Origin of the sequence: Paenibacillus polysaccharolyticus (genome assembly GCF_023714295.1) — a bacterium.
In the GTDB taxonomy this organism is placed as follows: Bacteria; Bacillota; Bacilli; order Paenibacillales; family Paenibacillaceae; genus Paenibacillus; species Paenibacillus polysaccharolyticus_A.
In genome coordinates this window covers 173,014-230,684 of the sequence record NZ_JAMAUN010000005.1, presented here as the reverse complement: position 1 = coordinate 230,684, position 57,671 = coordinate 173,014, and the positions used below count along the sequence as shown (strand labels likewise).

Genomic DNA, 57,671 nt, shown 5'->3' with positions numbered 1-57,671 from the left:
GCAGGCGGCACAGATGAACAGGCAGCAGGCTGCAGCTGCCTGGCACAAGGCTTTGAATAGCCATAATCCCGGGGAACCGGGAAGAGTGGCCTGGCTTTTTTTTGCCAATACACGGCGTGTGCTCTGGTTCTGGTTATTAATTTTGCTGCTGGTTTCACCAGTGGATTCGCTATTCGTTTTGCTATTCATTTTGCTACTCTTTTTGCTACTGACTGGGCTATCGTCCATCATTCATCCCGTCCTCCTTCTGTTCTTCCTGAACAGGAATCCGAATCCATACCGTAGTGCCTTCCTCCAGCTCACTTGCGAATTCCAGGCCATATCCCTCGCCATAATAGTGCCGGATGCGATCATGCACATTACGTACAGCGACACCGGAACCCGCCCCGCTCTTCACTACCGGACGGCCGCTGAGCAATCCCGCCATCTGTTCCTCCGACATGCCTACACCGTTATCTGTAATGCGAAATACCAGAATCTGCTCTTCACGTTGCACATGCACCTCGATACTTCCCTCGTCCATGTGATACTCGATACCGTGTACAATGGCGTTTTCAATGAGCGGCTGTAGAATGAGCTTCAGTGTCAGGCAGTCCAGCACCTGCTCATCCGCATGAATATTGAAAGTGAACTTGTGTTTGAAACGCATCTGCTGAATGGTCAGGTAATGACGGGCATGCTCCAATTCTTCGCGGACGGTAATGATCGTTTTCCCTTGGCTGAGACTGATGCGAAATAATCGGGAGAGTGACGTAATCATCGTGATTACTTCATCATTACGGCTCATGCCAACCATGCGTACAACCGAATTCAGCGTATTATACAGAAAATGCGGATTAATCTGAGCTTGTAGTGCCTCCAGCTCCAGACGGCGTTTCTGCTCCTGTTCATGAATGATCTCATCCATGAGGTTACGGATTTTGTTCACCATCAGGTTGAACCTACGCGCCAGGCGCTCGACCTCAAGCGGTCCCGTTATGGGCAGCTCCACGTTGAAATCCCCTCGCTCCACCGCCTTCATCTTTCTCTCCATCAACCGGATTGGACGTGTCAGACTCGAAGAGAGAAACAGGGATACCACAATGACAAGCACCAGCACAACAACCAGCACACGAATCAGGTATCCGTTCACTTCCTGACGTGTTGTCATGATTTCATCCAGATACGCCACACCGACAATTTTCCAACCGATATTGGCCACCGATTTGACGGTATTCAGCCTTTTCTGCCCATCCGCCTCATCTTCGTAACTCCCCGTAGCCACGAGAGCCTGCTCAATATTTTCTTTTTTCAGTCCCATATACATGAGTTGCTGCTGTGGATGATACACAATATTGCCAGCACTCTCATCAATAATATAGACGTAACCCCGTTGCCCCAGGCTCACCCGGCTGCTCAGTTCGTCCATTTGTTTGAAATTGATATCGACCAGCAGGATCACTTGCTTCTCCTGGCCCTGCTGTTTGATGGTAATGCCCTTGCTCATGGAAACGACCCATTGATAGGGTCCAGCGTACATATTTTGAATATGAGGCAAGGAGAAGCTCAGATGATTAGGTACACGTAGGGCCGATTGAAACCATCCTTGTTGAGTGACGTGAGCACTGCGCTTCAGTTCGGCAGCCGGCCTGTTCTTGAGCAACTGTCCGTCCGCGTCGAGCAGTGTAATGGAAATGATATCTTCCCGGCTGCTGAGCAATGTATCCAGCTGTTTGTCCACCTGCTCCCCTTCCCATGTACCGTCCCGTAGCATATGTTCCTCAATGGCACGATACAGATGGGACATGCTGCGCACGTAATCCTCCAGGTTATAACTGACCTGATCCACGATCTGTCTGGTCGACAGTTCTGCACTGCGCTCCGCAGCTTGGGTGAATTTGTCATGCAGTAATATCGCCATAATGGTGAGTACCAGCACAATGAAGATGGAGAAAGACCACGTAATAATAGAACGAATACTGCTGAACTTGGACGAACGTACAACCAAGCGGAGCTTCATCACAATAGACTTGATTCGTGCGGATAATGGGCTCCAGCTCATTGAGGGGAACCTTCAGGGGTCGTAGTCGCCTGTTTCCGATACTCTTTGGGCGAGACGCCGGTATGCTTTTTAAAACAAAAGCTGAAATAATTCGGCTCGGCAAAGCCTACCTTCTCGGCTATCTCAAACGACTTCAGCTCCGTAGAGCGGAGCAGTTCCCTCGCTTCATCCATTCGAATCTGCATCAAATATTGCAGGAAGGTCAGCTGTACTTCTTTTTTGAAAATGCTGCAAAAATAACCGGAGCTGATATGTAGATGTGCGCATACCTTCTGAATGGACAGATCCGGATCGGCATAATGTTTCTTCGTAAACGTGAGCGCCTGCTCCACAATATCTTTGTATACATGCTGACGTCCGCTAGAGATTCGCTGTTGTACAAGCAGACAGACTTCACTCACCTTATGCTGTGCCTCGGACAGACCCGGGAGTCGGAACAGATCCGTATACAGCTGGAATCCGGCACCGAATATATCCTCCATCTCTTCACCCGAAGCCTGTGCGGCCTTCCAAACGGTAGTTAATACTTCGATCAAATACAACTGAATATCACTGCGCCCGTGTTCCACCGTAATTTCCCGGAAAATGAGCTGCAGCCCTTGCTCCAGCTCTGCCTGCGTTCCCGCCTTCAAACAGCGGGTTAACGTCTGTTGTTTCAATTCATCAAAACGCAGCTTGCCTGCGGCCTGTCGTTCCACGTCCGCAATGTAGATCAGAGAATCCGTTCCTGGCACAAGTCGGTAATCCAGCGCCAGCAAAGCATCCTCATAGGCATGCTTCACATCGGGAAGAGTGTCGACAAGCCGACTCGACCCAATCGTGACAGGCACGCGCAAATAGTGACGGATGCTTCGCACTACATTTTCAAGTGCTTGCTGCTGCAGGTATTCCGCCTCCCCTTCTATTCCGTCCAGCGGTTCTACGTAGAGCAGCACAACCGTCTCCTGATGCATAAAGGCATAGCCTGCCTTGTGATCCGCCCATACCTCTGCCGCAATATTCAGCGCTGCAAACAGCTTTAATTCCGGATCTTCGGTCGGATGCAATGTAAGAATCGATACGCCATACCGTCTGCCTCCCAGTTCCAGCCCGCACTGGCTTGCCCGGCTTAATATATATGTTGAAGATTTCTGGCGATGCAGCAGCGTCGCAATCAAATCCGCCTGTAATAAAGGCAAGCTGGCGCGATAGTGTTCCCGCAGTTGTTGTACGTCCTCACGTTCCGCGATCTCCGCCTCCATCTGGGCACGCAATCTGGTGAGCAGTTCGGTAAGATGCCCGGCGGAGAAAGGCTTCAGCAAATATTCATCCACACTAAGCGATACCGCCTGCCTAGCGTAATCAAATTCATCATATCCCGTTAAAATAACGACCTTCACTAGTGGATTCCGCTCTCTTAATCTTCGTGCCAGCTCCAATCCATCCATAAACGGCATGCTGATGTCGGTAATCACGATGTCAGGATCTACCCGCTCTGCCATCTCCAGAGCCTCGCGCCCATTCTCGGCCAGACCCACGATGCGCAGATCCAGTGCTTCCCAATCCACCTCGACAATCAATCCTTCACGAACATCTTCTTCATCATCCACGAGCAGAACCCGGTACATGATATGATTCCTCCCTTTTCTCTAACGAACGACTATGCAAGGTCTTTAACCGATATCATAAAGCGCAAGGTTTCCAACATAATATACAATAAAATCAAATACATGTAATCGCTTTCTTTTTGGTGAGAAAATATGATCTACTGATGAAGCATTTTATCCCGTCTGGCAAGGGATTTCGCTTCTATGGGCGCTCTTTTTTTTAGAAAATACATTCAAAAATTGACTTATATTGGTACGCGTGTTATGATGATATAGGTCGATACATTAGTGGACAGAACGTCTACGGTCTAACCACCGAATGAGCATTAATTATTGAATGCAGCTCATACCAATGGTCGTACAAAACTTATTATTTTTGGAGGAATCACATGCAAACAGGTACAGTAAAATGGTTCAACGCAGACAAAGGATTTGGCTTCATCGAAACTGAAGAAGGAACAGACGTATTCGTTCACTTCAGCGCCATTCAAGGTGATGGTTACAAAACGTTGGACGAAGGTCAACGTGTAGAGTTCGAAGTAACTCAAGGTAACCGTGGTCCACAAGCGGAGAACGTTACTAAACTGTAATTGATACGAGGGCTGCCTCCGGCAGCCCTTTATTTATGCCCACCGACACTTACTTCGTTGTTTTTCTCTACACCATTCCCTATATAAGTTTGGATTTTCTGTTTATACAATAACGGAGAGGACAGAAAGGTTATTCTGTCATCGGAGTATCCGTATAAGCACTTTCCTTACACTTATATCCATCACAGAAAAGAGGTTTTTATTCCAACAGATCATTATAAAGCAAGTGAACACGTTGTATTTTCCACGGTTGACGACATCATTAACTTCTACTCGCCTCAGCAAACGAGCACTGAACGTACCGAAGCTCACTCACGTCCTGCGCGTGCGGCTGATCCATCCAAACACACGGATCACACGAATTATAAGGCCGAACGTTAACCACGAAAAGACAGCAACCTATCCGACAAAAGCAGAAGGCCCTGAACCGCTTGAACGGTACAGGGCCTATTTCTATTTTATTTGTAGTCCTACATCTGTATGCTTATTTTACATAACCGTTTCGAATGGCAAAAACCACTGCTTGCGTGCGATCCTCCACCTGAATTTTCTGCAAAATGCGATGTACATGCGTCTTTACGGTGCTTTCGCCAATGAACAACTTTCGGGCAATCTCTTCATTCCTTAGACCGTAAGCCATCTGTTGCAACACTTCAAGTTCACGTCCCGTGAAGGCATCTGCGAGCGATGCGAGCTCTCTCGTTTCTTGTCCGAAGGTTGAATCTACAGCTTCTTTGGCTTTTTTTTCATCCTGGACTGATGTTCCGGGGGACCGCACTGCAATGCCGATCACCTTCGCCGCAACAGCAGTTCTGTAGATCGCTTCACCGCGATAAGCCGCCCTGACCGCATCAATCAGTTCTTCCGGCGCGGCGTCCTTCAACAGATAACCTACGGCCCCGGCACGTATTCCCTGATATACATAATCTTCTTGATCAAACGTCGTTAAGATGACGACCTTGCATTCAGGCTGTAAATCCAGTAAAGCCTGTGTGGCTTCCAGTCCGTCCCCGTCCTCCATCTGCACATCCATAAACACGACGTGGGGGTTTAACTCTGCCGCAAGCCTCACCGCCTCATGTCCACTCCCTGCCTCACCAACCACTTCCATATCTTGCTGGGCATTAATGATGAAACGCAACCCATGCCTGACCAGATGCTGGTCATCCACTAGAAGCACACGAATCGTTGATTTCTCTGTCATAGCTCCCCTCCTCCTAATGTCGATTTTATGCCTCCATGTGGAATGCAGACAGTCAGCTTCATCCCGTGCGGATGGATCGCTTCGATGGTCATTGATCCTCCAACCCTCTCACACCTTGCTTTCATACTGGATAAGCCAAAACCCGGTACAAGCAGTTGTTGCTGGATGAATACGCCGTTATCCTCTACCTGCATGAACAGGTCCTCTTCCTGTTCCTTGATATGTACGCTTACTTGGGTAGCTTGTGCATGACGAATAATGTTCGATAACGCCTCCTGTAGAATCCGGTACAGTAGTTCGGACGTCTCCTGCGACCATGCTTCCTTTGGCCCAGCATAGCGCAGTTCAATGGAACAACCGGTTAACTTCTGTACTTCACTGACCAGACTGTTCAGCGCAACCAGCCCAAGCCCAGCTTCGCTGCTCCCCATCTGATGAGCCACCGTCCGCACTTCCTGCAAGCTATGCCGCACCACATCCAGCACGGTGCCAATGGCTTTATCCGCTTCAGTCGCGTCCACCTTCATCATATATGGAATAGCTTGAAGTTGCACAATAGCCGATGTCAGACGATTCCCGATACTATCGTGCAAATCCATTGATATTCGTCCCCGCTCTTCAATCACCGCATAGTGCATTAAACGCACGGTTGCCCGCTCCAGTTCTTCATGCGTATGCTGAAGCTCATCATGTGCCTGGCTCAATTCGTCATGTACAGCCTGTAATTCGGCATAATGACGCTCGCTCTCTCGCCTGCTCTCCCGCTTGATCCGTGCTCCCCAGCAGAAAATGTACGTAACAATATAAGCCATCGTATATAACCAAATCAGATGTAACTCCACTCCGGCAGCATACAATAATAGCCCGTTACCCACGAGAATGATTAACCCCAGCCACCAGGAACGGAATACGGGCAGATTCAACGCAGCATATCCGATGAGATAAAAGGTAAGCTCAAAAATACGATACTCTGCATGGAACAATGCCGCATAGAGAAGCGTAGCCGCCCAGGTTAAACCAATCATGATCGTACGAATCCGATCTTTTTTTAGCCAGTTAGGTGTCCAGACCAGTACAAAGTAAGGCAAACGGATAACGAGACCTGCACACAAACCGAGCCAGGTGAATAGTTCCATTGGGCTGACCAGATTATACAGTAGCAACAGACTGAGAATCATATCCCCTGTATGATCAGCTATAAATTTTCGTATGTTATTCAACGTGACCATTTGATTCTGCATAAGTTTCCCTTTCGCGTCACCTTGGATCCAGCGAGCCTGATCAGATGACTCCTCGTAAGGATTCCAGTTTAATTTTGACTATACGTTGAAAACTATACCTTGGCAGCTTGCATGTGACGAACCCGATAATAAATGATAAACCGACGAGCAGCAATACTTCCGAGCGGTATAAATAACAATGCACTGCTCAGAGCAACCACACTGTGATGTACATCCAGTGTACTGATGTGATGTACATCCAGTGTACTGATGTAATGCTTAACCAGCATAATGATGATAAGTACAATAGCTGTGCCCATGGAACCTTTAGACATCACTTTGCCAGTCAACGCATCCACCCGCAACCGTTCCATCCAGGCACGCCACAAGCCTATCCCGCAACCAATGACCAGAAACAACATATAAAAGAGTAACGTCAACCCTGTAAGTGGTACTTGAGATATATTGAAAAAGATTGCAACCGCAACAATCACAGGTAACATCCACATGCGATCAAGCTTAACCTCTTTTTCCCTCATCGATAACAATACAATAATCAAACCTGTAATCACCATATTCAACATCTAACATTCCTCACTTTCTTTCATATTACGTCTCTTCTTACCGCTCCATCTAGGAACAGTATAACCAGCCCAAAGTAAATAAAAGTCCACCCGCAGGTGGACTTGATGCAATTTCACTTCAATCTGTAGGTGGATCGTGTCGAAAGATTATGGAGAAGCCTAGGCTACATGTTATATCTTAAAAGGTTTCAGGGATGCTTGCAGTTCTGCCGAAACATCAGACAGCATCGCTGCGGACTCCTTGATCTGCTCCACAGATTTGAGTTGCTCTTGTGCAGACCCGGCGGCATGTTGAGAATTGGTGCTGGCCGTCTGTGCATGACGTGCAATCTCGTTCACCGATGCCACAATCTGCTCTACACCTGCCGACATCTCTTCACTGGTCGCCGCCATATCTTCGATCTCTGTTGCAATGCGCAGGTTCGTATCCCGAATCTGGGTAAAGCTCTGTTCGGTTTCTTTTGTAAGTCGCAAACCCTCGCTTACTTCTTGCTTCACTTTGGCCATCGCTGCCAAGGAATGCAACATGTCCTGTTCCATCGCTCCGACAAGCGCTTCAATCTGGCTCGACGATTGTCCAGCCTGTTCAGCCAGCTTCCGCACTTCGGTAGATACAACGGCAAAACCTCTACCTTGCTCTCCCGCTCTTGCCGCCTCGATGGAAGCATTAAGCGCGAGCAGATTCGTCTGGCCTGCAATCTCATGAATAGCAGATACCATCTGACCGATCTGAGCAGACTTCTCCTCCAGCATACGAATCACTTCATCCGTCGCACTGACGGAAGCTTCAATGGCTGCCATCTGTTCCACCGTTAGCTGCACCGCTTGTCCTCCAGTGTCCGCTTGCTCCCGTGAGTACACTGCGGCATCTGCAATGCTGGAAGCTCTATCTGCTATACGCTGTACGCCGATAGCCACCTCTTCCATCGCTTGCAGATTCTCGTCCGTACTTACAGTCTGACTTACGGCCCCTCGCGCGACCTGTTCCACAGAGACAGCAATCTGTTCTGACACACTTGCGGTCTGCTCCGCAATCTGTAGCAGCAATCCCGTGGAATGACCTGCTTTATCCGCTGCGTCCAGACCGCCTTGAATAATGCCCTGCAAGCTACTTCTCATTTCATTGTAACCGGCACTTAGCATGCCAATCTCATCTCTAACATGATCGACCACTGGCTGTGTGAAGTCTCCCGTTCCTGCACGTTTAATGGCAAGAGATACCCGGTTAATTCTGGCTCTCACCCTGCGGACGTACCAAACGATCAACACAATGGCAATCAACATCGCAATACCAACGACGATCAGAAAGGTTCGAAGAAACGAAGAGATAATCACATCAATTAATGATTGGGAAGCACCCACATAGAAAATACCGATGATCTCTCCTGATGCGTTTTTAATGGGTTCATAAGCAGTTTGAGTCTTCTGTCCGACAACAACAGCTTCCCCGAAATACTTTTCACCCTTCTGCAAAACAGTCTGTGCCACCTGTTCGGACACCTTCGTACCTATGGCGCGTTTCCCGTCAACCATTACATTCGTAGCGATTCGTTCATCTCCGCGAAAAAGGGTCACGGTATCCCCTGACGCATTGCCGATTTCGTCCACCAGATCAAAATTTTCTTCCAGCAATGCATCGCCTTTGTACAACTGCCCATCTTTAATGGCCCAGTCTCCCGGGTATTTGTATGACAAAATGTGATTCGCCATCTCGAGGTCCCGTTTCGCCTTTTCGGTAGCGAAGGTCTTAATGCCATTTCGCATCTCCATCAGAACGCTGACCGCTACGGCCGAGGAGAACAAAATGAAAATACCAATCACGATCAAACTGATTTTAGTACCAATACTCATGCTACGCATGTGTGTGAGCCACCCTTTTCACGATTAAATTGTCTTGATCTCTGACAGATTGGGTTCTGCTTAGAGATTTCACATATAGACTTATCGGCGGTGACATACACATTTTTTATAACCTGACTGTGACCTTTATCACATTTTTTTCTAAAATATTAGCTAGTCGTTTACGCATTCTCCGTAATTGTGTCAAAAGATGTATGGGGCTGGGATATTCAAGATCAGGATTCCATGCCACATGTCCTAAAAGTGCAGATAACTCTTTGTTTAGAAAATAACATTTTCGTAATTCGAATCAGGAGAGAACACTCATAACAATATGACACTTCTTACGTAAAATACGAAGATAATCCAAAAGTTCCAGTCCATAAGTCCTATTTTGTTTGAAAAATCTAACATTAATATGTCGAAATAACGATATAACTGAGGAGTAGAACTTACCTGGAGTTCATATACGTGAAGAACAAACACAATATAATTAGCAACTATAGTCTTCTTATCTGTAACGACATTGAAAATCTCATCGTAATTGGAGATGTCTATCCATCATGAAAGCAATGCAACACTAGCGTATACGACGTCCAGGTGAAGTCCTTTTTAATTTTACAGGAGGAGTGAATGACCTTGTTTAAAAAGCTTCGCTGGAGCACCATGCCATTTTTCGCCAAAAATCTGATCATTTCATTCGGGAGCATCGCTCTGATTGGAATTATTCTGATCACCGCAGCTTATCAGTTGCAAAAAAGTATATTAATCAAGCAATTGCAAGATCAAGCTGAGATTACGACCTTGAAATGGTCTCAGGATCTGGACACAAGTCAGGTTGAACAGGCTACATCCGAGAAGAGTTATTCCGATACATATCAGAGTAAGCTTAAGGAATATCTAGATTCCATCCACACCTTTAATCCCAATATCGCGCAAGCTTACATTTTCGGTTCACAGCTGGATCAAGAAAAGAGTGCTCCGATTTATGCGATTCCAACCAGTCTGGTTGAACCGTTTGAGAAAGATAAGTATCTGCCCGGTACAAACTATCCGTTATCTCCTCAGATTGAGCATGGTCTCGATGATATGAATGCAACCGGTGCACCTGCGTTTAGTGATTTTTATACCGATGATTTCGGAACATGGACAACACTGATGTATCCAATCAAAAAGGCAGACGGCTCCATCTACGCAGCACTGTACTTTGATGTTGATGCAAGTGCCGTTCCCAAAGGGCTGAATAAATTACTGTTGTACGGACTGATGTATCTGGTCGGTTTCCTGATTCTGTTCATGGTACTGCAATTTATTATGCTGAAGAAAACCATGCGCCCGATTCGTGACCTCATGAAAGGCATTGAGGAAGTAAGCACAGGTAATCTGAACGTTACGATTCGGACAGGACGAGATGATCTCGGAGTTATTAACGAAAAGTTCAATGAGATGATCGAGCGTTTCAATACCACTCTGTTCAAAGTCAAAAATACATCTCGTCATCTCTCGAATTCGTCGAAAGAACTACTGGATATCTCGGCGAAAAACAACGATAATATCCAATCGATCAGCACCAACATCCGTGAAATCTCAACAGGTCTCGTCTCTCAGGACAAAGCAACTGTAGAAAGTGCACGCGCCATGACCGAGATGTCTACCGTAGTGCAGAACATTGCCGGAAGCTCGGCTGAAGTCGCCGATGAAGCGCTCAGCATGGAGCAACGCTCGAATAACGGACATGAAATTATGCAACAGGTTATCGACCAAATGGGCCTGATCTCAAGTGCGGTCCAGAACACCTATGCGTCGATTCAATCTCTGGAGAACCGTTCCAATGAGATCAGTAGCATTGTCGGTATCATTACGGATATCGCTGGACAGACCAACCTGCTCGCCCTGAATGCTTCCATTGAAGCAGCACGCGTTGGAGAAGAAGGACGAGGCTTCGCAGTCGTGGCTGGAGAAGTACGTAAACTGGCTGAACAGTCCCAAGAATCTGCAACCCAGATTCGTGTGTTAATCGATGAGATTCAGCGAGATATCGGACAATCGGCAGACGCGATGGAACGGGGTTCGGAAGAAGTACAAAAAGGCCTCAACGTTACGCGGGAAACGGGAGCTTTCTTCGAAGATATCTTGACCGCTACCAACAAAGTAGCGAACCAGATTCAGGATATCTCCAGCTCCACCGAGGAAATCTCGGCAAGCACACAAGAAATGTCCGCAACGGCAGACGAACTGTCTGCAAGTGTCAGCAAAGCAGCAAGCAGCAGCAAACTCATCGAGAACTCCATCGCCGAACAGGAAACTTCCATGGCTGCCATCGTCAGCGCATCCGACGAATTAGCTGAAGTATCCGAGCAATTGCAAGAACTCATCTCGTTCTTTAAGGTAAAAGAAGCGTAAGCTGAGAAGTTTGGCAGGGCGGGCATACCGCGGAGGAGAGAAGTACAGATTATGCGGTCGTTGTGAATTGTATTGCATAAGAACCCGCAGAAATTGTGAGGAATTGCAGGCATATCACCAAGTACTGATTATAGGCGGTATGCGCCATAGAAGTACCATCAACCAAGGCTTGAGTGTTTGTGCACTCATGCCTTGGTTTTTTAGCTTGCTCTGATTGACGTTCATTCTAACGATCTCAGGAGACGCTATTTGCCTGATTTTTTGCTTCATAGAACTCTAACGATCACCAGAAACCTTATTTGTTCCAAACACCTTGTTTTCCGACGTTTTCTGCTGTATTTCTTCCAAATAACGTCTGTGGTGATCGTTAGAATTGGAAAAGGTCATAAACTGACCAAATAAGCTCTCCTGTGATCGTTAGCGCTCGTCCGAGACTAATTCACCGCATCAGCTATGCGGCTCAGGCCGGCCCTAACTTTGTCCACGCTTCGATAAGCTCCCGCAATTTTAACCAACTTCCATCTATTTTGCTGCTTCAAATAGTGTAACGTCACCGCGCTGGGCATCAGGCATACTCGCTCATCACCCATTTCGAACCATTCCAGTTGCATTCCCAAATTTGCCGCAAATTGTTGAATACGTTCTACTGTCTCCATTGCAGCTAATTTAGAAGTAACTAAAGTAGACTCTACTGAACCTGAATCTGACTCTACATCTATTTCTGTCGCTACTCCTACGCCGTTCCCTACTTCGGCCCAAACATCCACACTATCAAACAAGTACGTCCCGTCCATCTGGAATGTCATATTCACCGTGTATCCTTCGTAATCAAAGCTAATTACTTCGAGTTTTTCCGCTTCCACACTCCACACTTCATCCGCCTGTGCTCTAACCTTCTTCAATGTGATCTGAACATCTGCTGGTAAACACTGCGGCAACTTTCCCTTTTGCACATACTCTTCCAAAGAGGTCGCGCCGATAAGTGACTTGATTTGCTCGCTATTCATCGTTTGTTCGTCAGCACCTTTCCGAGTCTCTATCAATATTGTACTATTGCGCTTCGTTGTTAAAGTTAAAGAATAAAAATATGTATACATCGGTTGTATGTCGCATGAATGTTTAATAAAATGAAAGTAAGGAAAAATAAGAGTAGCCAGGCCAATGGCTACTCCTGTACAGCATTTGCGATGGATAATCCTCCAAGTGTGTTTCGTAAGGTGAAGAAATAACCCGCCAGGCCTCCAACCTATGGCGGGTTATTTCTTTTTTCGATCAATGTATGTCAGGAGCGCAATAATTAACGTTGCGAACATGATTACATCTGAAAAAGAGAAATTCATAGACACCACAAATTGGCTGTACATTTTAAATTATCCCAGTGTGTAGGTGCTCAGACGAGCATCTTTTTTTTATTTTTTAACAACTTACTTAAGTTCACATTTTTCAATCGACGAACTCCAAACAGAGACGCTCGTTCAGGTGCAATATCCTGTCTAGGCGCCTTGTTTTATAGTGTAGCTATTTTATTTAAGATATCCTTTGGATTTCCAATATCGCTTCGCAAAGGATTCAACAGCATAGGGCAGTTCCCCATCCAGCAGATCCTGATTCGCTTGCATCAGCTCTTTGCGTCCTCGTTCCAGCAATTGAACGGCATGTAGTAATTGAGGACCACCTACATAATGAAGTTCAAGCAACAACGGCTCTTCCTCATCCTCTTGCTCCTGAGCCGAGTATTCAATTAACACAATTTCCGTGCCGTCCGCATGCCGGTGTAGCGTATAGAAGTATTTCTCGACCTTCGTCTCCCCTTGTGTATCCGTATACTCTCTACCAATACGCAGCATAGCTGGCTGGGGAACATCATTATACATTTGACCTGCTTGTCGAAATGCAAAATAGAAGTCTTCAATCCACAACCCATGCCGGTCATCATCATAATAATCGTCATACGGCTCCGCGATAGGCAACGCTAATAATTCACGAATACGTTGCGGCGAAATCAAGGTGCGGACATACTGGTAATTCGATACGGACTGCAGCAAAGTATCCCATCCACGGTTGCTTAACTGCTGAATATCCGAAGGTGAGTCTTCCGTAAATACGCTCCATTCGGAGTTCTCACTGTTCACATAACGATATGCGCCTGAGATCATCCAGACAGGAGTGCCCGCTTGCTCAGCAAGTTCATTAAGAGAGCCTGAAGCTTGGCCTGCTGGCTCTATTTTGAGCAACAATGCACAGCCTTGGTCGTCTTGAAAATACAGACTCCGGAAATAGCCTTCCGTATACTCATCCCCGTAGACAGAACCTCGGCAAAACTGTCCATCCACCCAAAACTCATAGCTGTTCAGCAACTCACCCTGCTCTCTTACAGGTAATAATGAAGGGTGAGTAAGACGCTCAATGTTCTCAGCGGTGAACTGATGATTTTCGAACCAATCCGGTACATCTGGCGCTAGTTCTGCGGCATAAATATACTCTCGTTTAATGATAGGCTGTCCCTGCTGTAACCTCTTTATCATCTCTTCTCGCCATGGAAACGGCTCTTCTGTATCTTCGTCAATTACACACTCAGGAACAAATAACTCCAGCATGTCAAAGCCTTGCCATGGTCCGAAATCCTCCCACTCTTCAAGCTGACGCTTCACTTTCCGCTGTCCTTGAACCTGAATTCCATATTGCTCTGTACTTACTAGCAGCCCACCTTCTACGCTCCCTCTCACCGTCAATTCTCCATGGTTGTAATCTCCCCAGAACATATCCTCCACATAAAGATTACCTGTAATATATATTTCCTGCCCTCCAACGAGCATATAAGGCGTTGTAAGATCACCAAGCACAACCAGGTTAGAAGCAGCCGCGTCCGATCCTGTGTTTCCAATATAACGATCAACGATCAGATTTCCCTCCACCATAATTAAAAAAGGCCCCTCATCCAGCAACAGCTCATTGATATGAAGATCACCTGAATGCAGCGATACTTCCTCGGCATCAAATTCGCCATCATGTGCTTCATTGTGTGTATACATCCAGCTCTCGTGAGGCAACCTCGTTTTGATATCGGCAAAAGTAACCTTTTGACCTATGTGATGTATGGACATGTCCTGACACTCCTCATCGGTAGATATATGGATAACATCTTCAAAACTTCTAATCTTCGGAACTCCGAATCTATTGGCAGCATGACTACCCAGTTTAATTATACTAGAGGAAGAAGAGGTATACACCGGACGCGATCCAAAGGCCGATTGTTCATTTTGATCCGACTACCATTTCAATCCACACACTCCATACGGAGTGCGACAGCGAAAAACAAGTATAGTACTTTCCTACACGTCACAATGCAACGTTTTTTCACTACTATTCTATGTGTTACCGCCAATGAATTCAATCTTTTTCCAGCTCATTATTACCAAAAGGTATCAAAAGACCTTATTTTCACTACTTTCAAGGTGCGAATCTCCCGGGGTTTTCATGTGAGCTTCACATTCGCACCTTACTCTACTCTCCCAACTTCTCCCCACCCCACCATCACAATGTCCACTTTTCAAACTATGACATAGATCACATCCAACTCCATACACAAGTGCTACATTAGATAACGACCAACTGACCAAAACAGTAAAGTGGTCAGTCCTAATTTGTGTTTTACCCGCTTCACCCATTACACACGTCAGACCCCAAGGAGGTGCATAGCCGTGAAAACGATAGATCGAAGGCAACAGGTGATGGACTCTGCCGAGAAATCCTTTGCCCTGTTTGGCTACAAAGCCACAACGATGGAGCAAGTGGCGAGACTGGCCAATGTGGGCAAAGGAACGATCTATACCTTTTTCGAGAACAAAGAAGAATTGTTTGATGAGATCCTGCGCTCGATTATTGCAGACATGAAACGGATCACGGAGCAGACCGTGAAGGAGGAAAACTCTTTTCTGGATAACGTGCATCAGAGTATGGACTCGTTGCTGGAGTACCGGGAGGAGCATGAGCTACTGATCAAGCTTTTCCAAGAGGTCAACGATTTCGGAACACCCCAAGCGAGAGAGGGTCTGCAAAAAGTAGAGAAAGCCATTCTCGAATATCTCGAGCGTCAGGTTAGTCGGGCCATGGAGTTACAGCAGATTCGGAGCGACGATCCCAAGCTGGTCTCGTTTGTGCTACTGAAGTTATACGTCAGCCTAACATCCGATTGGAATAAAGCGCATCCTACCTTGCACAAGGATCAGATCAAAGCGTTTGTAGGTCTTTTTCTCAAAAATGGATTATCCCCCAACTAGAGAAACGCCCGCAGACGCACACATACTATACTAAATAGAGAAACAAGGGATAAGCGTAAGATAGGGAGAGAACATCATGAAATCATTGCGTGTATTTGGGCAGGATCTGAAATCCGCCTTCAAGAAACCAAAAGTATTTATTCCAATTCTCGTTGTGCTGTTCATTCCCGTGTTATATAGCGGACTGTTCCTGAACGCCTTCTGGGACCCATATGGCAAAATGAATGAATTACCTGTCGCCGTGGTCAACACGGATCGGGGTGCAGTTTACAATGACAAATCGCTTGAGGTCGGTCAGAATCTGGTCGATGAGCTGAAAAAAAGCGATGATTTCAACTGGCAGTTCGTCACCCGCGACCAGGCAGAACAAGGCATGAAGGATAACAAATATTACATGACCATTGTCATTCCGGAAGATTTTTCCGCAAAAGCAACGACCCTGATGGATGAGCATCCGGCTCCGGCAGAGCTGATCTACGAGCCCAACGAAGGGTACAACTTCCTTGCAGGTCAGATCGGCGGTACGGCGGTGAAACAGATTCGCTCCAAAGTCTCTGCCAAAGTCACTGAATCATATACCGAAACCCTGCTGGATAAGGTCGAGAAAATCTCGGAAGGTTTGGCGGATGCCGGAGATGGCGCAGGTAAAATCCATGATGGAGCAAGCAAACTGGACGAAGGGGCGGCTACGTTAAAAGAAAACCTGGCGAAACTGGCTGACGGTGCAGGCAAGCTGCAAACCGGCGCCGTTTCGTTAAAAGAAGGCACAGCCACCCTCGCCAAAGGCACAGGTGATCTTCACTCCGGCGCGAGCACATTATCCAGTGGTCTCGCACAATTAGCTGCCGCCGGCATCAAGCTGGGTGACGGCGCAACGCAGGCTGCAGCTGGCAGTAAACAGCTGCATGCCGGTATCCAAGCTGCGCAAGAAGGCGCGTCCAAACTGGACGCCGGACTCGCAGCTACCGAACAAGGCAGTGCCAAGCTGACCGCCGGACTGCAAACTTCCGTGGAAGGTAGCGGCAAAGTCAGCGAAGGCGCAAAAGCGGTCGCCCAAGGTCTGGCTCAATTAGCAAAGTCCAGTCCCGAACTGGCAGCCAGCCCCGCTGTTCAACAGTTACTCGCGGCTAGTCAGGCCGTTGCCGCTGGCAGTGAGCAGGTTTATCAAGGCGGACAGCAACTCGTTGCCGGAAGTCAGCAACTGCAAGCTGCACAGCAACAATTGCATCAAGGCAGTAGCCAGTTGGTTCAAGGTGAAGAACATCTGGTACAAGGCGCTGCACAGTTATCCGGCGGACAAGAAAAGCTCAGTGCCGGACTCAACCAATTCAATGCCAAATTAAACGAAGCCGCCGCTGGCAGTGCCAAATTGGCAACAGGATCAGAGCAATTGAATGCTGGAGCAGGTAAGTTGTTGTCTGGCGTTAGCCAGCTGGAGGGCGGAGTTTCCACCCTTACGGACGCTTCTCATAAGTTGGCTGATGGTGCTGGTAAGCTGCAAAAAGGCACGAGCAAGTTAACGGACGGTTCCGGTGAACTCGCCACCAAATTAAACGACGCTGCGCAACAAACGAGCAGTGTCAAAAAGACCGATGAACTGGTTACGATGTATGCCGAACCTGTTCATGTCGATGAACACAAATTAAACGAAGTGCCCAACTACGGCACAGGTTTTTCGCCCTATTTTCTATCACTCGGATTATTTGTCGGTGCGTTGATTGCAACGCTGGTGGTGCCAACACGTGGCAGCAGTGTAAGTGACGCAAGTGGCTGGAATCGATTTGTCAGCAAAACCCTTGCCTTCACCATTATTAGTGGCGTTCAATCTTTGCTCGCTTCCGGACTGGTATTGTACGGGCTTGGCCTGAAGGTACAGAGTGTGCCGTTATTCCTTTTGTTCAGCTTTGTGACAAGTCTGAGCTTTATGTACATCATTCAGGCATTGGTAACTTGGCTGGAAAATCCGGGACGATTCATTGCCATCCTGCTGCTCATCTTCCAACTCACCACCAGCGCGGGAACGTTCCCACTGGAACTCATTCCGAACTGGCTGAAAGTGTTCAACCCGTGGCTACCAATGACGTACTCCGTAACGGGATACAAAGCGGTCATCTCCAGCGGACAATTCGGCGTTGCCTGGGATCAGATCGGCATTCTGTGTATCTTCGCTGTTCTCGGTCTGGTCGGTACATTAACGTATTTCCTGAAACATCACACGGTAGAAAACGAAAGTCTTGGTAGTGGAGCTGTGCTTCAAGCTTAGATAAGATATTCAGCTTTGGTATAAAACTTAGCTATCATGTTGGATTTAATATAAATATCAACACAAACGGTTATAGAAATGTAAAAGGCATATCCTTTATGTCAGACTAGCTGTGATGCAGCGAGTTGGGACAATGGATATGCCTTTTTGAATTTGTTTTTATAATAAAATAACCTTTGCCGGCTTCATGTTATAAGCAAAAAGATTCTATACTTATCGTCAGGCTCTCACAACATGTTCATCAATAAACTGTAGAAACTCTGCTTGCATGGAACCGAGCGTAAGCATTTTTTTAATGATGCTAAATCGATAATGAATACCATGAGACTGAAATGACCATATCGATGCCAACGAAACCCCGGATTTGAGTCGCTGTTGCTCCAGATCTGAAAGTGGTATTCGAACCATTTGAAAAACTTTGGAAGAAAATACGTTGAGGAACAAAATTTTAAGCACGTCATGATTGATCAGCAATATAGCTCGAGTTGTCGTTGAGGAAATCGCTTGTGACGTAACATAACAGGCCAGCATATCTGCATCTTTGTAAGGTTCGCTTAGTCGATTTATTAATTTTCTAGTAATAAGTAGCATATTGATCATACTCCTAATATGTAAAATGCACCCGCAGTCAAAACTATAACACTAAAGACTGCATCAACCAACTGGCATAGTTTTATCAAAAATAGTGGTGCGTGTCTCTTGGAAAGATCGTATGAACTCGAGGTTTCTCTCACCTATATTATCTATGGGGAAAGTTTCGTTCTAAATGCACACTAGTGTGGGCGATCTCCGGTTTTCCAGATTCTAACGATCCCCAGCCACGCTATTCAGCCTATTTTAGGCATTTATAAAATCTAACGATCACCAGAAAGCTTATTTATTTGAAATACAGCGATTTACGCTACATTTTGAGGGTTTCAGTCCAAATAGCGCTTCTGGTGATCGTTAGAATTCCAAAGGTCGCCGAAACGAGAAAATAAGCTTCTCTGTGATCGTTAGCGTGTTAGGTGCGAGCGAAGCCGGGAAAATCAGAGTTCAATCCAGGTACTCCAGAAGGAGAGCGACTAATAACCCTGCGCGAAGCTTCATACAACGACTCATTTCAATCCACGCACTCGATACAGAGTGCGACCACATGCAGTTCATGCCTGCAACCTAGGTAGGTTGATTTCAATCCACGCACTCCATACAGAGTGCGACCGGGCTTCCAGCCCTCTTCTGCGGCTCTCCTGAGATTTCAATCCACGCACTCCATACAGAGTGCGACGCATTCGTCCGAAACTCGCTGATCGCCGATTCGATATTTCAATCCACGCACTCCATACAAAGTGCGACAGCGAAAAAACACGTAATAAAAGCATAGATTGTATACTTTATTACGTGTTCTCGTTTAATTCTTCTACTAATTAGTTTCATCTTATATAAAACACTTAAAATATTCAAGGTAATATTCCAAAAGGGTTCAAATCAGCCTATTCTCAGGTGCGAATCCCCTAGGGATTTCATGGGAGCTTGGCATTCGCGCCTGTTTTAAATCGCGTTTCGCCATTACCCTTCCAGATCGACCCGCTGCAGAAACGTCTGGGTACGTGCGAGCTTGGGTGCACCGAAGAGTTGATCCGGCGGGCCTTGCTCGGCAATTTCGCCATTGTCCATGAAGAAGACACGATCCGCAACATCACGAGCAAAACTCATCTCGTGCGTGACAATCATCATCGTCATGTTTTCCTGTGCCAATTGCTTGATGACGCGAAGCACTTCTCCCGTCAGTTCCGGGTCGAGTGCTGAGGTTGGCTCATCAAAGAGCAGGATGTCCGGTTGCATCATCAGGGCACGGGCAATCGCTACGCGTTGCTTCTGTCCACCGGACAGATTCGCCGGATAAGCATCGGCCTTGTCCGACAATCCGACTTTGGCGAGTAACTCCATGCTACGGCTGCGAATCGCCTTGGTGCTCTCTTTTTTCAACGTCTTCGGTGCGAGTTCCAGGTTAGCCTGTACGGTCAGATGCGGGAACAAGTTAAAATGCTGAAACACCATGCCCATACGATCGGTAATCTTCCGAATCTCGGCAGAAGCGGCGTATCGCCCATCATGCACCAGTGTCTGATTCTGAATGCGAATCGTTCCGCCCGTAATATCCTCCAGGTGGATCAGGCTGCGCAGCATTGTGCTTTTCCCCGAACCCGAAGGCCCGATAACCGCAATGACTTCCCCTGGCGCCACGTTAAAAGATACCTGTTTTAGCACATCCAGTGTGCCAAATGATTTTTTCAACTGATTTACTTCTATACTATAGGTCATATGCAGACAGTCCTTTAATTGAACAGATTTGATTTATTCATACGAAAAGCGCTTCTCCAGAACCTTGAATAACAAGGTAAGCACCAGAGTCATAAGCAAATACATAATCGCCGCCACGAAAAATGGAATGAGTTGCAAGTCCCGATTCACTGCGGCTTGGGCATAATAGAGCAACTCGGGTACAGCTACAGCGTAGAGCAATGCCGTATCCTTAACCAGCGTAATTGCCTCATTTGCTGTCGCTGGCAGTACTACCCGAACCATCTGTGGAATGATGACCTTCGTCATGGTCTGCCACTTCGTGAGTCCAAGCACTTTGGCCGCTTCATGTTGCCCTTTATCAATAGACAACAATCCGCCCCGGAAGATTTCTGCAAAGTAAGCTGCATAGTTCAGAATAAATGCGATGGCCGCTGCAATGAAACGATCAAAGACCAGATACTCTCCGATGACCGGAAGTAATGGAAGGCCGAAACAGAAAAATAATACTTGCAAAAGTAACGGTGTCCCACGCATCACATAGACGTATGTGTGTGCAATCCACGCCAGCGGTTTGAACTGGCTTCGCATCGCCAACGTTACCGCGAATCCTAGGGGTACCGATAACACAATCGCAAGTAGAAATAAGAAAATCGTTGTTTGTGCACCTTCCAGCATCGGTTTTATAATCGTTGAAATGTAGTCCCAATTCATGAATTAGTTCTCCTCTAATCTGTTAACCCCGCACTCCTTGGAAGCATATCGCTCCATCATGGAATACGGGGTCATCGTTTTCGTGAGTACAGTTTCCCCAACTGGGAAAAGCTCACATCATTATTTGTCAGGTGTATTTCACCTGGCTAATTTCAAATTCACCAATTTAATCCCAAATGATCCTTCTTACTTCAGAACCTTGTCCTCACCGAGCCATTTCTTAGAGATTTCAGCAGCTTGGCCGTCCGCGTTCAGCTCATCCAGCGCATTTTGCAGCTGATTGAGAAGTTCCTCATTGCCTTTTTTGATCCCAATGCCATATTGCTCTGGTGCCAGTGATTCATCCAGCAATTTAAAGGTGCCTTCTTCCTTAGACATATAATATCTTGCGACCACTTCATCAATAATAACTGCGTCCAGACGTTTCGTCTTCAGATCAGTCAATGCCAGTACATTATCTTTGAATTCGGAAGCTTTGACTTTATCCTTCAGAGGACTTGCCGCCAGCGCATCTGCCGCTGAAGACAGTGCCTGCAATCCTACGTTTTTGCCGTCCAGTTCGTCAAGCTTGGTGATCGGAGAGTCTGCCAGAGTAATTGCAACCTGACTGTTCTCCAGATAAGGCTTGGTGAAAAGCACTTTCTCTTTACGCTCATCTGTAATTGTATATCCGTTCCAGATCATATCGATCCGGCCGCTGTTCAGCTCCGACTCTTTGGAAGACCAATCAATCGGCTGGAAAGTTACCTTTTTACCCATTTTCTCCGCTGCTGCACGGGCGTAATCAATATCAAACCCGACAATTTCATTCTTCTCATCCCGGAATCCCATTGGAGCAAACTTATCGTCGATCCCTACAATAATCGTATTCTCGTCTTTACTTGCCGAGCTGGAACAGCCCGCCATAATGATCATACATATGCTAATAAATAATAGTAGAATTGCTTTCTTTCTCATCTCTCGTACCCCTCCATGTCTATGACCAAGCTTAAACGCTTTAGTTCGTTACCACGTTATCAGAGACTTATAATAACATAGCATGAGAGAAGAGTCGAGCACCTTGCCCATTTCCAGCGAATTCAACCCTAAGAATTGTCAACAATTTGTGAAAATACAGCCCGCACTTCAGCCGGTTCCACCAGCTTCTGGCGTACGATCGAATCCCAGCGCTCCGAATTTTGTAGCGTTCTAAGCTCTGTTCCAGCCCACTGCTCCGCGAGCTTACGTTCAAACACAACCTGTGTGTCTTTGAACTGGTAGACAATCTGTTCCAGATTATCGATCAGTACAAAGTTTGCAAGAGCGTTATATACGAGGATTCGATCAAGTTGCACCGCATCCATCTTATCTGTATTCAGACTGTAGTTAATCTGAGCCGTCAATGTCTCAGGAAAAAGCTGATAGCCATCCAACTGCTTATGTAACGGCAGACTCTGATTCAGGTGACTGAGATTGGAAAAATTCCCCATGTATGCATTCTCATATTGAGCCAAAGCGGTAAAATCATGCGTCAGCGGACTATTCTGCCCGGCTTCATATTGGCGTTGATCTGCCGCAATTTTAGGATTAATGAAACCTTCCACCACGACAAGACTGAGCAGCCCGATAATAAACAAGGAAACAATCCACCCATTTTTTCTGTTCATATGCCATCACTCACTTCATATTTACTGATGATCCGGTATGCCCGGTGCACGACCAAAGGAATAAGAATACTAAGCAGCGGTAACGCAAAAGCAATCAAAATGACAGCGAGCTGGTAGGGTCCATCCACCTGAATGGGTCGGTTAAACCAAATATTGCTTCCAAACCGCAATGCCGCCTGAGTACCCCAAAACGCAAGCATAACGGCTGCCCACAGCCACCATGCTCTGCGCTGCCACTGCTTCAAAATCGGCATACGAATCGGCGTTGTCTTATCCTGATCGGAAGATTCATCCCCTCTGTTGCTTACCAAATAAAATACATAAGCTGCTCCCACGATCAGGCTAATGATCAGAAGCAAATTGTTTAGAGCAGCGCCGCCCAACATCACTCGTGTAGGAATCGTGATAATCCAAGCAACCAGGCTGTAGATCAAGGTGGATTGCCACAGTGCTGTCCAGTAAGGGACACGTTTCACATGTCGGTAATCACTCATGATTTGTTCCATACCATCAATATGTTGGATAGCTGTCTGGAATGCCCGCTCCTCGCTCATGCCTCCGGCCAGATAATCATCTATTCGTGCGGCGAGATTGCTGCGAATTTCTTCTTTCAACTCCCGATGCTCCTGTGTATCCTGTGCACCTGCAAATAATCCGTCCAGATGCCGATTAATCCGTCTTTCCAGTGTCATCCTTACTCATCTCCTTCTTCACCGGTGGCAATCATGCAATCGATTAACGTTTTGGCTGCATGCCAGGCTTGAACCTGTAATTGATAAACTTCTCGTCCCTGGCCGGAAATCCGGTAGTACTTCCGCCTTCCACCCTGCGTCTCTTCTCCCCAATAGGACTCCACGAACCCACTCTTCTCCAGCCGTTTCAGACTGGAATACAATGTAGGTTCCTTGAGTTCAAACTGCTCTCCACTTTTGCGATATATTTCCTTAATAATGCCGTATCCATAGTTATCTGACGGGATAAGCACACTCAAAATAATGGGATCAATATTGCCCCGAATCAGATCACTGTTAATCACTTGAACATCCATCTGTGCGTTTCACCGACTCTCCTTCTAACTTTTCGCTGCTTTCTTTCTACTTTTTCAATCTTCAATCTTAATTCTTCGTTCTTGCCTTTGTTTCTGAGTATACTATAAGACATATTACTATGTCTGTAAAGGTAATATATTGCGCATTGTAATTGCTTTTATGTGCCCACAACAAAAAGACGAAGCAGCTCTAATGCTGCTCCGTCCTCGTTTCTCTTCTTTTCCACTTCATTCCCGCTGTTATCTATGCCTCATTATCATGCTGTTTTTATGCTTTTGCGCTGGTTATTGTTATCCTGCTATAATGACTCTTGTTTCTCCACTCTCTACTTCTGTACCTTCTCGCGGTCCTTGCCTTTATCGGACTCGCCCGCATTTTTGTTCGCGGCATCCCGATCTTGCTGCATCTCTTCTACCGTTTTAACTTTCAGACGTGCAGCGCCTTCGTATGCCTTGGTTGGAATAAGATCACCCGAAGCAAGTCTCACTTCTGCAGCTGCAATCGCGTCACCGTACTGTGGCAACCACTTCGCCTGTGCAACCAGCATCTCATCGACCATCTGCCAGATTTCCTTCGGATTGCAAACCGCGCCCACCAACGGGTCCATCATGAATGCCTGCCGCAGTAACTTATCGTCTCCATGGACTGCCGCCTCCACTGCAAGGCGCTGCACGGAAATACTCACATTACAGACGGCTGCGGGCCCGAGTGGCAGTTCGCCGATATGCGGCATCGAGATGCCGTTACGATCCACATAACCCGGTGCTTCGATAATGGCATCATCCGGCAAGTTGGAGATCACGCCGTTGTTCACGGTGTTAAAATGACCCCGATACATACGTCCCGTCTCCAGGCTCTCTATGATATAAGAGCCGTGCTCTTCACCGCGTTTCTCCGGTAAGTACTGCATCGGATCATCCTTCATCCAGTTTGGAAAATCCGTTTCGAACCAGTTACGCCCCTCCGTACACACACGTAGATATCCACCTGTTTCACCGTTAATCCAGCTTCCCATGTCGATCCAGTCGTTAATTTCTTCAGGACGCTTCCGATACCATGGCACATATTCACTTAAGTGACCGTTCGATTCCGTACTGTAATAACCAAAGCGGCGCAACATATCGATCCGAACTTTCTCCGTGCGGCTATACTCGGGATGCTTCTCAAAAGCTTCCAGCAATCCACCCGTAAGATCCTTGCCTTTGTGGGACGCCTGAACATACCATGTCTGATGATTGATGCCTGCACAAACAATATCTACTTCACTCTTTTGCAGTCCGTACACTTCCGCAATCTGATGATGCCCATGTTGAACGCCGTGGCATAGTCCAATCGTGCGCACACCACCGTATTTGTTACAAGCCCATGTCAGCATCGCCATTGGATTGGAGTAATTCAGGAGCAGCACATCCGGCGCACTCTGTTCGCGAATATCTTTGCAGATCTCAAGCATCTCGGCAATCCCACGCTGTCCGTACATAATGCCGCCTGCACACAGCGTATCCCCAACACATTGATCCACCCCGTATTTGAGCGGAATATCGACATCGGTTGCAAAAGCTTCCAGCCCCCCTACACGAATCGTACAGAGAACGTACTTCGCATCTTTCAACGCTTCTCTCCGATCGATTGTCGGCTGAATCTCAATATTCAATCCGTTCTCGCGGATATCCCGCTGGCACAGCTCGGTGACCATGTCGAGATTATGCTGATTAATATCGCAGAATGCGATCTCGATGTTATTGAATTCCGGTACGGAGAGCAGGTCACGCAACAATCCTCTTGTAAAACCAATGCTACCCGCCCCGATAAACGCTACTTTGAATGACATGTACATGTCCTCCCGTAATCCGAACCTTCCGGCTTCGGTTAATGACTTGCTTCATGGGTTCATTGTAACAACAGAGCTACGGAGAGCGTTATCAAAATCATGACCTGTTCGGAGACAGAGTGTCAAAAATCCTAACTTATCTTATCTTATCTTATCTTATTATTCTCAATTCTTCTCATATCCTCAACTACAGTTGACTGTAGCTAATGAGTTGAATCCCTTGTTCCTCCACATATTCCCTCAGTGCCGGATTGAGCAACACCGCAAGATCATGCTCACGCTCCTCTACCAGAGATGAGATACTTCGCAGTTCATCATCCGCATACCCCGGATGTCCAGCAATCTCAACGATATTTTCCGTACCCTTATACTGATCCAATACCCCGCGTAACCATGATTCCTGCAGAGAAGGCATAGCCGGATCACCACACAATATATCCGTAGACCGAATCCCCGCATCCACAAGCTTGCCGTTCAACTCCGGAGATAAGATATCATCTCTTCGCATGGGAACGTTATATTCCCGGGCCAGTTCCATGACCAAGTCCAACATTTGTGCATTTTTCACACTCGCTCCATGATGGGTATCCAGATGATTCAATGTTAGCCCGGAAGAGAGAAACTTCTCGATCTGTGCCTTCAACTCCGCGCGTACTTCCCCAGGATCATAGGTCGAAGGAATAAGCCCAGGTTTTCGATAGAAACGGCCCGACTCGTCCACGATACTCTGAACAGCCGAAGCTTCCAGTACAGGGGTCATGAACGTCAGGTTCAGATGAACCCCCATAGCCGTAATGCCCGCCTCAAGGGCCATGACACTACTCTTTTCAAAATGAACGGAATTCACCAACGCCGAGGTATCTGTGATCAGACCCTGTTTCATTCCATAAATGATGCCTTCGCTTACTCTCATGGTAATACCATAATCATCTGCATTAACAATCAGCTTCATCTTGCTCTTCTCCTCTCTGATTAGATTTGATTAGATTTAGGATCGAACAGATAACAGTTCCTCTGTGACAGCAACCGCTCCTTCTGACAGCAACGGCGTAATATCGCGGAATTGATCGGAGTTCGTCACCACAATTGGCGTGGTCAGCTTAAAACCTTCGTTCCGAATCTGATCCATATCAAATTCAATCAGTACCTCTCCCTTACGGATTCGGTTCCCTTGCTGAACCTTCTGAGTAAAATACTTCCCTTTCAATCTCACCGTATCTATGCCGATATGCATGAGAATTTCCACGCCTTCGTCCGAGGTGACTGCGATGGCATGTGCACTTTTCATCGTGACCGACACGATGCCGTCAACCGGGGATACGAGTTGACCTTTGGACGGAATAATGGCTACACCCTTCCCCATTGACTCCGAGGAAAATACGACATCCTCCACTTCATGAAGTGGAATCACTTTGCCTTCGAGCGGACTCGTAATCAGGCTTTCCATCGTTGCGTTCGTATCGATTCTGGCAGCGTTTTGTTCTATTTTCGCCGTGGACGATTCAGGTGTTGGGTGCTGGTTATTCTCGTCTTTCTGTACCTTCGGACCTTCAGCAACCTGGTCATTTTTCTTGCTCTCGTAACCAAACAGCACCACACACAAGGCTCCGCCCGCAATCGCAGTCAACACGCCAATAATGTAATACAACATTGGACTCTGGGCCGGCAGCGTGAACACATTGAGGAAGAAATTGAACACAATCAGCTTCACGCCGAGATATCCCATAAGTCCACCGGCAATGGCTCCAGCGGCTACCAAATAAATGAGTGTTTTGCGATAACGCAGAATAATACCATAGAGAATAGGTTCAGTAACCCCGGACAGGATCGCAGACAGAAAAGATGAACCGCTTAAAGCCTTAAGATCTTTATCCTTTGTTTTCAGGAATACCCCGAGACCAATCCCCATCGAAGCCGCAACGGATGTTGCCGCAAGAGGTGCAATGAGATCGCCCCCAGCACTCAGATTCCCCATAATAATAGGAACCGTTGCCCAGTGTAGTCCAAGCAATACAAGGAAGGACCACGTCCCCCCCAGAATAATACCTGCGATGACAGAGTTGCTGTTAATCAGGAAATTAACGATATCCCCGATCCACTGACCTACATATTGCCCGAATGGACCAATCAACATGGCCGTGAGAGGTACCATAATGACAAGGGAGAAGAACGGGACCGCGAACAACTGCACATTTTTGTGCATGATTTTCTTCAAAAACTTCTCCAGAACCGCGTAGATGCTAACGGCGATAAACATCGGAAAGACCGACGAAGCGTAGTTCATTAGCGATACAGGAATGCCTAGAAAATGAGTTGTATTTCCCGCTGCTGTCAAAGCCGTAAAATTAGGCTCCATTAATGCGGCGCCGATCGCTGCTGCCACATAAGAATTCACATTGAGAACTTTCGCAATCGTGATCCCAAGTAGAATCGGCAAGAAATAAAAGATAGAGTTCCCTGCCGCAGCCAATATGGCATACGTTCCACTATCCACAGCAATCCATCCTGCTCTTTCAAGAACGATTAACAGCGCCTTGACCAGGCCCGCTCCGGCAAATACCGGGATTAATGGCGTTAGGCTGCCCGATATCAAGCCAAAGATAACTGAACGAATGCTCTTCTTTTCTTTTTCAGAGCTTTCACCAGAACCTGCTCCATCGAACTCCCCTTCTGCAACGATATGTTTGTACACCTCCGACACGTCATTGCCTACAACAACCTGAAATTGACCGCCGCTTTCAACCACCTTCAGGATGCCTGTCGTGTTTTCGAGCGTATCTGCGTCGGCCTTCCGGTTATCGTTCAAGACAAATCGTAAACGGGTAGCGCAGTGAGTCAGCGATTGAATGTTCTCCCTTCCTCCAACGCGGTCTACAATGTTTTGAGCTAATTTGAGATGATCCATGTTGTTCCCCCCATACTTTGTATAATCCCTACAATTCAAATCTTCACTTCATGCATTCGCATGACATACTACGATGACAAAATAAAAACCTGAACTGAAGCTCGTTTACTGACCTTAGTCAATACACAAGCCTCAGTTCAGGTTTCGCCTGCCGAACAGTCACAATCCCTAATGTATAAGTTTGTATCCATATTTCTTCATTCTTCCGCCAGATCATGCTCACGGTTCGTGACCCGGTGAATGTGGATCATGAAATAAACCATTTCCTCATTCGTTGTTTTCTTCTCGTAGTTAATCTCCAGGTAGTTTCTAATCTTTCTCGCGCACGCGTACGATTCGGGGTACTTGTCCTTTACATGATCGTATAAAGAATCCCGATCCTCCGGAATTAACTCATCATGCAGAATTCGGTACGCAAAATACCGCAAATGTGTGAGGAAACGGCTGTAATTAATCGAGTTTTCGTCCAATTTTATTCCAAAATGGTATTTCACAATGTTGGCTAGATCGTTAACAATCTTCGTCATCTGATACGTTTGTTTCATATCCTGTCCACGCTGCTGTGCATTCACAAAATGAAGAGCAATGGAACCGGCCTCATCCTCCGGCAGCTTCACGCCTGTTTTCTGCTCAATAATATGGAGCGCCTTAGAGGCCACTTCATATTCGGCTGCATAGAATTTTTTGATCTCCCACAGCAAAGCATTCTTTACGATGATGCCTTCAGGGAACCTTCTCAGTGCGAAGCTGATATGATCCGTTAGGGTGATGTAGATGTTGTCACTGAATTTAAGGGCAAGCTGTTGTTCGGCATATTCAATAATTTCATTCGACAACTCCAGATGTTCCGTTGGAATCTCCCCGATCAGACCCATCAGTTTATCGGACGTTGCTTTTTCAACGACAAACTTTTTCTCCACTTGTGAAAAATCAATCACATCACTATTATGTTTGTTATACCCGATCCCTTTGCCCATCACAATCATTTCGTGCCCGTCATCATCCGTCAGTAAAATCACATTGTTATTAAAGATTTTCCTAATTTTCATCTGCATCACCCCCAACTCATCACAGGCTCTTCCCCTTAATATTCCATAAAATTCTTCGAAAAATCAAAATCTCCTATAAAAAAAACCTAAATTGAAGCAGCAACATGCACAACCATGTTTACTACGAACAATTTAGGTATCGCCTGCCGAACAGTCACAATCCTGAATATATGAGATTACATGCTACATTATCGACGAATGGGTTACTTCTGAACAAAGGATATCATGAATACCCTTTCAGTTCAACAGTTAGTTTCTACTCTCCTGTTCCAGCCCGGCGGCCCTGCTTCTACTCCAATTCCTCCGGGTAGCTCCACTGTTCTCGCTCCATGGAACCCCGATATTGAACAGGTGTCTGGCCCGTATACTTTTTGAAAAGCATATGAAAATACTGCCTACTGCCCACACCCACATAATCTGAAATTTCGGAGATGGGAATATTGGTCTGCTGCAGCAACATCTTGGCCTTCTCCATCCGTAACATCGTCAAATAGTCAGTCGGAGTCCATTGCATATAATTACGGAAAATGCGGTGCAAATACCCTGGATGTAAATTGACTGCTGCCGCGATATCCTTCATCTGAATACTGCGATCCATATTGTGATGCATGAATTCAATCGTACGTTTGACATAGAGCTCCGTTTGATCCAGTGCACTTCGTTCCATCTCGCCTCGCAGTCTTGCAATCCGAACGAGCAATTGGATAAAAAGAGTGCGTACCAGCGTTCCCTGCTCCGGGGAGCTCAGGTTTCGGGCTTCACGATGAAGCATTCGCTCTTCGGCAGGAATCACCCGCATGTGTACAGGAGGAGGTCCAGATTTCGTCTGCTCTTGTGATTGTTCCAGTTCCTGTTTCTGCCCCTGTGCCTGTACCTGTACCTGTGTCTGTACTTGCCTTTGCTCCAGCAAACCACGCTGATCCAGTTCAAGCACCAGGCTTTTCATCGTGTGATACACTTCTTCCGGGTCAGGTAATACAAGATAAGGAGTAGATCGAGTTAGAAAAGCATGAACCGTATCCTCTTCCAGCGCAAGTTGCTTTATGGTAAGTTGTCCAGATGCAGTACGCGCAAAACCGAATTCTACATTGAGCATTCGGCACGGCACGCCGTCCTGCACCAACAGCCGATGGGAAACCCCTGCATCCAGCAGGATGAACTGTCCTTTTTTCAACACCGCCTGTTCCGAGCTTCCGTCTGCCATCATCACATCCACTCGGCACATGCCCGTAATGATGTACATAATTTCCGTGGAATCATGCGTGTGGTAAGACATCTGATAGTCATCCCATTGTTTGTAATAATAAGCGAAAAAACGCGGTCCCCAGTCTTCGGTTCGAAGGCGTTCCTGAAAAAGACTGCCCGAAAAGGATTGTGTATGATCCGTTCCCGTCCCCATCCCTACAACCTCCCTTCAAGCGCGACATGGCATGCAGATGTATTTGCTCTATTCTTGAATAAAACTTGACGTTAGATGCTACTAATCCGGTACTGGTCTCCGTCCATGATAATAACCTCGGAGTTCGTTATCGGCACGAGAGGCAATGTGGACTGATACTCATCCATGACCTGAGCTGCCGACTCTACAAATGGGGGACAACCCACATGCGGCACGGGATAAAAGTCAACCGCATTCAGCCCTTCGTAACTGGACAAGTCCGGTGCTACCGCGCAATCATCCATAGCTTTCACATAGGCAATATCCGGGGCGAGAATGATGGAACCCGCCGACTCTCCGATGTATATTTTCCCTTCTTGGATGTGAGCCTGTATGTACTTCTCTGCTCCACTTCTGCGAAGCTCCTGTAATAGAAAAAAGGTGTTGCCACCCGATACGTAGATCAGGTCACTGTGTTGCAACTTGGTTGCTACTTCTTCAGAAGATGCCGTGGATACTTCCAACTCTTGTACAATAAGTCCCCACTTCTCAAGCTCCTTTCTGCCCGCATGTACATATGCATCATATGGTTCAGGAACGGCAGCCGTCGGAATAAAGGTAACGGTTCTTCCGTTTAACGTTTCTTCCAGTGTGTTCAACAAGCTTGCTGTGTCAACAAAAGAAGATGACAAAAACAATTTTTTCATATTAATATCCTCCAAATTGTAATGGATCGAAACGTTCAGTTCCTATAAGCTTAGTATAAAATCATTATATCATGATCTGCCATTTCTAAATCCAATGTTGAAGGAGATTTCATGCGATGAGTACAACCTTTTATCTGGTCAGACATGGTGTCAAAAAAAGTGATATTGGAGACGTGCCACTTACTGCCGAAGGTAGCCGTCAGGCTCAATTGACCGCCCGGCATTTCTCGAACGCTCCATATCCCATCCACCGGATCGTAGCGAGCCCACTCCGGAGAGCACAAGAAACCGCCGAAGCCATTGCTTCCCTTACCCGGTCCGATGTCTCGGAAGATGCACGCTTGCGTGAGCGAGCCAATTGGGGTGATGATCCCGAGCAGACTTTTGAACAATTTGTAGCTTTATGGGACCAGTGTACCGCAGACCCGGAGTTCATTCCACATGTTGGTGACTCCGCCAAACAGGCAGGCACACGGCTGGCCTCTTTGCTCGACGAACTGGCAACACAGGCGCCAACCGGCAGTCATATTGTATTGGCTACCCATGGCGGTCTGATTACCGATTTCCTGGTGCAAACGTTTTCCGAACAAGAACTGAACAGATGGCATCCGAATTTCCTGGTTGAGCAGAAACGTCTCGTTCCCGAGTGTTCCATCACCAAGTTACTGATTCAGGACGGTCAATATACGCTGGAATCATTCGCTTCCGCAACACACTTGACTGAAGACATCGAGAAGTAGTTGGAAGTACAAAAAAGCTCTGGAAGGTCTCTGCGTGATCATTACACAGAAGCGAATTCCAGAGCTTTTTGCGGTTAGCTTACATCATTTCTCTTGCTAAATCCAAGCGGACAGTCTTATTTATCCCCTTTGCCTTTCCCCGGAGTATAGAAGTTCGGCAACGTCACCTTCGACCAATCGATATCCGATGCCATGTAGAAGGAAGGATACGAAGGCTGGTTATATCCGCTATTCTGTCCAGCAATACCTACACGATACATCGCATCATGCATGAGCGTATACAGCTTGCGATCTGTTTTTTCGGTGCTCAGATAGATGCGGATCGCTGAACTGTCGGCTGTACGCACCAGCATCTCCTCACGCCAGTCTCCGAATACATCGGCAACCAGCGACGGTGTACCTTTCGTGTGGTTATTGGTTAAGGTTCCTGTCGCGGTCAGCACTGTGCCGCGTGTCCAGTCTTTGATTGTAGGCGTAACATCGATGGCACCGTCTACGATTTGGGTGGTCATGTCGGCGGCCCAGCGAATGCTCATATTGGTTCCGGGCGCCTGATCACTTATTTTTTCCCCCTGTGCCGTCCATAATCCGACAGCCCATGTCTCCAGCCCGCGCCGGGTTGGATCGACATCTCCGACCATACCGCGTCCGGTATCTTTGCCTGTATATCCGCCATAAATGACTTCTCCGGTCTTCGCATCACGCAGGGAATATCCGTACGGCGCCCAAGGTCCGCCCTCATGTACCATAAAAATCTCCAGTCCCGGGCGATCCGGGTCGATATCTGCCACATGCAGTGCATCTCCGTGTCCTAGACGGGCAATCGTTCCCGGTGCAGCACTCTCGGGCGGCATCACATCGGTGGAACTATATAACACACTACCATCGTGGTCAATCGTAGCCGAACCATAGATAATCTCCTGTTTGCCGTCACCGTCTACATCCGCCACACTGAAATAGTGCGCTCCCTGTGTTGTAATCGAACCGTACTGCGGGTCTGTGCCATCTACACCATGTGGCCCGTCATTGAACGGATTTTTCATCGGTGTCCAGCCACTGTCTACCATCCACTCTTTTTTCAGTTTCTTGCCATCCCAGTTGTAGGCAGCCATGGTGGAGCGAGTATAATATCCGCGTGCAAAAATCGCAGACGGTTTCTTGCCATCCAGGTATGCAACTCCGGCCAGGAAACGGTCTACCCGGTTTGCCGGTTCAATGCGTGCCATCGCATAATCGCCCCACATCAGGCCGTCATCATGACGTTCGGGTTCATACGGGACGGTCTGTAATTCTTTTCCCGACTTGCCTTCAAACACGGTAATATACTCCGGCCCGTCCACAATAAACCCTTCGAACTTGCGCAATTCATTGCGGGCGCTCCGCTGCGGTGCGTATACATCTATAAAATAGTCGGCCAGACTTTCCGCATCCTGCTGGGATAACGGATAGCTGTATTTTTTCTCGATCCCAAACGCCTCTTCCAATGTCGCAGGCCAGTTTCCTTTTACAACCTCTTCGTGTTTATGCCAGTTCCGGAACATATCGACCACATGGTCATAGTACCCTTCCGCACTGAGGCGATAATCGTCCTCGTGTGTCACCCCGGCTTTGCGATCTTCCTTCGGCAGTGTGATGTACTTTTGTGAGGTTGGTTTGCCCTTTTTGTTGTACTTCATAATTTGTGTGCCCGGAGCGGTCTTGAACATCAGTTCAGCCTTGCCATCTCCATCAAAATCATAGACAAGCATCTGCGTATAATGCGCTCCCGCACGAATGTTAACCCCGAGATCGATTCGGTATAACAGTTGTCCGTCCAGCGTATAACAATCGACGTAGGTGTTGCCGGTATATCCTTTTTGCGATACGTCCTTGGCATTCGAGGGGTCCCACTTCACAAAAAATTCGTACTGACCATCCCCGTCCACATCACCAACACTCATGTCATTGGCACTGTAGGTGTAAGCTTCACCCGCAGGTGTCACACCGTCAGCCGGCTTTTGCAAAGGAATATCCATATACCCGTTCGCCCAAGGTTTGACGGATGCGCTTCGTTTGCTTTCTTTACCTTTGTTATTCACGGCGGCAACTTCATAACGTGAAGATGTCGTACCTGTGCTGTCCACATAGTTCGTGCTGTCTGTGATTGTTGCAATTCTTTTGCCATCCCGATACACGTTGAAATCCGTCCCGGTTAGCCCCTTGTCACTGTACCCTGTTGCCTCGTCCCCAAGCAATCTCCAGCTTAGAAAAACACCTTCGGACGTCGAAGCCGCTACCAGCCCGCGATCCAGCTTCTCCAGTTGAATGCTTTTCCCCTGAGATTGAGCTTGGGATTGTGAAGCATCCGCTCCACTGATCCCGGCAGTTCCACTAAGAATTAAAGCCAAGCTGAGTGCAGAAGAGAGCACTTTGGCCCCGAGAGGTATGCGCGATCGTTTTGCCCTATGAGTGCTAGCGCTCTTCTTTTGGCTGACATTCGTACTGACATGGGTTCTATCGTCAGTGCTGTTACTATGTTTAATTCGATTATCTTCTACTGATCTTAAGTTCATCAACCTTCACTCTCCCTGGTTAGAATGGGTAATGATACTTCTACCTGAACATGTTAATGGTCTGGTCAATTTCGTGTTCATGCGAAGATCAGATTCGTGCTCATGTTAGGTCAGGTTCATTTTCATACATCAAAGGAAAAATGGTTGCGCTTACATTATGAAGCGAAATGAAATTCAAGAAAGAATTTAGTTGCCTGACGTACTTCCTTCTCCAGTTCCTCCGATCCCCCTTCCACTCTCTTTACTTCCTTCGTAGCAAGAGTTACCATCCATCGGGTACTATTATAGTCATCCTTACCGCCTAACCATAGGCAAATATCCGTGCAAAACGATCAATATTCAGTGTATCTCGGTCAGAGTGTACAACAGTAAATAATGAAAAATGAACAATCTTCAAAGGCTTATCATTATATCTCATTCTTCCAAACCGTCGGATAGCGCTCCAAGCTTATTTATCCTATTATGCTTCTTCAACAAACACGTCCTTCTAAAAAATTCTAACGATCTCCACGGAGCCTATTCAGTCGTTTTCAACCACTTTTGAATTCTAACGATCACCAGTGACCGTATTTCCTCCCAAACAAGGCATATTACATCGAAATCACCGAAATTCATCGAAATAGCGTCGCTACGGATCGTTAGAATTTCATCATGTCTCTTTTTCACCAAATAAGCTCTCCTGAGATCGTTAGACAAAAACAGAGCTGCCCCCGGTCAATGAATGACCAGAAAACAGCTCTGTTTTGATAAGTTGTGCGTACACTCACACGTGCCTTAGCACTAAATCATCAAATATATGAACTTTAAGGCTCAATTCCCCATACAAGGCTGCCCCCTTGATAGAGCGTAACTTTGTCCCAATCCTGATAGGATGTTTTGGTTGGATCATAGGAATAGTCATCGCTCTCGTCAAAGTTGGACCAGTCCGTTTTGAACATGCGAAGCTGAATATCTCCGGATTGCCCGCCCGCAGCAATGCTTCCTGCGCCGGACTTGAAGCTCAGCTCAACATATCCATCTCCAAAGGTACGGTCGATGTTGGCTGCGCCAACTACAGCCCAGTCAATGGCAGAATCCATTGCTGCCGAACCTTCTTTGGTGAAATAATAACGAAGTTTCAGATCGCTCAGATTTACGGCAGTACTGCCCAGGTTTTTGATGTTGAACAACGGTCTGATCTGATTATCCGTTGCATTGGTATCCCCTGCACGATATTGCACCACCAGATTGCTAGTCGGTACAACCACACCTGCTGGTGTCGCGGACGCTACCGTAGAATTAGCACTTTGCCCAGCTGCATTCACCGCACTCACCACATAATAGTAAGTTGTGCCATTGGTCAGCGAAGTGTTAATATACGACGTCGCAGTTACATTCGATGCAATCGTCGTGAACGGACCAGATGCCGTCAGTGCACGTTTCACGTTATAGCTTGTCGCACCTGCCGAAGCTGTCCATGACAGGCTCACCTGTGCATTGCCAGCTGTTGCTGTCAACGCTGTTGGTGCCGCCGGAGCCGTTGCAACGGCTGCCGGTGTTGCCATAGCCGATGCAGAGTTCACACTCTCGCCTGCCGCATTACTCGCTGTCACGACATAATAGTACGTTGTCCCATTCGTCAAGCCCGTGTTGGTGTAAGTTGTTCCACTGACATTGGCAGCAACCGTTGCAAATGGACCGGATGCCGTCAGCGCACGTTTTACCGTATAACTGGTCGCACCTGTTGATGCCGCCCATGTCAACGTTACTTGAGCATTACCAGCCGTAGCTGTTACCGTGGCAGGAGCTGCCGGTGCTGTGTTTCCACCTGGAGGGTTGCCCCCACCATTCTCAGAGAGTACAGGGAAGGAGTTCTTCACCAGTTGTACAAACTGATCATGGAACCAGTGACCTGATACCGGCGCGTTAGGCAATGCACCAGTCAGCACTCCATCTTTCGTGGTATACGTTGGATCACACATCCGGTCGAAGCCTTTACCCTCATTGTTCGGAATTTCGGAACTAGAGCCATCGGATTCACCTGGCGGTTTCACCCATACATAGGCATCCAGATGCGCTGGTCCCGGAGCTGCCTTCGGTGCTTCTCCGATACCTGCTCCGCTTGCATTACACCAGTTCCCCCGGTGCTCACGGCGATCCACACGACCTGAATTTACATAGTCATTGATATTGCTTCCTGTAGCTGTAGCTGGACGATTCACCCCGCCCCATCCGTTACGGCTGGTATCAATGAGGAAACCTGTGCTCGCTGGCCATCCTGCTTGTACGAAATCGGCATACAACTTCGCTGTGAAATCGGTTTCGTCAAAGTACGGATTCCATTCATAGAACTTCGCTGAACGAATCGGTTGTCCACCGATGTTGAGATCCGGGTTGGTCAGGTTTGGTTCGGACAGTGGTGTGGTATTGGCAGTATTCGTAATGAATCCATCTGCACTGCTCAGTCCACCAAGCGTGTCCCCTACTACATCGGTATAGAGCGCGACTGCTCCGGAACGGTTGTTATCCCATCCGAGCCAGCCGGAGTGACCGATATCGAGATAGTTGTATACGTTTGGAATCGCATGGAGCTTGTCGAGCGTATATTTAATCCCAGCTTCATAAATCCCCGTTGAAGCCGCTTGACCACAAGCTGGTGTGCTCAGATTGGTTACCAGGTTAGGCAAACTATCTGGCTCAATAACAGCGATAATGCGGATGTCTTGATATTTAGGATCAGCAAAAATATCTGCAATCACGTCAATGTAATCCGTTTTATACGTTTGCAATGCTGCCTGGGTTAAAGGAAGCTCCCCGTTAGAAGCGAGGGCATGGCAGTCCCGACCCGGCAAGTTATAGATGACAAAGGAAGCCGTAATAGGTACGCCTGGCTTCTTCTGAGCGAGAACCGCATCCAGATGCTCTTCCACGCTCTTGCGGCCAGCATTCTCGGCCCCGCCATAGATGGCTGCAATACGGTCAATCCATACCGCAGTAGGGTAAGATTTCACCGTTTCCATCTTCGCTTTCAGCGAAGCATCACTGGTAATTGCAATAGAGGTGTCCACAAGTGCAGAGTAGTCCTCATTGAGATAAGCCGTGGCGCCCACAAACGGATTGTTCACATGCGCCTCCGCTGCCTGTGTCACACCTGGAGACATGCCAGGGAAAATCCCTGCTGCAAGCAGCGCAGCTGCCATCATTTGTTTTACACCTTTACGCAGCAGCTTCCGGCCTCTTGATTTGGTTTTCAATGTTTTCTTCATAGTTCCACCTTTCCCTTAGATAAGATTGGTCTCGACTCATGTCTGCTGTTCCTCTGTGTAGAAGCAGGATGCATGGCACAAAGTGCATGAAAAAATGTGTGGTGTTTCGGTCACCTCCATCATTAAAAGGGCTGAAGTCAAAGAGCAAATAAAAATAAACGTCGGGTGTTTTCAGTAGAATTGCTGTGTGTGAGCTTGTGTGGGGGTTGAATCTTGAGAGTAAACCGTGGTGGAGTAGTTAAATCATCATCTTGGAATTGAAGTGTGAAGAGAACGTTGAATGCAACTAACCTTGCGTAAGCGCTTTCCATTAAAACTTGAAAAAAATGTGATCTCGCGTATGACTCCTTTTTCACCTCCTTATAGTGTGATTATACGACATGTAAATATTACTGTAAATTGAATTATATAAATTAAATTATATTTTTTTCCACATAAAAAGAAGGAATTTGCTCCTCTCTGTCGCAACAAATAAAGGCTCATTACGGCACAAGACCGCAATGAACCTTCACATCCCCCTATGGAATAACAACAACATCCCCTGGCTTCAAACCACTAACAACCTCGGTTTTATCTCCGGATTCCATGCCTGTCTTAACCGCTTGCTGCTCCGTCTGTCCGTTCCCTTTATCCAGTAACACGTAAGGTTCAGGCTGATCACGCATAATGGCGAGACTCGATACGGCAGTCACCTTGTCCTTGCGCATCGTTTCAATGTCTCCTTCCAGACTGACACCTCCATACATGCGAGCATCCGGCTTCAGATCAATGACAACATCAAACTGAGAGGCCTGCTTCAGATCGGTATCCGTGCTTTTCCGGGCAAATTTGGATACCTTGCTTACTTTTCCGGTAAATTTCAGATCCTTCTGCGCACTCATGCGCACCTGTACCGGCATGCCCTCCTTCAGCTTGAACATCTCTTCCTCACCAACAATAGTATTGAATTTCATTCTGCCCGTGTTCGTGATTGAGCCGATTAACTGCCCTTCCGTAACGGCCCGTGTTTTGTTATCCTGCTCATTCAACTGAAAGATCCCTGTGGTCGCGGCATGCACCACTGCCTTGCTCATAACATCCTGCTTCTTGCGGATTTCCTGTTCTTTGAGAACCAAAGCCTTTTGGCTAAGCTCGTTCGCCAGACGTTTGCTCTCCCGGTCCGCGAATGCTTTTTTACGTTCCTCTTCCGTCACACCTAATGTTTCGGTCATGCCGGCCTGGTCGATGCTGATCTGATTCATCTCCACATCTAACCGTGCTTTGTCCAGGTCACTCTGCATCTGACTGACTTCTGTCTGTAATGCCGACGTATCGAGCGTGAACAAAACATCCCCTTTTTTCACTTGTTCCCCGTTCTTGACATGCCACTGTTTAATGTTGGAAGCATACGGTGCAAACACGTCCGTCTGCTCGGTATAGACCGATTTCCCTTTCACTTGTATGGTCTGTGTCATCGTCTCCTGTGTCACATCAAAAGTGATAGGCGGAGGAGTCTCAACGGGCGCTTCCGGCTGGGGTTTGTATTTCTCATATACCCAATACCCTGCACCTGCCATAAGTACAATCGTAGTGATGATGCTGATCCATTTCTTCATGCTTAGTTCCCTTCCACTGAAAAGTTTAATTCTGTTCATATCTTCAAATGTTCCACGTTCAGCCCTGCACGTTAGCCTTTCCGTAGATCCATCACATCGATTTAATCACACTTAGCGCATTGGTTCGCGATGCACTGATGGCCGGATAGATACCCGATACCACACCGACAAGTACGGCAAAAACAATCCCCAGCGGCAATGCCGATTGCTGAATGATTACTGTCATCGGTCCGCCCGCCTGATCTGCCATCTGATTTGCGAGTAGCTGGTTCACCCCGCCGAGCGCGGCAAAGGCAATTCCCACCCCAGCCACACCGCCAATGAATCCCAGCATGGCTGCCTCCGCAATAAACATCTGACGGATCTGCCACAGGTTGGCGCCAAGCACCTTCATAACCCCGATCTGCTTACGCCGCTGATGCGTGGACATGATCATTGCCACAATAATGGACAGTGAAGCCAGCACCATAATAAAACCGCCAATACCGATGGCTGCTTTCTGGTACATCGCAAGCTGCCCTGCCATGGCCTCTTCCTGAAATAGATTACTTTGCGTGTTTAACGTCAGCTTTTTGATCTGCTCTTCCACCTGAGCCACATGCCGCTTGTTATCTACCTTCACCAATGCGGAATTGAGACGTTTGAGTGCCGGGCTGTCCGTTTGTTGCAATCCCAGCTCATCCTGCAGAGCACGTGCTGTATCCAGCGGAACATATACTTTTTTGTCATTCTGAGCACTCATATCATCCATATTGGACGGTTTGGCTAGTTCACCCGATACACGTATCGTTCCACTCATCTTGGTCTTTCTGCCATTCGTAAAATCCTCATACCGAAATTGTATACGTTGCTGCATCAGTTGATCCTGCTTCATCATCATCTCGTTGTACTGTTGCAAAAGATCATTGTTATAGGGATCGGAATTCAACTGCTCAAACAGCTTCTGAGTCACTTTGGAATCAATAAAGCCGTAGGTCGCTCCATAATTCACAATTGCAACTCGGCCATTTCCAGTTCCGCTGCCCTGTGTATATTTGTATCCGAACCCGCTCAACGTCTGCATCTCGGTTCCAATCACTTCCACGTAGGAGCTGCGCCCATCCGGAAGCACCATATCGAGCGCATCCAGTTTCAGCATAGGAGCCACAGCGACAACGTGAGGAAGGCGCTGAATAATCCGAACTTTCTCCATCGTCAGCGCGCCGCGTTCAAAGTTACTCTTCGTGCCTCCGCCGCTTCCATTTCCCGTTTTGATTCCCTCGTTCGGGCTGATCGTAATCTCGTCCATCTTGTAGTTATCATTCAACGTTTTCTCGCTGTATGTCTGTACCGACTGCCCCACACTCAGTGCAATAATCATCGCTGCCGAACCGATTGACAGACCGATCATACAGAGTAATGTGACCACTTTGCGCCGAATGATCTGTCCCCAGGCCATGCGCACTATGTCCCGTATTCTCACTGTTCCTCTCCTTTTACATGAACTCTCATACATGCTGCAACTGGGCAACCTGTTGCTGTTCGACCAATCTCCCCTGCTGTAACGTCAGTACAACCTGCATCTGTTCAGCCACCTCGGCTTCGTGTGTCACAATGACAAAGGTTGTTTTCATCTCTCTGTTCAGTTGCTGCAAAATGGAAAGAATCTCTTCCTCGGTCTCTGTATCCAGATTACCCGTCGGTTCATCTGCAAAGATGACCGAAGGCTCCGTGATGAGCGAGCGGGCGATACTGACCCGTTGCTGCTGACCACCTGATAACTGCGACGGAAAGAGATTCGTCTTATCGCCGAGCCCCACTTGTTCTAGTAGGCGAAGCGCCTTTTCTTTACGTTTGGATGGTCTTATTCCCATAAATACCAGAGGCAACTCTACATTTTCCCGGATCGTCAGATTGGACAACAGCTCGTAGGATTGAAATATAAATCCAATGTGACTACGCCGAAACTCCGCCAGACGATTCTCACTGAAACGCACAATATCCTGTCCTGCGATCCAAATCTTGCCTTGTGTTGGCTTCATCAAACCAGCCATCAGATTCAGCAGTGTGGACTTCCCTGAACCTGAACTACCCAGCAGCGCAACCATCTGCCCCTCTTGAATCGTCAGATTAATATCTTGCAGCACGGGAACATCGCCCTGTGCATTGCGGAAGGCATGGGATACCTGTTCAACTTGAAGCATTCGTGGCTTGTCTTCCTTTCCATTTCCTGATTATGTATTTCTGTGTATCTCACTTTATTATAGTGCGCAGATGTATCGGGGCAGGACGCAGTTGTATCCAACTTGTAACATGTCAACACAAAAAGCCCTGCGGCAGAGCGTACAATACTTGCCCGCAGGGATATATGTTATTTCTAATGTCTGAATAAAACTAAGGCTGTGGCAGCAAATTCTCTACATGAATCGACCTCTCGCCGGGTAGTGCTCCTGTCATAAACCTACCATGCCTTAAAGCTAAAACGATACAACTCACTCTTGCTGGCGGTGCTGCTTGCCATGAACAGTTCTTCCTCAAACCATTTCAGCTTGATAAAATTGTTGATATTCCGGTAGATCACCGTATCAGAGGACAAGTTCTGATCATTGAGGAAGGCAATATGAAGCTCATTTTTCTGATTTTCCAATGTATTCAGATAAGCAATTCGGGATTCGTCCGCGCTCAGATCAAAATTCCAGAATGTGCCCTTGGCCAGCAAGTTCAGCTTATTTTTTTCCACCTGATATCGATATAGTCCCTGCACCTGATTCACTTCACCCTGAAAGATCATATCCCCATTTTTCAACAGATGGTATTGCTGGATATCCTTCGATCTCAGGTATAAGGACACGTCCGGATTTTTCTCCAGCGACACACGATAGACGGCAAAATCATCCTTGTGCATGACCAGAACATAAGCCTGCTTCATATCCTGACTAATCTCAAAACTGTCAATAACGATGTAATTCTTGCCCGACTTATCCTCATGTGTCTCTACTCCGACTTTCTTCATCATGACCTCATCGGAAAACAGGATCTCTTCTTTGCCCGTTCTCAGATTGGTCTGAATGAAACCACGATCATCATGACTGATGGATGTGTCGTTACTGAGAAACTCCCTGAAATAGGAATGTTCCTTGCCTAGTTTGGTTCGTTCACCACTTTTCATATCGTATATAAAAGCCGTGCGTTGGGCTTGTCCCGAACGATACTGAGCATACATCAGCTTGGTTCGATCCGGGCTCAGTACAACGCCAAAATCCGTGTTGCCACTGATCTCTTTCACCTGGTTATCATCCAGATGTAACTTGAGCAGCCGCAGTCCTGTATACGAACGTTCGGTACTGTTAACAACAATCGTATTCCGATCCCCCATATCAAAATCATAAATAACAAAATCATTCGGAATTTTAGTCGCTGACTCGATTTGGATTGTACTGCTCGATGGGGGCGCGAGACGACTGTTGAATTGCTCACCAGGCAATATCACAGTACGTGGTTTAAGGTGACTCATGCTGAACAGACTGCCAATCCCGAATATCCCCCCGACAAAGGCAATGAGTAGCCCGGACAGCATCAGCTTATCGCGATGTTTACGCCAAAAGCCGGTATATTTCATGTGTTTCGATCCCCCGGCAGGCGGATATGGACTTGCGTCCCTTCCCGCATGATGCTTTTCATCTCCACTGTTCCTCCATGACGCTCCACAATGTTTTTCACAATCGACAGCCCCAGGCCGGCGCTGCCTTTTTCGACACGGTTCATGCCCTTATCCTGGTAAAAGGGTTCAAACACATGATTCAGGGCTTCTGCACCAATGCCTTCTCCCTGATCTCGAATCATAATTACAGTAGACTGTTCTTCACGCGAGGACTGCACTTCAATGATCGAATTCACATCACTATACTTGACGGAGTTATCCAGTACGTTCAGGAATACCTCTTTCAGCTTGTCCCGATCCCCCCGTACATATAGCTCTTCTTCAAGTTCGTAATGAATGCCGATATTGTATTTGCCTGCCTTGATCGACATGTCCTCACACGCTTCCCGAATAACTTCCGAGACGTCAACCCGTGCAAAACGGTAGTTCTCAATCACTGCCGAAGACACGGACACTTCCAAAATATCCGCAACCATCGTATTCAGACGACGGCTTTCCTTGATGATATAATTCATGCCCTTGTCGAAGAAATCCGGGTCGGTGAATCCATTATCCCGCAAAATCTGCGCATAGCCCAGAATAGTCGTCAGCGGTGTTTTTAATTCATGTGTCACATTGTCAAAAAAAACTTTGCTTCGTGCCTGTACTTGTTTCACTTCGTCCCGTTCTCGCTCAATCACATCGATCTGCTCTCTTACCCGGTCAATCATGACCGTGAAGCTCGCCGCCAGTTCCCCAATCTCATCCTTCGTGGCAATCTGAATATCCGCATTCAGGCTACCTTGGGCCACTTCAGCAGAACGTTTCGTCAGCACACGAATCGGCTGTGTAATTTTCCGGGAAATAAAAATCGAAGCAATGAAAACGAACACAAATATCGTCGCTGCGAACAGCTTAATTGTATCCTGAAAGCGCATATTGCGCCGGTAAAGATCCGTATAATCCTTTTCGAGCTGCACAATGCCGACAAGTTGCTGGTCACTCTGAATCGGAAAAGAAAGGCTTGCGACAACCCGTCCTTGATCCACCTTTGTCGTATAGGCAATGCGAGATTGCATCGCTTCTCTCAAATCCTCTATCTCTGTATGTTTGACCAGTTTCCCTTCACTGGTGCTGGAGCCATACATAGAGGCATCGGGACGATAGAGGGTAATTTTCCCACCCACAGCAGAGCCAATCTGCTCTTCCAACTCCCGGCTGCCTGCTTCCAGCGAATCTTTGCTGATCCGTTTGTTATGGATGAGAAAGTACTGATTCAGGGCGATATCCAGATTTTTTTTGGATTGCACCATATCCTCTCGCACTTCACGATACATATTCTCTTGAGCGACCTTGTTGGACAGAATAAGCAGTGCCGAGAAACCTATAAAAACGATCACCGAGAACAGCACAACCATCTTGAACTGAATCGTCCATTTCATGTCTGCACCTGAATATTCAGCTTGTACCCTACGCCAAATACCGTTTCAATCATCGATATGCCTTGATCACCGCTGTCCAGCTTTTTGCGAATGCGCTGCACATGGATGTCCACGGTACGCGTATCTCCTGCAAAATCAAATCCCCACACTTTGTCCAGCAGCTCTGAACGTGTATGTACTTTGCGGTGGTGGTTCACGAGGAAGAGTAGCAGATCATACTCCTTGTTGGTGAGCCCTGCTCGTTCCCCGTCCTTCCACACCTCGCGCTCATCCTTACGAATCTCGATATGTTTGCCTAACCTAACGACTTCGTAAGACTGGTTCTCCAGCGTTTCGCTGATGAGATCGATCCGGCGGAAAATAGCCCGGATGCGGGCAACCACTTCGCGGATATCAAAAGGCTTTGTAATGTAATCGTCGGCCCCCAGTTCCATACCAAGCACCTTATCCAGCATATCGGACTTTGCCGTAATCATGATTACCGGGATTTTGGAATTCACAGACAACTGTCTGCACACATCGAAGCCGCTCATATCGGGCAACATCAGGTCAAGTAGAATCAGATCGGGCCTCGACTCCCGCAGCAAATTCAATCCTTCCCTGCCCGAAGCCGCCTCCTTGATCTCGAACCCTTCCTTGCGAAGCGAATAGGACAATATATCGCGAATGGACTCTTCATCTTCGATGATTAATATCTCTTTTGGTCTCATAATACATTCGTAATCTCCCTGCTCTATGAATTTCATCTGTCTATATTCTGTATCCCAAGCCGACTGCTTGAACAGAGGAAATCAAGAAATGTTACAACTCCGATACAACTCTGAACCTTTTGGAAACAACCTCCCGCTATACTGGCATTAACAGAACGCCAAACGGACCGGAACCAAGGTTTGATCCATATCCAAGGGGGATTCACATCTTATGAACCACACACAGATTAATGATGCTTACATTAACTATAAATCAGAAATCACCAGGTATCTATCCCAAATCGTCAAACAGCCGCAGGATGCGGAAGACTTGGCGCAGGATTGTTTTATCCGTCTCATGAACGTCACTGTCCATATTCCTGAAGACCGAATTCTCTACTATCTTAAACGCATCGCCCGTAACCTGGCTATGGACAGCTTTCGCAGACGTACCCGGACCTTACGCCGAGACAGCCGGCTGGAAACCCCTGCGCACCATGTTGATACTCCTCAGATGGAGATTAATGAAGGAGTTAACGAAATCGTCTCCCATATCCACAATACCGAACATCGCAAAATTTTGGAGCTGCGCCTGATCCATGGGTATTCCATTAAAGAAACAGCCCAGATGGTGAACCGCAGTGAAGGCATGATCAAATCTTCCGTTTTCCACGCCGTCAATCGTATTCGTGCCAAAGTCATCTCGTAGAGATGGCTTTTTTACGTTGTGTTCCCCTACTCCGTTATCCACCACATTATTATTTCCATTCTTGTAACAACCAATAATCCAAATGACCTATTCATATGCCGAAATACCTAATTTTACAAAGTTCGATCTAATTTTTACAATTTGTTATGACTATGTGAGATTTTCATGTGGTAGAATATGGACGAACTCATGAATCAACTAATATTTGGGAGGGATTTGGTTGGGTAAAATGAAACGTTTGCGGGGAGTTTGGTTAAAATCACTCCTGGCATTATCCATGGCTTTGCCACTTCAGATCGGATTATGGAACGGAGATGCTTCGGTTCATGCGGAAGGACCGACAGACCCGGCACCATTCATTCAAGCCAAGGTCGTTAACCAGAACGCTGGTAAGAAAGTGCTGTTCGACAATTCGCACGGTCAGACTGCCGGAGCAGCCGATTGGGTTATTGACGGTGGCTTCTCGGATTTCGGTAATGCTCTGGCGAACGACGGTTATTATGTAAAAGAACTGCGCAAAACGACACCTTTTACCTATGATGATCTGAAAGAATACAACGTATTTGTCATTGCAGAACCTCAAATTCCTTTCAAAACGTCTGAACAAGCGGCATTGAAACAATATGTTGAATCCGGCGGTAGCATCTTCTTCATTGGAGATCACTACAATGCCGACCGTAACAAAAATCGCTGGGATGGTTCTGAAGTCATTAACGGCTATCGCCGCGGTGCATACGAAGACCCAACCAAAGGCATGAGCACAGATGAGCGCAATTCAGCAGCCATGCAAGATGTAACCAGCACGGACTGGTTGTCCGATAACTTCGGCGTACGTTTCCGGTATAACGCACTCGGGGATATTAATGCCAATATCATCGTACCTGCGAATCAAGCATTCGGCATTACCGAAGGCGTATCTGCTGTAGCGATGCACGCAGGCTCCACGCTGGCGATCACAGACCCGGAGAAAGCCAAAGGTATTGTGTACTTGCCAAAAACGAATGCCAAATGGAATAACGCCGTTGACCAAGGTGTATATAACGGTGGCGGTATCGAAGAAGGTCCATATGTGGCTGTATCCAAACTGGGTGCAGGTAAAGCGGCCTTCATCGGTGACTCTTCCCCGGTGGAAGATGCATCCCCGAAATATTTGCGCGAAGAAACAGGCACACGCAAAACAACATATGACGGCTTCAAAGAAGTCGATGATGCTGTATTACTCGTGAATACGGTAAACTGGCTGGCGACACAAGAAAACTATACTAAGCTGTCCGAAGTAAACGGCCTTACATTGGATACAGCTACAGCGCTGTTACCATTCGAGGAGCCAGCGGCTTCCACTGAACCGCAAGCTGAACCTTGGGCTGCGCCTGCGGCCGGATACAAGTGGTATGATCGTTCAACGTTCAAGCCAGGCTCTTATGGCGGCCCTGCATCCAGTGCTAACGCAGCGTACAGCTTCGTGAAGCAAGATACATTGCCGAATGCCGAAGACTTCCAGATTCGTGTGGTTGTAGAAAATATGGCTCCCAACACTACCGTTTCCGGTTACAGTGCCGGTATTTATCTGACAGGTGGAACACAGGTAGCTATGATCCAGAATGACAGCGGAACATGGCCAACTTCGTACGGATACAGCTCGGCGTTTAGCGTAACGTCGGACAGCAAAGGACGCGGGATCAAAGATCTGAATGTACGCATCAAGCCAGGCACGAATGGTAATGCCAGCTTGCGTCTTCGTCTGAACGGTAGCAACCTGATTACTAGTGCGGTAAGCATTGCTAACGTACCTGCAGAGCCACTGCCTGAAGAACAAGGTCCAATTCCAGCAACCATTAGCGTAGCCGAAGCACGCACCAAAGCGGTTGGCACTACAGTTACCGTTGAAGGTGTTATCACAACGAAACCGGGTTCTTTTGGCGGACAAGCCTTCTATCTTCAGGATGATACAGCGGGAATCTACGTGTTCCAGCACACGAGCGGATTCGATGTAGGTGACAAAGTGAAAGTGACTGCACCCACAACGATCTACAACAGCGAGTTCGAATTAACCGATGTGGTTGCGATTGAGAAAACTGGAACCGCTTCTGTTCCAGCTCCAGCGCTGGTTACAGCCATAAATGATGCGAATCAAGGTCAACTCGTTCAATTGAAAAATGTAACAGTTCAGAACATCATCAGCGCTACACCAGCCGGTTCATTTGAATTTGATGCGGTAGCTGCGGACGGGACAAGCACACATGTGCGTGTGGATACGCGTACCGGTGTGAGTGAAACGACTTTCCCTTATGTTGCTGGTGACAAGATTGATATCACAGGTGTGTCTGCCATTTTCAAAGATGTCTATCAATTGAAACCAAGAAGCTTGGATGACGTTGTAGCTTCGGAAGAACAAGGTGGAGGCGAAAACCCTTCTACTCCAGCCGAAGGAGCGCCGGGTAAACCGGTGCTTTCTTCCGATAACGGACATACCACCGGGCTGTCTGATGGTTCATTCAACGTTAGCATGAATCTGTGGTGGGGTGAAAATGCCACCGAGTACAAGCTGTATGAGAACGGTGTCCTTGTGGATACGCAAAAGTTAACAGCAACTTCCCCTTCTTCACAGTTTGCTAAAACGGCGATTAAAGACAAAGCGAACGGAACCTATACGTATGTTGCCAAGCTGATCAACGACAAAGGTGCTACTCGCAGCGATGAGTTAACGGTTCAAATTGCGAACGCGGCTCCAGCTAAAGCCGTGTTGTCTCAAAACAACTGGGACGGCGATGGCAACTACACCGTAACGATGAACCTCTGGTGGGGTACCAACGCAACCGAGTATCGTCTTTATGAAAATGACGTACTGATCGATACGCAAGTATTGAACGCTGCTACACCATCTGCTCAAACGGCGAAAACCGACCTGAGCGGTCGTGCGAACGGAACGTATACGTATCGTGCCGAGCTTGTGAATGCCGCAGGTGTGACCAGTACGGAAACCGTCACGGTACAAGTCAGCAAAGCTGCTTTGCCATTGGCGAGCTAGTATAAATTAAGATTAGGATTAGATGTAGATGCAGGAATAGAGTAGGCGCAAGTGCCGAACCGAAGTAGCAATATAAGTAGAAGTAAACACACCGAAAATGAACAGAAACTTAGGCATAACGTAGATCAAACCGAATATAGTAACCACCGATAGAAACGAATGTAGTAATGAAAGTAGCAACGTAAACCATAACGAAAAACCGAAACCAACCCAACGGCCAAGAAAGAAGCTGCGGTGATTTCGGTTTTTTTGTAGTCTTTTTTAGGTCATTTTTAGATCTTTGTAGTTTTTGGAATGTTCTATTGTGGTTTTATTATGGTTGCATTGTGTTTTCATTTCTGGCGTACCATTAAACCGTTGAACCTCTACTCCCTCAGCGCTAACGATCCTGAGAGAGCTTATTTGCCCCCTTTTTCCACATTTAAAATTCTAACGATCACCAGCGACGCTATTTGGCTATTTTTCAATATTTTGAGGGATAAATCGGGCAATTTGCAACAAATAGCGTCTGTGCGGATCGTTAGAATTTTAATGCAGACTTTTTAGGCTAAATAAGGCTTCTGGTGATCGTTAGCGATTCAAGCTAGGTTCAACAGGACCTTGCCCCCTCAATCCATAAGAGTTAACTCACCTACATGTACACATATCTCTACACTTTCCCTACACATAACGTAAATCAGCTCATCTCAGTCGAGGTTTCTCATAACCGTCCCTTACATAAAGAATACTGTTCCACACCGCACAATAAGCCGCAAAGGCCAGGAACCCAATGACAAAAATAAGGTTCATCTGCGTAAATGAAGCGCCGCTACCCATAAAAATAATAAGAATTGCACTGAGTCCGATATTTTCCCTGTTATGCTTTTTAAACTTCTGAAAGATCATTCGGTACAGCAATATAAGCACCATAAACACGATCCATATCAAATAAAATTTTTCCATAGCATAGTTACCTCCTTGCAAAAAGGCCAACTTTAACGTTAAAAGTTAACGTTTCGAGCCACATCCAACATCATTATGTACGTTCCAACTTGTCAGCTGCTATATTCATCAGGCAACACCGACACGATCTATTCATCTTGCCACTACTGCAATTGTAACACAGACAACATTCTAATTTTACCAATATATCTAATTTCTAAGAATTAATGAACCACATAAAACCAAATATCTAGGATGCGATAAACAGCTACACGATCATTTAAATCAACACATATTCTTTTTTTCGCTTAAGGAAATACACCACAACAACAAATGGGAACAGCGTTAGCGCCATGTTCAGTATAATACGAGTCCTCCAGCAATACTCAGAACGCTCGTTAGAATCAACAAAATAATCCGTATAATAACCCACGCCCCCTTTAATTAGAGCATCGGTATCTTATACGGATAAATGAATGATATAAGCGGTAATAGGATTAAAGTACAAAGAGCAGAGACTATAAAAAAACATTAGTCTACTGCTCTTTGTTTTCTTGCATCATTTAATTCCTTATAAAATCAAAACTTACGTCACTATTTAAGCTTATTAAATTTGGTAAGTTTTGAACTGATTGAATCCATACCACTAGGTTCAGCAGGACTATTAATTTTGATCATTGGACTAGAAATAAAGTAATTACTGTTAGCTACCTTAAAGTTAACGACTATTTCTCCCTCAGACTCTTCAATGACAGCTCCCAGATCTTCAAATCTAATGTAACCCTCTGCATCTGAAACGATCTGGACCGCACCAATCAGTGAGCCTCTAACTTCACCAGCAATCTCCGCTGTAATTACAGCGTCTGGTACTGGTTCTCCGTTACGATTTAAAATTCTGAGGACTGGTTGAGTACTAAAAGACGCTCCACTGATAGCTTCATCAGATGGCAAAGAAACAAACGTTAAGACTTTTTCCGCTTTTTCATTTTTAGATTCAACATTTAAAGTTACTTTTTTTGTATCCTCAAATCCTTCTAACTCAAATTCGTATTCTTGAAGCCCTTCCGCATCCAAAGTTAGAGAAAACGTAGCAACTCCATCAATGAAGTTAATGTCTTGTAAAAGTGACTGACCGCTGTCTCTATCTATCTCTTGTAATTCATCACTGTAATTTGTGATTTTAAGCATTTTGGTTTCTGTAAAAGATTCATCCTTAATTCCATCTAATCCATATACAGATAGCGTAACGGTAACATCTCCCTCTTCAAAATTATTTTCATTATTCTGATCTTCACCTAGATCAACAGTAAAGTAAGATGGTGTAAACTTCATACTGCGTAGAGTTGGTTTATCCAGACCAAGCACTTTAACCGGTACCATCCGGTTCGTGACCGTCCCGTCTCCCAGCTGCCCAATATCATTTCGTCCAAAAGACCATACACTTCCATCAGACTTTATAGCAAACGTTGCATAGAATCCTCCAGCCGTGGACACGACATCGCTCATACTCCTGTTTTGTATCAGCGAATTCATCGCTTGTGTATGTCCAAGACCAAGCTCGCCGTACGAATTGCTACCCAGCACCCATAAACTTCCGTCAGTTTTCACAACTTGAATGGTACCACTGCCCCCAGACATCGCCTTCACTCCAACTTGCCATTTGGTCGGTGTAGGTACATTTTCCAATCCTGCCGATCCCCAACGATAGAGATCTCCATTTGCTGTTAACCCCAACCCAGCACTACGGCCTGCCTCGATACTCTTAATGTTACTTAGACCCGCAACCATTTCAGCTTTCCAGACCGTTCGGACTTGCCCCTTGTTTCCCAACTGATTCGAACTGGCGTCTCCCCAGCCCCATACGGTGCCGTCACTTTTAAGTGCCAGTGCAAAGCCGCTTCCGGCTGACAATGCACTGACCCCGTTGATATCTGGGACTTGCCCAGGAACCAGTCGTCGATTGAATGTACGATCACCCAATTGTCCAAAGTTGTTAGCTCCCCATGACCACACGGTTCCATCTCGTTTTAGTGCATAGCTTGCATCCCAGCCGGACGCAATCCCTACAACCCCTTTTAACCCCGGAATTTGAACCGGTACAAGAGAAGCCTTCATATCTCCGGTACCTAGTTCCCCATTCACATTACCTCCCCACGACCACACGGTGCCATCCCGTTTCAGCGCCAAGCTGTATGTGTCTCCCGCCGCCACGGTTAAGATATCATTGAGCCCCTCTACCTGCACGGCGGTCGTTTTGTTGGTTGTGGTTCCATCGCCGAGTTGTCCGTTCGCGTTATTCCCCCAGCTCCATACGCTTCCATCCGGTTTCACGAGTACACTATGGGAAGTGCTTGTTGACATCTGGGCTTCGGTCGTGCCCGTATGTCCCTCTTCTCCAATGGTCATCCATCCTGCTTCGGACCAATTGGACCACGCGCTTTCATCTTTTACTCGCACCTGGACTTTCAGCGGTACACCCACAGGCAACTCTTGATCCACCGTCCACGAATTCATAGACGCAGTCACCGCCCGGTTGATTACATCGGTATCCACGATGATCTGACCAGCTTCATTCAGAATTTGCACTTGATACGCGGCAAATACCGTCAGTTCTGCATCCGTTTGGGTCCACATAACGGACGGATGACTAATGTTGGCTACCTGTGGTGTTCCTTGACTTCCAGTCGGGTAACCTAACTTGATTTGTGGAGCCATGTTATCCAGCACTTTAACCGGTACTATGCGGCTCGTGATCGTTCCGTCTCCCAACTGCCCTTTGTCATTTTGTCCAGAGGACCATATACTTCCGTCGGACTTCATGGCAAACGTTGCATTGAACCCCCCAGCTGTGGCTACTACATTGCTCATATTCCTGTTCTGTATCAGCGAAGTGATGGCTTGTGTATGTCCAAGACCGAGTTCGCCATACGCATTGTGGCCCATCACCCACAAACTTCCGTCAGTTTTCACAACTTGAATGGTACCACTGCCCCCAGACATCGCCTTCACTCCAACTTGCCATTTGGTCGGTGTAGGTACATTTTCCAATCCTGCCGATCCCCAACGATAGAGATCTCCATTTGCTGTTAACCCCAACCCAGCACTACGGCCTGCCTCGATACTCTTAATGTTACTTAGACCCGCAACCATTTCGGCTTTCCAGACCGTTCGGACTTGCCCCTTGTTTCCCAACTGATTCGAACTGGCATCTCCCCAGCCCCATACGGTGCCGTCACTTTTAAGTGCCAGTGCAAAGCCGCTTCCGGCTGACAATGCACTGACCCCGTTGATATCTGGGACTTGCCCAGGAACCAGTCGTCGATTGAATGTACGATCACCCAATTGTCCAAAGTTGTTAGCTCCCCATGACCACACGGTTCCATCTCGTTTTAGTGCATAGCTTGCATCCCAGCCGGACGCAATCCCTACAACCCCTTTTAACCCCGGAATTTGAACCGGTACAAGAGAAGCCTTCATATCTCCGGTACCTAGTTCCCCATTCACATTACCTCCCCACGACCACACGGTGCCATCCCGTTTCAGCGCCAAGCTGTATGTGTCTCCCGCCGCCACGGTTAAGATATCATTGAGCCCCTCTACCTGCACGGCGGTCGTTTTGTTGGTTGTGGTTCCATCGCCGAGTTGTCCGTTCGCGTTATTCCCCCAGCTCCATACGCTTCCATCCGGTTTCACGAGTACACTATGGGAAGTGCTTGTTGACATCTGGGCTTCGGTCGTGCCCGTATGTCCCTCTTCTCCAATGGTCATCCATCCTGCTTCGGACCAATTGGACCACGCGCTTTCATCTTTTACTCGCACCTGGACTTTCAGCGGTACACCCACAGGCAACTCTTGATCCACCGTCCACGAATTCATAGACGCAGTCACCGCCCGGTTGATTACATCGGTATCCACGATGATCTGACCAGCTTCATTCAGAATTTGCACTTGATACGCGGCAAATACCGTCAGTTCTGCATCCGTTTGGGTCCACATAACGGACGGATGACTAATGTTGGCTACCTGTGGTGTTCCTTGACTTCCAGTCGGGTAACCTAACTTGATTTGCGGAGCCACGTTATCCAACACTTTAACCGGTACCATCCGGTTCGTGACCGTCCCGTCTCCCAGCTGGCCTTTGTCGTTATATCCAAAGGACCACACACTTCCGTCAGATTTGATTGCAAATGCCGAACTTACTCCTCCAGCTGTTGCGACCACATTACTCATATTCCTGTTCTGCATCAGCGAAGTTGTGGATTGCGTATGTCCAAGACCAAGTTCCCCATACGCATTTGCCCCCAGTACCCACAAGCTTCCGTCATTTTTCACGACTTGAATGGTAGCACTGCCTCCAGACACCGCCTTCACTCCAACTTGCCATTTAATCGGTGTAAATGTACTATCCCAAGACGATCCCCAACGATAGAGATCTCCATTTTGCGTTAACGCAAATCCAGCACTCTGGCTGGCTTCAATACTCTTAATATTATTTAGCCCCGTTATCATTTCTGCTTTCCAGACCGTTCGTACTTGTCCTTTGTTTCCTAGCTGATTCGAACTGGCGTCTCCCCAGCCCCACACGGTGCCATCACTTTTAAGAGCCAAAGCAAAACCTCTTCCAGCCGCCAATGCACTGACCCCGTTGATACCTGTGACTTGCACTGGTGAAAGCCGTCGATTGGATGTGCCATCTCCTAATTGTCCCGTGTTATTGACTCCCCACGACCATACCGTCCCATCTTGTTTTAAGGCATAACTCGCTTCCCAACTAGATGCAATTCCAATGATACCTTCTAACCCCGGAATTTGAACTGGTACAAGAGAAGTCTTCGTATCTCCTGTACCCAGTTGTCCACTCGAGTTACTTCCCCAAGCCCACACGGTTCCATCCCGTTTCAATGCCAAGCTGTGGGCTTCTCCAGCCGCAACGGCTAGAATGTCACTTAATCCCTCCACCTGCACTGCGGTCGTTTTGTTGGTTGTGGTTCCATCGCCGAGTTGTCCGTTTGCGTTATTTCCCCAGCTCCATACGCTTCCATCCGATTTCATTCTGATAGTATGGTTAGTTTTGGTACTTATAAGATTAGATGGAGTACTTTCATAATACAGTCCCTCTTCTGATGAGTTTTCTGCTTCATCTCGGGCGACTACTTTTATAGAATAAGAGGTCCCCTTTGTTAAATTAGTAAATGTGTATTCGGAATCTTTAACATTAGTGATATAGGTGGAATTTAAATATACATCGTATCCTACTACCTCTACGTTATCAGTAGAACTCTCCCAACTAATTTTTAATTGATTAATATCTCTCACTACCGTTTTAAAACCTGTTGGCTTTGAAGGAGGAGTTTTGTCTACCTTTGCCTCTCCAGAGACTACTTCACTTGTATTGAATACATTATCTAGCGTTCTAGCGAACACTTTGTGCAATCCTTCGTTACTGATGATTACAGGTTCTTTGTAATTAATCCATTCGCTATCCTCACCAATTTTGTATTGATATGTTTGGAATCCGCTATCTTTATCCTCCGCATCGGACAGTGTTACACTGACAAACTTGTTCGTCCATTTCAAAGGCTCTACAACCATCTTCGGATTGGTAGGATTAGTTGTGTCTACTTTAATCGTTTCCTCAAGTACATCAGAGTCGTTCCTATTTTTGTCTCTCGCAAAAGATTTAAATTTATAAATACCTGTTTCAGGCAATTGAATAGGATCGGTATATTCTTTAAAATCAGAATCATCTAAGCTATAAAATACCTTGTAAAGTCCTGATTCATCATCTTTACCTGTTAATTTATATGCAGCATCTTTTCCATACCATTCATTCACACCTTTTACACCTAGCATGGCTGAGCTAATCGTTGGTTTGATTTCATCTTGAGTGCCTGCGGCATCCAAATCAACTGAAGGAGTAATGGTACTGTCGATATTGCCATCACCATTCTCATCAATTCTAAGTTCGATCTGACCGTTTGCATTGGTCCCAGAAGTAAAAATAGTGTTAGGAGTCACAGCAATTTCATCAAATCTAACTGTTCTGACTTCTTCATCTTGTTCGTTGGACCAGACCAGAGAGTAAATCATGTCCCCGTAACCCGTTCCCTGTAGTTTTACGTTATAATCCCCATCATTCAAAAGAGCAATTTTTGTCTCTCCATCGGTATAAAAACTCGCAAACGGAATATTTTCTTCAAACTCTCCTGTCGCACTGTATCCCAAATGATTCCCCGAATTGTCGTACACGTTCAAATCAACAGGTGATTCAATTTTGAGTTTCAATGTTTTACCAGACTCGTTGGTTTTGCGGATGTTAGGAGCAAGTTGACTTGGATTACCCAAAAGTATATTTTCAACTTGTTTTTGAACATTTACGTTCCCTGGAAGCTTAGTGTGTTCTTCCTTAATATAATACGTTTTGCTGGCAACTAGATTTTTACCTACACTAGCACTAATGACAGGGACCGTACCATCCCCTTGTATTGACTTCATATCCCTAATCGAGTGCTCAATATTATCATCATACAATGTCATCGCACCTAATGTTGGTATCCTATCTCCGACTATGTAATAAGAGTCCACTGAATTTAAATTGTTGATAATATTAAGGCTGTCATGAAAGTTTTGAGCTCTAGTTATCATTGTATCATTGGACCAATCTCTTGAACTCAAGAAGCTCTTTGTAGATTCATAGTTAGGAAACTTAACAGTTTCAAAATTTGATGATCTACCTATCGGTTTTTTTGAATAGGTCATTTTTGAAAGATATTGCGTACTATTTAATGAAAAATACTTTTTAGAAGGTAACAATTCATAGGCAGACTGTATATTAGGCATTATTTTTTTAATTGACCCATTAACTACCAAATCCTTCCAACTATTCGTTGCATCTCCAGTCTCAAATATGTATGCAGCCTTTGGGGCACCTAAGTAAGGGGTGCCTATTGTTACAAGTTTATCAATGTTTCTTCCGTTGCCCCCATTAATATACTCTGTAGCAATAATCCCTCCCATACTATGGGCCACGAGATAAATTTTACTATCTGGAGAAGATGCCTTTGCAGCAGTCACTTTATCTTTTAAAAGCTCAGCATTTTTGTTAGCCCCCAAACGCCAGTCATATCCAAAATCAATAACAAAAAAGTTCTTGTTTAAATAATCATGTATTGTTTTATAAAACTCTTCTTCTGGTGCTCCGACTTTAAGTACATTCAAAGAATCTCCCTGATTATTCATCTGTAATTTTGAAATTTTAGTCCACGGCTCTCCTTCAGGAATCCAAACTTTCGTAGTTCCTAAATACAATTCTGAACCCATGATCCCTGGAATAAAAATAACTCTATGCTTATATACCTTTACACTAACTTGTTCACTATATCCGCTTACATCCAGAGGAATAATTTCAAATTTATACGTTCCCTCCTCATTGTACGAGGAATAATTGAAAATATTTGAAATGGAGGTATCGAAGTTGAACCGTGTATCTATCATATTCCCATTACGAAAAGTATTAATTTTCACTGCATGTGCTCTGTCATCGAAATTTTAGTGGATTC

The 57,671-nt window shown here is 46.6% G+C and carries 40 protein-coding genes (1 of these 40 running past the window's edge); 7 read left to right on the top strand and 33 right to left on the bottom strand.

The window, feature by feature from the left end; translation table 11 throughout:
* The 3 genes in view from M3629_RS15220 to M3629_RS15210 are tightly spaced (each overlapping or abutting the next) and all read right to left on the bottom strand, a layout consistent with a single transcriptional unit that may run on beyond the window.
* Window positions 1-231: the 5' portion of a substrate-binding domain-containing protein gene (locus tag M3629_RS15220; protein ID WP_251507865.1), read on the bottom strand. 1,011 nt of this gene lie to the left of the window's left edge; only the first 231 of its 1,242 coding nucleotides appear in the window; the start codon lies at window positions 229-231; its stop codon lies beyond the left edge, outside the window.
* On the bottom strand, window positions 218-2,041 hold the full coding sequence (locus M3629_RS15215) for a cache domain-containing sensor histidine kinase (protein ID WP_251507863.1): 1,824 nt from the start codon (window positions 2,039-2,041) through the stop codon (window positions 218-220). The genes M3629_RS15220 and M3629_RS15215 overlap by 14 nt, the downstream gene beginning before the upstream one ends.
* Window positions 2,038-3,648 (bottom strand): response regulator, encoded by a 1,611-nt coding sequence (locus M3629_RS15210; protein ID WP_251507862.1) that lies wholly within the window; start codon window positions 3,646-3,648, stop codon window positions 2,038-2,040. The genes M3629_RS15215 and M3629_RS15210 overlap by 4 nt, the downstream gene beginning before the upstream one ends.
* Window positions 3,649-4,016: 368 nt before the next feature.
* On the opposite strand from M3629_RS15210, the gene M3629_RS15205 reads away from it, so the two are divergent.
* Window positions 4,017-4,217 carry a cold-shock protein gene (locus M3629_RS15205; RefSeq protein ID WP_090917732.1) on the top strand — a complete coding sequence of 67 codons (201 nt, stop codon included), beginning with the start codon at window positions 4,017-4,019 and terminating at the stop codon, window positions 4,215-4,217.
* Window positions 4,218-4,701: 484 nt separating this feature from the next.
* Here M3629_RS15205 and M3629_RS15200 read toward each other — a convergent pair whose 3' ends face one another.
* The 4 genes from M3629_RS15200 to M3629_RS15185 all read right to left on the bottom strand — a co-directional run bounded on the left by M3629_RS15200 (window position 4,702) and on the right by M3629_RS15185 (window position 9,085).
* Window positions 4,702-5,421 (bottom strand): response regulator, encoded by a 720-nt coding sequence (locus M3629_RS15200; RefSeq protein WP_251507859.1) that lies wholly within the window; start codon window positions 5,419-5,421, stop codon window positions 4,702-4,704.
* Window positions 5,418-6,662: a sensor histidine kinase gene (locus M3629_RS15195; protein ID WP_251507857.1), complete on the bottom strand. Its 1,245-nt coding sequence runs from the start codon at window positions 6,660-6,662 to the stop codon at window positions 5,418-5,420. Before M3629_RS15195 ends, M3629_RS15200 begins: the two co-directional genes overlap by 4 nt.
* A 92-nt stretch (window positions 6,663-6,754) precedes the next feature.
* Window positions 6,755-7,225, bottom strand: coding sequence for a hypothetical protein (locus M3629_RS15190; RefSeq protein WP_251507855.1), 471 nt, complete (start codon window positions 7,223-7,225; stop codon window positions 6,755-6,757).
* A 171-nt stretch (window positions 7,226-7,396) separates the two neighbouring features.
* Window positions 7,397-9,085, bottom strand: a complete 1,689-nt coding sequence (locus tag M3629_RS15185) for a methyl-accepting chemotaxis protein (RefSeq protein WP_251507853.1) — start codon at window positions 9,083-9,085, stop codon at window positions 7,397-7,399.
* Window positions 9,086-9,697: 612 nt separating this feature from the next.
* Here M3629_RS15185 and M3629_RS15180 point away from each other — a divergent pair.
* Complete coding sequence (locus M3629_RS15180; protein WP_251507851.1) at window positions 9,698-11,467, top strand: methyl-accepting chemotaxis protein; 1,770 nt, start codon at window positions 9,698-9,700, stop codon at window positions 11,465-11,467.
* A gap of 434 nt (window positions 11,468-11,901) precedes the next feature.
* On the opposite strand, the gene M3629_RS15175 is transcribed toward M3629_RS15180, so the two are convergent.
* The 3 genes from M3629_RS15175 to M3629_RS15170 form a co-directional block, all read right to left on the bottom strand.
* Window positions 11,902-12,510 carry a hypothetical protein gene (locus tag M3629_RS15175; protein ID WP_251507849.1) on the bottom strand — a complete coding sequence of 203 codons (609 nt, stop codon included), beginning with the start codon at window positions 12,508-12,510 and terminating at the stop codon, window positions 11,902-11,904.
* Window positions 12,511-12,723: 213 nt separating this feature from the next.
* Window positions 12,724-12,807 carry a putative holin-like toxin gene (locus M3629_RS28680; protein ID WP_353056751.1) on the bottom strand — a complete coding sequence of 28 codons (84 nt, stop codon included), beginning with the start codon at window positions 12,805-12,807 and terminating at the stop codon, window positions 12,724-12,726.
* Window positions 12,808-12,990: 183 nt separating this feature from the next.
* Window positions 12,991-14,571 (bottom strand): hypothetical protein, encoded by a 1,581-nt coding sequence (locus tag M3629_RS15170; protein WP_251507847.1) that lies wholly within the window; start codon window positions 14,569-14,571, stop codon window positions 12,991-12,993.
* A gap of 597 nt (window positions 14,572-15,168) precedes the next feature.
* Between M3629_RS15170 and M3629_RS15165 the strand changes: the two genes are divergently transcribed.
* Window positions 15,169-15,747: a TetR/AcrR family transcriptional regulator gene (locus tag M3629_RS15165; protein WP_154890699.1), complete on the top strand. Its 579-nt coding sequence runs from the start codon at window positions 15,169-15,171 to the stop codon at window positions 15,745-15,747.
* Window positions 15,748-15,823: 76 nt separating this feature from the next.
* On the top strand, window positions 15,824-18,010 hold the full coding sequence (locus tag M3629_RS15160; RefSeq protein ID WP_251507845.1) for a YhgE/Pip family protein: 2,187 nt from the start codon (window positions 15,824-15,826) through the stop codon (window positions 18,008-18,010).
* A gap of 219 nt (window positions 18,011-18,229) precedes the next feature.
* On the opposite strand, the gene M3629_RS15155 is transcribed toward M3629_RS15160, so the two are convergent.
* From M3629_RS15155 to M3629_RS15095, 13 genes are all read right to left on the bottom strand, one after another.
* Complete coding sequence (locus tag M3629_RS15155) at window positions 18,230-18,601, bottom strand: hypothetical protein (RefSeq protein ID WP_251507843.1); 372 nt, start codon at window positions 18,599-18,601, stop codon at window positions 18,230-18,232.
* A 957-nt stretch (window positions 18,602-19,558) separates the two neighbouring features.
* Window positions 19,559-20,314 (bottom strand): amino acid ABC transporter ATP-binding protein, encoded by a 756-nt coding sequence (locus M3629_RS15150; RefSeq protein WP_251507841.1) that lies wholly within the window; start codon window positions 20,312-20,314, stop codon window positions 19,559-19,561.
* A gap of 33 nt (window positions 20,315-20,347) precedes the next feature.
* A complete protein-coding gene (locus M3629_RS15145; RefSeq protein WP_090917706.1) occupies window positions 20,348-21,007 on the bottom strand; it encodes an amino acid ABC transporter permease in 660 nt (219 codons plus the stop codon).
* Between the two features lie 186 nt (window positions 21,008-21,193).
* Window positions 21,194-21,964 (bottom strand): amino acid ABC transporter substrate-binding protein, encoded by a 771-nt coding sequence (locus M3629_RS15140; protein ID WP_251507839.1) that lies wholly within the window; start codon window positions 21,962-21,964, stop codon window positions 21,194-21,196.
* 128 nt (window positions 21,965-22,092) lie between these two features.
* Window positions 22,093-22,653 (bottom strand): DUF4825 domain-containing protein, encoded by a 561-nt coding sequence (locus M3629_RS15135; protein WP_251507837.1) that lies wholly within the window; start codon window positions 22,651-22,653, stop codon window positions 22,093-22,095.
* Complete coding sequence (locus M3629_RS15130) at window positions 22,650-23,345, bottom strand: permease prefix domain 1-containing protein (protein ID WP_251507835.1); 696 nt, start codon at window positions 23,343-23,345, stop codon at window positions 22,650-22,652. The genes M3629_RS15135 and M3629_RS15130 overlap by 4 nt, the downstream gene beginning before the upstream one ends.
* A 2-nt stretch (window positions 23,346-23,347) precedes the next feature.
* Window positions 23,348-23,701 (bottom strand): PadR family transcriptional regulator, encoded by a 354-nt coding sequence (locus M3629_RS15125; RefSeq protein ID WP_251507834.1) that lies wholly within the window; start codon window positions 23,699-23,701, stop codon window positions 23,348-23,350.
* Between the two features lie 326 nt (window positions 23,702-24,027).
* On the bottom strand, window positions 24,028-25,533 hold the full coding sequence (locus M3629_RS15120) for an alpha-glucosidase/alpha-galactosidase (protein WP_251507831.1): 1,506 nt from the start codon (window positions 25,531-25,533) through the stop codon (window positions 24,028-24,030).
* A gap of 187 nt (window positions 25,534-25,720) precedes the next feature.
* Window positions 25,721-26,485 carry a carbohydrate deacetylase gene (locus M3629_RS15115; RefSeq protein ID WP_251507829.1) on the bottom strand — a complete coding sequence of 255 codons (765 nt, stop codon included), beginning with the start codon at window positions 26,483-26,485 and terminating at the stop codon, window positions 25,721-25,723.
* Between the two features lie 36 nt (window positions 26,486-26,521).
* Entirely contained in the window at window positions 26,522-28,438 is a 1,917-nt protein-coding gene (locus M3629_RS15110; RefSeq protein WP_251507827.1) for a beta-glucoside-specific PTS transporter subunit IIABC, read from the bottom strand.
* Window positions 28,439-28,635: 197 nt separating this feature from the next.
* Entirely contained in the window at window positions 28,636-29,487 is an 852-nt protein-coding gene (gene licT, locus M3629_RS15105) for a BglG family transcription antiterminator LicT (protein ID WP_251507825.1), read from the bottom strand.
* A 289-nt stretch (window positions 29,488-29,776) separates the two neighbouring features.
* Window positions 29,777-30,886, bottom strand: coding sequence for an AraC family transcriptional regulator (locus tag M3629_RS15100; RefSeq protein WP_251507823.1), 1,110 nt, complete (start codon window positions 30,884-30,886; stop codon window positions 29,777-29,779).
* A 71-nt stretch (window positions 30,887-30,957) separates the two neighbouring features.
* Window positions 30,958-31,572, bottom strand: a complete 615-nt coding sequence (locus tag M3629_RS15095; RefSeq protein ID WP_251507821.1) for a Type 1 glutamine amidotransferase-like domain-containing protein — start codon at window positions 31,570-31,572, stop codon at window positions 30,958-30,960.
* A gap of 116 nt (window positions 31,573-31,688) precedes the next feature.
* On the opposite strand from M3629_RS15095, the gene M3629_RS15090 reads away from it, so the two are divergent.
* Complete coding sequence (locus M3629_RS15090; protein WP_251507819.1) at window positions 31,689-32,312, top strand: histidine phosphatase family protein; 624 nt, start codon at window positions 31,689-31,691, stop codon at window positions 32,310-32,312.
* Between the two features lie 116 nt (window positions 32,313-32,428).
* Here M3629_RS15090 and M3629_RS15085 read toward each other — a convergent pair whose 3' ends face one another.
* From M3629_RS15085 to M3629_RS15050, 8 genes are all read right to left on the bottom strand, one after another.
* The gene (locus M3629_RS15085; RefSeq protein WP_251507817.1) at window positions 32,429-34,864 is read right to left on the bottom strand and encodes a rhamnogalacturonan lyase; all 2,436 of its coding nucleotides are present in this window, start codon (window positions 34,862-34,864) and stop codon (window positions 32,429-32,431) included.
* 803 nt (window positions 34,865-35,667) lie between these two features.
* Complete coding sequence (locus M3629_RS15080; protein WP_251507815.1) at window positions 35,668-38,109, bottom strand: glycoside hydrolase family 6 protein; 2,442 nt, start codon at window positions 38,107-38,109, stop codon at window positions 35,668-35,670.
* 518 nt (window positions 38,110-38,627) lie between these two features.
* Window positions 38,628-39,704, bottom strand: coding sequence for an efflux RND transporter periplasmic adaptor subunit (locus tag M3629_RS15075; protein WP_251507813.1), 1,077 nt, complete (start codon window positions 39,702-39,704; stop codon window positions 38,628-38,630).
* A 91-nt stretch (window positions 39,705-39,795) separates the two neighbouring features.
* Window positions 39,796-41,166, bottom strand: a complete 1,371-nt coding sequence (locus tag M3629_RS15070) for an ABC transporter permease (protein ID WP_251507811.1) — start codon at window positions 41,164-41,166, stop codon at window positions 39,796-39,798.
* Between the two features lie 25 nt (window positions 41,167-41,191).
* A complete protein-coding gene (locus tag M3629_RS15065) occupies window positions 41,192-41,887 on the bottom strand; it encodes an ABC transporter ATP-binding protein (protein ID WP_090917679.1) in 696 nt (231 codons plus the stop codon).
* A 257-nt stretch (window positions 41,888-42,144) separates the two neighbouring features.
* Window positions 42,145-43,302: a hypothetical protein gene (locus tag M3629_RS15060; RefSeq protein WP_251507809.1), complete on the bottom strand. Its 1,158-nt coding sequence runs from the start codon at window positions 43,300-43,302 to the stop codon at window positions 42,145-42,147.
* Complete coding sequence (locus M3629_RS15055; protein WP_251507807.1) at window positions 43,299-44,765, bottom strand: sensor histidine kinase; 1,467 nt, start codon at window positions 44,763-44,765, stop codon at window positions 43,299-43,301. Before M3629_RS15055 ends, M3629_RS15060 begins: the two co-directional genes overlap by 4 nt.
* Window positions 44,762-45,475: a response regulator transcription factor gene (locus M3629_RS15050; RefSeq protein ID WP_090917674.1), complete on the bottom strand. Its 714-nt coding sequence runs from the start codon at window positions 45,473-45,475 to the stop codon at window positions 44,762-44,764. The genes M3629_RS15055 and M3629_RS15050 overlap by 4 nt, the downstream gene beginning before the upstream one ends.
* A gap of 211 nt (window positions 45,476-45,686) precedes the next feature.
* Here M3629_RS15050 and M3629_RS15045 point away from each other — a divergent pair, with 211 nt between their 5' ends.
* Together M3629_RS15045 and M3629_RS15040 are read left to right on the top strand one after the other, a co-directional pair.
* Window positions 45,687-46,163 (top strand): RNA polymerase sigma factor, encoded by a 477-nt coding sequence (locus tag M3629_RS15045; protein WP_090917672.1) that lies wholly within the window; start codon window positions 45,687-45,689, stop codon window positions 46,161-46,163.
* 220 nt (window positions 46,164-46,383) lie between these two features.
* A complete protein-coding gene (locus M3629_RS15040) occupies window positions 46,384-49,191 on the top strand; it encodes a chitinase N-terminal domain-containing protein (protein ID WP_435368231.1) in 2,808 nt (935 codons plus the stop codon).
* Window positions 49,192-49,872: 681 nt separating this feature from the next.
* Here M3629_RS15040 and M3629_RS15035 read toward each other — a convergent pair.
* Both M3629_RS15035 and M3629_RS15030 read right to left on the bottom strand, forming a co-directional pair.
* Window positions 49,873-50,133, bottom strand: coding sequence for a hypothetical protein (locus M3629_RS15035; protein ID WP_251507805.1), 261 nt, complete (start codon window positions 50,131-50,133; stop codon window positions 49,873-49,875).
* 573 nt (window positions 50,134-50,706) lie between these two features.
* Window positions 50,707-57,351 (bottom strand): OmpL47-type beta-barrel domain-containing protein, encoded by a 6,645-nt coding sequence (locus M3629_RS15030; RefSeq protein WP_251508128.1) that lies wholly within the window; start codon window positions 57,349-57,351, stop codon window positions 50,707-50,709.
* Window positions 57,352-57,671: the final 320 nt, after the last annotated feature.

Excerpts from the sequence above, each read along its gene's own strand:
- M3629_RS15160 (WP_251507845.1), top strand. The coding sequence starts at position 15,824 with ATGAAATCATTGCGTGTATTTGGGCAGGATCTGAAATCCGCCTTCAAG.
- M3629_RS15205 (WP_090917732.1), top strand. The coding sequence starts at position 4,017 with ATGCAAACAGGTACAGTAAAATGGTTCAACGCAGACAAAGGATTTGGC.
- licT (WP_251507825.1), bottom strand. The coding sequence starts at position 29,487 with ATGAAAATTAGGAAAATCTTTAATAACAATGTGATTTTACTGACGGAT.
- M3629_RS15060 (WP_251507809.1), bottom strand. The coding sequence starts at position 43,302 with ATGAAATATACCGGCTTTTGGCGTAAACATCGCGATAAGCTGATGCTG.
- M3629_RS15170 (WP_251507847.1), bottom strand. The coding sequence starts at position 14,571 with ATGTCCATACATCACATAGGTCAAAAGGTTACTTTTGCCGATATCAAA.
- M3629_RS15085 (WP_251507817.1), bottom strand. The coding sequence starts at position 34,864 with ATGAACTTAAGATCAGTAGAAGATAATCGAATTAAACATAGTAACAGC.
- M3629_RS15120 (WP_251507831.1), bottom strand. The coding sequence starts at position 25,533 with ATGTCATTCAAAGTAGCGTTTATCGGGGCGGGTAGCATTGGTTTTACA.
- M3629_RS15190 (WP_251507855.1), bottom strand. The coding sequence starts at position 7,225 with ATGTTGAATATGGTGATTACAGGTTTGATTATTGTATTGTTATCGATG.
- M3629_RS15095 (WP_251507821.1), bottom strand. The coding sequence starts at position 31,572 with ATGAAAAAATTGTTTTTGTCATCTTCTTTTGTTGACACAGCAAGCTTG.
- M3629_RS15215 (WP_251507863.1), bottom strand. The coding sequence starts at position 2,041 with ATGAGCTGGAGCCCATTATCCGCACGAATCAAGTCTATTGTGATGAAG.
- M3629_RS15050 (WP_090917674.1), bottom strand. The coding sequence starts at position 45,475 with ATGAGACCAAAAGAGATATTAATCATCGAAGATGAAGAGTCCATTCGC.
- M3629_RS15100 (WP_251507823.1), bottom strand. The coding sequence starts at position 30,886 with ATGGGGACGGGAACGGATCATACACAATCCTTTTCGGGCAGTCTTTTT.
- M3629_RS15130 (WP_251507835.1), bottom strand. The coding sequence starts at position 23,345 with ATGACACTGGAAAGACGGATTAATCGGCATCTGGACGGATTATTTGCA.
- M3629_RS15200 (WP_251507859.1), bottom strand. The coding sequence starts at position 5,421 with ATGACAGAGAAATCAACGATTCGTGTGCTTCTAGTGGATGACCAGCAT.
- M3629_RS15035 (WP_251507805.1), bottom strand. The coding sequence starts at position 50,133 with ATGGAAAAATTTTATTTGATATGGATCGTGTTTATGGTGCTTATATTG.
- M3629_RS15210 (WP_251507862.1), bottom strand. The coding sequence starts at position 3,648 with ATGTACCGGGTTCTGCTCGTGGATGATGAAGAAGATGTTCGTGAAGGA.
- M3629_RS15145 (WP_090917706.1), bottom strand. The coding sequence starts at position 21,007 with ATGAATTGGGACTACATTTCAACGATTATAAAACCGATGCTGGAAGGT.
- M3629_RS15110 (WP_251507827.1), bottom strand. The coding sequence starts at position 28,438 with ATGGATCATCTCAAATTAGCTCAAAACATTGTAGACCGCGTTGGAGGA.
- M3629_RS15090 (WP_251507819.1), top strand. The coding sequence starts at position 31,689 with ATGAGTACAACCTTTTATCTGGTCAGACATGGTGTCAAAAAAAGTGAT.
- M3629_RS15155 (WP_251507843.1), bottom strand. The coding sequence starts at position 18,601 with ATGCTACTTATTACTAGAAAATTAATAAATCGACTAAGCGAACCTTAC.
- M3629_RS15125 (WP_251507834.1), bottom strand. The coding sequence starts at position 23,701 with ATGGATGTTCAAGTGATTAACAGTGATCTGATTCGGGGCAATATTGAT.
- M3629_RS15195 (WP_251507857.1), bottom strand. The coding sequence starts at position 6,662 with ATGCAGAATCAAATGGTCACGTTGAATAACATACGAAAATTTATAGCT.
- M3629_RS15080 (WP_251507815.1), bottom strand. The coding sequence starts at position 38,109 with ATGAAGAAAACATTGAAAACCAAATCAAGAGGCCGGAAGCTGCTGCGT.
- M3629_RS15115 (WP_251507829.1), bottom strand. The coding sequence starts at position 26,485 with ATGAAGCTGATTGTTAATGCAGATGATTATGGTATTACCATGAGAGTA.
- M3629_RS15185 (WP_251507853.1), bottom strand. The coding sequence starts at position 9,085 with ATGCGTAGCATGAGTATTGGTACTAAAATCAGTTTGATCGTGATTGGT.
- M3629_RS15140 (WP_251507839.1), bottom strand. The coding sequence starts at position 21,964 with ATGAGAAAGAAAGCAATTCTACTATTATTTATTAGCATATGTATGATC.
- M3629_RS15055 (WP_251507807.1), bottom strand. The coding sequence starts at position 44,765 with ATGAAATGGACGATTCAGTTCAAGATGGTTGTGCTGTTCTCGGTGATC.
- M3629_RS15150 (WP_251507841.1), bottom strand. The coding sequence starts at position 20,314 with ATGACCTATAGTATAGAAGTAAATCAGTTGAAAAAATCATTTGGCACA.
- M3629_RS15030 (WP_251508128.1), bottom strand. The coding sequence starts at position 57,351 with ATGAATAATCAGGGAGATTCTTTGAATGTACTTAAAGTCGGAGCACCA.
- M3629_RS15180 (WP_251507851.1), top strand. The coding sequence starts at position 9,698 with ATGACCTTGTTTAAAAAGCTTCGCTGGAGCACCATGCCATTTTTCGCC.
- M3629_RS15045 (WP_090917672.1), top strand. The coding sequence starts at position 45,687 with ATGAACCACACACAGATTAATGATGCTTACATTAACTATAAATCAGAA.
- M3629_RS15135 (WP_251507837.1), bottom strand. The coding sequence starts at position 22,653 with ATGAACAGAAAAAATGGGTGGATTGTTTCCTTGTTTATTATCGGGCTG.
- M3629_RS15065 (WP_090917679.1), bottom strand. The coding sequence starts at position 41,887 with ATGCTTCAAGTTGAACAGGTATCCCATGCCTTCCGCAATGCACAGGGC.
- M3629_RS15075 (WP_251507813.1), bottom strand. The coding sequence starts at position 39,704 with ATGAAGAAATGGATCAGCATCATCACTACGATTGTACTTATGGCAGGT.
- M3629_RS28680 (WP_353056751.1), bottom strand. The coding sequence starts at position 12,807 with ATGAATTTCTCTTTTTCAGATGTAATCATGTTCGCAACGTTAATTATT.